We start from the raw sequence: 57,671 nt of genomic DNA, 5'->3' as shown, positions 1-57,671 counted from the left end.
GGCTGCGGGAGTTCTATGCGCGCAACAACCAGTTCGACCGCATCCACGCCACGTTCAGCGGGCTGCCGGTGCTGGAGATCTACGACGTGGCGTCCAACCGCATGGAAGGGCAGATCGCCGCGCTCGACCAGGTGCCCCGGCTGCGCGCGTTCTACGTCAACGACAATGCGTTGAACGGTTCGTTGCCCGAGCTGGGCGGCACGCCGGAGATGACCTACTTCGACGCGTCGAACAACCGCTTGAGCGGTCGCCTGCCGGAGATCGCCGGGTTCGCCGGGATGACCGTCTTCCATGCCGCCGGCAACCAGCTGTCGGGCGGCATTCCGTCACTGGCCGAGCTCCCGGCGATGCACAGCTTCGATGTCTCGCACAATCGCCTGAGCGGCCCGATCCCGGTGTTGAACGGCATGCCGCGCCTGGGCTGGTTCAAGGTCAACGACAACCACCTGTCGGGTATCGCGCCGCGCGTGGCGACCCTGCACATGCTGCTCGGCTACGACATATCGGCCAACCGGCTGACCGGGCCGGCCCCGGCGATCGTGCCGGGCGGCATGCGACCGGACGCCACCGCCCTGTGCCCGAACCATCTGGATCCGGCACCGTCCACGCAGTGGGATCAGGCCACCGGCGAGACGCCGTGGTATCAGGCCTGCACGGCGTTCCCCGAATCGATCTGGTCCGACGGCTTCGAGCCGGCACCCTGAGCGGTGAGCGGCCGGTCCGGCGTTGCGGCGCCGGACCGGCCGCGGCATCGCATAGGGCCGGCCTAGCCTCGTTTCACCGAGGAGCGCCGCGCCGCCGCCGTTTCCCACGGCACGGCCACGGCCGAGCGCGTCGTCCACACCGTGAATCGCCGGCCGCCGAGCGATCCGCTCGTGCGGCCGTGCCGGGACGGCGTGTCAGGACGTCGCCTGCGCCCTGCGGATCTGCGCCTCGACGCTGGCGATCGCGGTCATGTTGACCACGCGGCGGACCGTGGCCGAGGGCGTGATGATGTGCGCCGGCCGCGACAGGCCCATCAGCATCGGGCCGATGACGACGCCGTCGGTCAGCACGCGCGTCATGTTGTAGCTGATGTTGGCCGCGTCCATGTTCGGGAACACGAACAGGTTGGCGCGACCCGTCAAGCGCGAGTTGGGGAAGATCCGCTCGCGGATCTCCTCGTTGAGCGCGGTGTCGGCGTGCATCTCGCCTTCCACTTCCAGGTGCGGCGCGCGCGCGCGGATCAGGGCGAGCGCCTGGCGCATCTTGGCGGCGACCGGGTCCTCGTGGCTGCCGAAGTTCGAATGCGAGAGCAGGGCGATCTTCGGCGTCACGCCGAACATGCCCAGCCGCGTGGCGGCCTGGATCGTCGCCTCGGCGATCTGCTCGGCGGTCGGGTCGAGCTTGACGTGGGTGTCCACGTAGAAGAACGCGCCCTTGCTGTTGACCACGCCGGCCATCGCCGCCGGCGCGCAGACGCCGTGGTCGAGCGGGATGATGTCCTGGATGTAGCGCAGCTTCTTGTGATAGCGGCCGACCAGGCCGGTGATCATCGCATCGGCCTCGCCGCGCGCGACCATCAGCGCCGCGATCACCGTCGGCCGCGAGCGCACCACGGCCTTGGCGCTGTCGGGCGTGACGCCGCGGCGCTGCAGCAGGTCGTGGTAGTGCATCCAGTAGTCCTTGAAGCGCGGATCGTTCTCGATGTTGCAGATCTCGAAATCGACGCCGGGCCGGATCCGCAGGTGCAGGCGCTGGATGCGCGCCTCGATCACCGCCGGCCGGCCGATCAGGATCGGCCGCGCCATGCGCTCGTCGGCGATGTGCTGCAGGGCGCGCAGCACGACCTCCTCTTCGCCCTCGGCATAGACGATGCGCTGGGGATCGGCGCGGGCGCGGTCGAACAGCGGCCGCATGATCAGGCCGGTGCGGAACACGAAGGCATTGAGCTGCGTGCGGTACGCCTCCAGCGATTCGAGCGGCCGCGTCGCCACGCCGGAATCCATCGCCGCCTGTGCCACCGCCGGTGCCAGCTGGGTCAGCAGGCGCGGGTCGAACGGCTGCGGGATCAGGTAGTCCGGGCCGAACTCGGGCATCTCGCCGCCGTAGGCGCGCGCGGCGACGTCGGACATCTCGCGCTCGGCCAGGTCGGCGATCGCGTGGACGCAGGCCACCTTCATCGCCTCGTTGATGGTCGTCGCGCCGACGTCGAGTGCGCCGCGGAAGATGTACGGGAAGCACAGCGCGTTGTTGACCTGGTTCGGGTAGTCCGAACGGCCGGTGGCGATGATCGCGTCCGGGCTCGCCTCGCGGACCAGCTCCGGCAGGATCTCCGGCGTCGGGTTGGCCAGGGCCAGGATGATCGGCCGCGGTGCCATGCGCCGGACCATGTCCTGGCTCAGCACGCCGGGTGCGGACAGGCCGAGGAACACGTCGGCGCCGTCGATGATGTCGTCCAGCGTGCGGGCGCTGGTCTCGCGCGCGTAGCGCGCCTTGTTGGCGTCCACTTCCTCGGTGCGCCCGGCATAGACGACACCGAGCCGGTCGGCCACCCGGATGTTCTCGGGACGGACGCCGAGGCTGACCAGCATGTCCAGGCAGGCGATGCCGGCGGCACCGGCGCCGGTGTGCACCAGCGTGATCTCGCCGATCGGCTTGCCGACGACCTTGAGCGCGTTGACGATGGCGGCGCCGACGATGATCGCGGTGCCGTGCTGGTCGTCGTGGAACACCGGGATCTTCATCCGCGCGCGCAGCTTGCGCTCGACCTCGAAGCACTCCGGTGCCTTGATGTCCTCCAGGTTGATGCCGCCGAAGCTCGGTTCCAGGCTGGCGATGATGTCCACCAGCTTGTCCGGATCGGTCTCGGCGACCTCGATGTCGAACACGTCGATGCCGGCGAACTTCTGGAACAGCATGCCCTTGCCTTCCATCACCGGCTTGGCGGCCAGCGGCCCGATGTTGCCCAGGCCCAGCACGGCGGTGCCGTTGGTGATGACCGCGACCAGGTTGCCGCGCGCGGTCAGCGTGGCGACTTCCGCCGGGTCGCGCACGATCTCCTCGCAGGCGGCGGCGACGCCGGGCGAATAGGCCAGCGACAGTTCGCGCTGGGTGACGACGGGTTTGGTGGGGGAGACCTTGATCTTGCCGGCCGGCGCCTTGCGGTGGTACTCGAGCGCGGCCTTCTTCAGCTCTTCGGCATTGGACATGAGGCGGGCGATGGGATGACGCGCCGGAACGGCCGGCGCTCGCGGTTCCTTGACGGGCTGGACTATACACCGTCCCCATCGCGGGCCTGCGTGCATGATGCCGCGGGCCGGCGGCCGCCACGGCCGCGCTACCGGATCGCATCCGGCCGCTGCTTGGCAAGTGCCGAAAGAGAAGGAACTTTCCGTCGGGCCGCCGGACTAAAATCCGCCCGGCGGCCCGTGCCTGCGCCTTGCGCTCCCGGCCGTTCCGAGCAGCCAGTGACGGGCGCGCCCGCGCGCCGCCGGCACAGCCATCCCGTTCCGCGATCCTTTCGAAACCGATGTCCCGCGTGCGCCCGCGGGCCAATGGAGTTGCCATGACCACCCGCCCGCCGTCCCGCTCCCGCCTCCGACCGTTCGCCGGCCTGCTCCTGCTGGCGCTGCTGTTCGCGGGCGGCTTCGGGGCCTGGCGGCATTTCTCCGGCAGCGCCGCGCCGCCGCGGGACGGCGGCTGGCGCAGCGGCAACGAGGTCGTGCCGGTGCGGGTGGCCACCGCGCAGCGCGAGGCGCTGGCCCTGCGGCTGAAGACGCTCGGCACGGTGACGCCGCTCAATACGGTGACCGTGCGCAGCCGTGTCGAAGGCGAACTGGTGCGCGTGGCGTTCGAGGAAGGCCAGCAGGTCAAGGCCGGCGACCTGCTCGCGGAGATCGACCCGCGTCCGTTCCAGGTGCGGCTGGCGCAGGTGCAGGGCCAGCAGCAGCAAAACCTGGCCGAACTGGCCAATGCGCAGGCCGACCTCGCCCGCTATCGCGATCTCCAGGGCAAGGGCTACGTCTCCGGCCAGCAGCTCGGCACGCAGGAGGCCCTGGTGCGCCAGTACGAGGCACGCCGCCAGGTCGACCAGGCCGCGGTCGACGACGCACGCCTGCAGCTGGCCTATACCCGCATCACCGCGCCGATCGGCGGCCGCATCGGCCTGCGTGGCGTGGATGTCGGCAACCTGGTGCGCACCGGCGATGCCGACGGCATCGCCACGATCACCCAGATGGCACCGATCAGCGTGCTGTTCACCATTCCTGAAACCGACCTGCCGGCGGTACTGGCGGCGGTGCGCGAGGACCGCACGCTGCCGGCCGAGGCCTGGGACCGCGAAGAGCGCCAGGCGCTGGCGACCGGCACGCTCGCCAGCCTCGACAACCGCATCGACACCACCACCGGCACGCTGCGCCTGCGCGCCCTGTTCGAGAACGCCGACGAGAGCCTCTACCCGAACCAGTTCGTCAACCTGCGGCTGCAGGTCAGCAGTGCCGATGCGATCGTGATTCCCAATGCCGCGGTGCAGTTCGGCGCGAAGGGCAACTACGTGTACGTGGTCGGCGACGACAACAAGGTCGGCATCCGCGCGATCACGCTCGGCACCGCCGACGGCGAGCGGATCGCCGTGACCCACGGCATCGCCGCCGGCGAGCGGGTGGTGCTGGAGGGCCTGGATCGCCTGCGCGAGGGTGCGGTGGTCGAGATCATTCCGGATGCGCCGGCGAGCGGGGAGCCGGCAGGGCGGTCATGAACCTCTCGCGCCCGTTCATCCTGCGCCCGGTGGCGACCACGCTGCTGATGGTGGCGCTGCTGCTCTCGGGCGTGCTGGCCTACCGGTTGCTGCCTGTGGCCGCGCTGCCGCAGGTCGACTACCCGATCATCCAGGTGCTGACGCTGTATCCGGGCGCCAGCCCGACGGTGGCCACGCGCGCGATCACCGCGCCGCTGGAGCGCCGCCTCGGCCAGATCCCCGGCCTCAAGCAGATGTCCTCGACCAGTTCGGGCGGTGCCTCGGTCATCACGCTGCAGTTCTCGCTGGAGGTCTCGCTGGCGGTCGCCGAGCAGGAGGTGCAGGCGGCGATCAACGCGGCCGGCACGTTCCTGCCCGACGACCTGCCGGTGCCGCCGGTCTACCGCAAGGTCAACCCGGCCGACACGCCGATCCTGACCTTGGCGGTGACGTCCCAGACGATGGCGTTGCCGGCGGTGTACGACCTGGTCGACACGCGCATGGCCCAGCGCCTGGCGCAGCTGCCCGGCGTGGGCCTGGTCAGCCTGGCCGGCGGCCAGCGCCCGGCGGTGCGCGTGCAGGTCAATCCGGTGGCGCTGGCGGCCGCGGGCCTCTCCATCGCCGAGATCCGCAGCGCGATCGGCGCGGCCAACGTCAACACGCCCAAGGGCAGCTTCGACGGCCCCACCCGCGCGATCATGCTCGACGCCAACGACCAGATGCGCTCGGTCGAGGAATACCGCCAGCTGATCCTGGCGTACCGGGACGGCGCGCCGCTGCGGCTGGGCGACGTGGCGACGGTGGAGGACGGCGTCGAGAACCGGCACCTGGCCGCCTGGTCCGGTCCGGTGCCGGCGATCCTGGTCAACATCCAGCGCCAGCCCGGCGCCAACGTCATCGAGGTGGTCGACCGCGTGCGCGCGCTGCTGCCGCAGCTCTCCGCCGCGCTGCCGGCCGGTGTCGACGTGGCCGTGCTGAGCGACCGCACCGAGTCGATCCGCGCCTCGATCCGCGGCGTGCAGCACGAGCTGATTCTGGCGATCGGCCTGGTCGTGATGGTCACGTTCGTGTTCCTGCGCAACGTGCCGGCGACGATCATCCCGAGCATCGCCGTGCCGCTGTCGCTGGTCGGCACCTTCGGCGTGATGCTGCTGGCGGGCTTCTCGCTGAACAACCTGACGCTGATGGCGCTGACGATCGCGACGGGCTTCGTCGTCGACGACGCGATCGTGATGCTCGAGAACATCGCCCGCCACCTGGAGCGCGGCGAGCGGCCGCTCGATGCGGCGCTGAAGGGCGCGCGCGAGATCGGCTTCACGCTGATCTCGCTGACGCTGTCGCTGATCGCGGTGCTGATCCCGCTGCTGTTCATGGCCGACGTGGTCGGCCGGCTGTTCCACGAGTTCGCGATCACGCTCGCGGTCGCGATCGGCATCTCGCTGGTGGTGTCGCTGACGCTGACGCCGATGATGTGCGCGCTGTTCCTGAAGGGCGGCCATGCCACGCGCCGCGGCGCCGCCGACGGCGACAGTCCCGCACCGGCCGCGGCCGCGCACCAGCAGGGCGACTTCTTCGATCGCGTCATCACCGCCTACGACCGCTGGCTCGGCTGGGTGCTCGCCCACCAGCCGCTGATGCTGGTGGTCACCGTCGCCACGCTGGCGCTGACTGCGGCGCTCTACCTGGCGGTGCCCAAGGGCTTCTTCCCGATCCAGGATGCCGGGCTGATCCAGGGCATCAGCGAGGCACCGCAATCGGTGTCGTTCACGGCGATGGCCGAGCGCCAGCAGGCGCTGGCCGACGAGATACTGAAGGATCCGGACGTGGCGAGCCTGTCCTCGTTCATCGGCGTGGACGGCAGCAACGCGACGCTCAACACCGGCCGTTTCCTGATCGAGCTCAAGCCGCACGGCGATCGCAAGGCCGGCGCGCCGGAGGTCATCGAACGGCTGCGGGAGCGCGTCGCGCGCGTGCCGGGCATCGCGCTGTACCTGCAGCCGGTGCAGGAGCTGGGCATCGAGGACCGCATCAGCCGCACGCAGTACCAGTTCAGCCTGACCGGCCCGGATTTCGCCGAGCTCTCGGCCTGGACGCCGCGCCTGCTCGAACGGCTGCAGCGCGCCGCGCCGCTGGCCGAGGTCGCCAGCGACCTGCAGGACCAGGGCCTGCAGGCCTACATCGCGATCGACCGCACCGCCGCCGCGCGCCTGGGCGTCTCGGTGTCGGCGATCGCCGACGCGCTCTACGACGCCTTCGGCCAGCGCCAGATCTCGACGATCTTCACGCAGGCCAACCAGTACCGCGTCGTGCTGGAGGCGCGCCAGGACTTCCAGTTCGGGCCCGAGGCGATCGCGCGCATCCGCGTGGCCGCCGCCGACGGCCAGCAGGTGCCGCTGTCGGGCATCGCGCGGCTGGAGGAGCGCCCGGCCTCGCTGCTGGTCAACCACATCGGCCAGTTCCCGGCGGTGACGGTCTCGTTCAATCTCGCGCCCGGCGCCTCGCTCGGCGAGGCGGTCGCCGCGATCGAGCAGGCGCAGCGGGACCTGGCGATGCCGGCCAGCATCGAGCTGCGCCTGCAGGGCGCCGCCGACGCGTTCCGCAGTTCGCTGGCCAGCACCCTGTGGCTGGTGCTGGCCGCGGTGCTGGTCATGTACATCGTGCTGGGCGTGCTCTACGAGAGCTACATCCATCCGGTGACGATCCTCTCGACCCTGCCGTCGGCCACGGTCGGCGCGCTGCTGGCGCTGCTGATCAGCGGGCAGAGCCTGGACCTGATCGCGGTCATCGGCATCATCCTGCTGATCGGCCTGGTCAAGAAGAACGCGATCATGATGATCGACTTCGCGCTGGAGGCCGAGCGCGAACAGGGCCTGGCGCCGCGCGAGGCGATCCGGCAGGCGGCCCTGCTGCGCTTCCGGCCGATCCTGATGACGACGCTGGCGGCACTGTTCGGCGCGATCCCGCTGATGCTCGCGAGCGGCTCGGGCGCCGAGCTGCGCGCGCCGCTGGGCCTGGTCATGGTCGGCGGCCTGGTCGTCAGCCAGGTGCTGACGCTGTTCACGACGCCGGTGATCTACCTGTTCTTCGACCGCCTGCGGCGCCGGCCACGCGTCGCCGGCGCAGCCGGGGCCGAGACGGCATGAACGCGGTGATGCACCGCCGGCGCGCGACGGCCGGCGCCGCCGGAGCCGCGCGATGAACCTCTCGCAGGTCTTCATCGAGCGGCCGGTGGCCACCGTGCTGCTGGCGATTGCCGTCGTACTGGCCGGCCTGCTCGCGCTGCGCCAACTGCCGGTCGCGCCGCTGCCGCAGGTGGACTACCCGACGATCAACGTCTCGGCCAACCTGCCCGGCGCCAGTCCCGAATCGATGGCGGCGACCGTGGCGACGCCACTGGAGCGCGCGCTCGGCACGATCCCCGGCATCATCCGGATCGAGTCGAGCAGCTCGCAGGGCGCCACCAACATCGAGCTGCGCTTCGATCTCGGCCGCAACATCGACGATGCGGCCCGCGACGTGCAGGCGGCGATCAACGCCGCTCGCGCGCAGCTGCCGAGCGGCATGCCGGGCATGCCGCAGTACCGCAAGGTCAACCCGTCGCAGGCGCCGATCATGGCGCTGGCGATGACCTCCGCGCAGCGTCCGCCCGGCCAGGTCTACGACGTGGCCTCGACCATCATCGCGCAGAAGCTCGCGCAGATTCCCGGCGTCGGCGAGGTGCAGGTCGGCGGCAGCTCGCTGCCGGCCGTGCGTGTCTCGCTCGATCCGAACGCACTGAACCAATACGGCATCGCGCTCGACGAGGTCGCCGGCGCGATCCGCCAGGCCAATGCGCTGCGGCCGCTCGGCGCGGTGCAGACCGACCGGCGCAGCTGGCAGATCGAGGCCAGCCTGCAGCTGCGCACCGCCGAGGAGTACCGCCCGCTGATCGTCGCCTGGCGCAACGGCCGCCCGGTGCGCCTGGCCGACGTGGCGACCGTCGCCGAGGGCGTGGAGGACCGCTACGCCTCGGGCTTCCACAACGACCGCGACGCGGTGCTGCTGATCATCAGCCGCCAGCCCGACGCCAACATCATCGAGACGGTCGATGCGATCCAGGCCCAGATGGACGGCCTGCGCGCCCTGCTGCCGACCGACATCGACATGACCGTGGCGATGGACCGCTCGCCGGTGATCCGCGCCACGCTGGGCGAGGCGCAGACCACGCTGCTGCTGGCGATCGGCCTGGTCGTGCTGGTCGTGCTGGCCTTCCTCGGCAACCTGCGCTCGGGGCTGCTGCCGTCGCTGGCGATCCCGGTGTCGCTGTTCGGCGCGCTGGCGATCATCTGGCTGTGCGGCTTCTCGCTCAACAACCTGTCGCTGATGGCGCTGATCGTCGCCGCCGTCCTGGTCGTCGACGATGCCATCGTGGTGCTGGAGAACATCTCGCGGCACATCGAGAACGGCGAGCGGCCGCTGGCGGCGGCGCTGCGCGGCGCGGGCGAGGTCGGCACGACGCTGCTGTCGATGAACATCGCGCTGGCGGTGGTGTTCCTGTCGATCCTGTTCCTCGACGACTTCGTCGAGCGGCTGTTCCGCGAGTTCTCGATCACCCTGGTCGCGGCGATGGGCGTGTCGCTGCTGGTCTCGCTGAGCCTGACGCCGGCGCTGTGCGCGCGGCTGCTGCGCGCGCGTGATGCCGGTCGCGCCAGCGCCGTGCAGCGGCTGGGCAGCGGCCTGCTCGACCGCGTGCGCGAAGGCTACGTGCACACGCTGGAAGCCGCGCTCGCCCGTCTGCCGGTCGTGCTCGGCGTGCTGGCGGTGGTCGTCGCGCTCAACGTCTGGCTGTTCGACCGGGTGCCCAAGGGCATGGTGCCGCGCCAGGACACCGGCCAGATGCGCGGCTTCGCACGCGGTGACGACGGCCTGTCGTTCCAGGCGATGCAGCCGAAGATCGCCGCCTATCGCGAGCTGCTGGTGCGCGATCCGGCGATCGAGGACATCATCGGCTACGTCGGAGGCCGGTCCGGCGTCAACAACGCCTTCATCATGATCAAGGTCAAGCCGCTGGCCGAGCGCAAGGCGTCCAGCGAGGCGATCATCGCGCGCCTGCGCGCGCAGATGCCCAAGCTGCCGGGTGGCCGGCTCTGGCTGTGGGTGGACCAGGACATCCGCATCGAGGGCGGGTCCAGCGACGGCGAGTACGAGTTCGAGCTGCTGTCCGACGACCTGGCCGCGCTGAAGGAATGGACGCCCCGCGTCAGCGAGCGGTTGCGCCAGCTGCCCGAGCTGGTCGACGTGGAATCCAGCGGCGACGAGGGCATGCGCCAGGTCGTCCTCGACATCGACCGCGAGGCCGCCGCGCGCCTCGGCGTGGACATGCGCACCATCGCCTCGGTGCTCAACAATTCCTTCAGCCAGCGCCAGGTCGCGACGCTCTACGACAGCCTCAACCAGTACCGCGTCGTGATGGAGCTGGACCCGCGCTACACGCAGAGCCCCGACACGCTCGACCAGATCCACGCCATCGCCGGCGACGGCCGGCGCGTGCCGCTGTCGGCGTTCGCCAGCTACCGCTACGGCATGGCGCAGGACCGCGTGCAGCACCGCAACCAGTTCGCCTCCACGCGCATCAGCTTCGCGCTGGCGCCGGACGTCCCGCTCGGCCAGGCCGTCGCGGCGATCGACCGGGCGATGGCCGGCATCCTGCTGCCGACCGAGGTGCGCGGTGCGCTGGCGGGCGAGGCCGGCAGCTTCGGCCAGATGCGCGAGCGCCAGCTGTGGCTGATCCTCGGCGCGGTGATCGCCGTCTACTTGGTGCTCGGCATCCTCTACGAGAGCACGATCCAGCCGCTGGCGATCCTCTCGACCCTGCCCGCCGCCGGCGTCGGCGCGCTGCTGGCGCTGTACGCCTCCGGCGGCGAGCTGAACCTGATCGCGCTGCTCGGCCTGTTCCTGCTGGTCGGCATCGTCATGAAGAACACGATCCTGATGGTCGATTTCGCACTGGAGGCCGAGCGCCGCGCCGGCCTGTCACCGGCCGCGGCGATCGTGGCCGCCGCGCGGCTGCGCTTCCGTCCGATCCTGATGACCAGCGTCGCCGCGCTGCTCGGCACGCTGCCGCTGATGCTGGCGGCGGGCGAGGGGTGGGAGATGCGCCGGCCGCTGGGCGTGGCGATCGTGGGCGGGTTGCTGGTCAGCCAGGTGCTGACCTTGTACACGACGCCGGCGATCTATCTGGCGCTGGCGCGCTTGCGCAGGCGGGCGGTGGGGGATTCGGGTGTGGGGGCTGCGGTTGCTGCTGCGCGCGAGTAGTCTCTCGCGTCGCATTGCGTCTGCTTCGGTACTTGAGAAAGGTCGTGCCTTTTCCGCTTTTCGTTCGACGCCGGGGGCTCGGATAGCCGACACCTTCGGGTCCGCGCGTTTCTGATTCGCCACGCTGGGGCGAGTAGTGTCCCTGCCCCTTCACTCACCTCAGGACGTGTGGATACCTTCGTCGGGCCGCTGACATGCGCCCGCTTGCCGTTCGGAGAATCGGAAAAGTTGCACTTCGTAGGTGGACGGCATCCCTGCCTTTTTCCGCTCGCCTCCGGGCGAGCAGGTCACTTCTCTTTGCGTGCCCACTGCGCCGCAGGAGCGGCGCGAACGGCGAAGCCGGCCCGAAGGGCGGAGCGCAGGATGCGCGGAGTCAAGAGAAGTAACCCAGAGAAAGGGCACCCCGGTGCCGCGGTCTCCGGGCATCCTGCCCTCCGACTGCGCGAAGGCGCTCCGGGGTCCGCTGACAGCGCATCCCTGCGCCGACAGCGGACCGGGCCGCATCCCGCGGCCCGCCCTGCGGGCGGTTCCTCCGCACCTTCGCCGCGGCACAGGGGCCCCGTGGGCGCGCGTCCTGCGCGCTCAAGAAAAGAGCGAAGTACGCGCGAGCTTTCGGGCGTAGGCGATTGCGCCCTGGCTTTGCTGTTGGCCGTTGCTCCTGCGTGCGGGACGCACGTGCTTCTCAAGTCCCGTCGGCAGCGGCGGGCCGGCGAAGGATCAGCCCGCAGGGATGGCCTGTCGGCCAACCCCGTAGCCGGCCCGCGAACCCGCCGCACAGGCACTGTGCGGCGGGCGCGTACGCCGGGTGCCCTTCTCTTTGGTTACTTTCTCTTGGGCACGCAAGAGAAAGTGACCCGCTCGCCCGGGAGGCGAGCGGAAGAAGGCAGGGATGCCGTCCACCAACCAAGTGAGACCTTCCCGGACGGCGAGCGCGTAGCGGCACAACGTAGGCGTCCGGCGTGTCTCAAACGACGCGCTGAAAGGACGAACGAGAACGGTCAGGCCGGCGTAGACACCTTCATCAGCACCAAGCCAGACACGATCAGCACCGCCGCCAGCACACGCAGCGGCGTCAGCGCCTCGCCGAGCACGACGATGCCGACCACGAAGGCGCCCACCGCGCCGATGCCGGTCCAGATCGTATAGGCGGTGCCGAGCGGGAGCGTACGCATCGCCAGCGCCAGCAGGCCGAAGCTGCCGATCATCGCGACCACGGTGATCGCGGACGGTGTCAGGCGGCTGAAGCCGGCCGACTGTTTGAGGAAGTACGCCCAGACGATTTCGAGGGCGCCGGCGACGAGCAGGAGCAACCAGGCCATGATGACCTCCATGCAGGAAGCCGGGCCGTCCCGGCGGTGAGGCCCTAAGCGGGGGAGGTCGTCCTCGCCAGCGCGAGATGGGGCGCACGAGGCGCGTTTCAAGGCCGCGGCGTACCGTGCTTTCGGGTATCGGCCGCGGACGCTGGCCCCGGCGGTGCTCGGCGGTCCGGCGCGGATGCCGCGCGGGGCCGTCGACGGTTAGCATGGGGCATGGCGGTGCCGCGCAAGATCATCCACGTGGACATGGACGCGTTCTACGCGTCGGTCGAGCAGCGCGACGATCCGGCACTGCGCGGTCGTCCGGTCGTCGTGGCGTGGCGTGGTGCGCGCTCGGTGGTCTGCGCGGCGTCGTACGAGGCGCGGCGGTTCGGCGTCCGCTCGGCGATGCCGGCGCTGCGTGCCGAGCGGCTGTGCCCGCAGGCGGTGTTCGTGCCGCCGGACTTCACGCGCTACCGCGCCGTATCGCGCCAGGTGCGCGAGATCCTGCTGCGCCATGCCGAGTGGGTGGAGCCGTTGTCGCTGGACGAGGCGTATCTCGACGTCACCCGGCCGCGCAGCGCACTGCCGACCGCGACTGCCGTCGCGCAGCGGATCCGCGAGGAGATTCGCGAGGAAACCGGCCTCACCGCATCGGCCGGCGTCGCGCCGAACAAGTTCCTCGCCAAGATCGCCTCGGACGTGCGCAAGCCGGACGGCCTGTTCGTGATCCGGCCGCACGAGGTGCTGGATTTCCTGACCACCCTGCCGGTCGAACGGATTCCCGGTGTCGGCAAGGTCATGCAGGGCCGGCTGGCGGAGCTGGGTATCGCGACGGCCGGCGATCTGCGCCGGTTCGAGCTGGCCGAGCTGGAGCAGCGCTTCGGCCGCTTCGGGCGGCGCCTGCACGAGCGCGCGCTGGGCGTGGACGAGCGGCCGGTCGATCCGGACCAGCCGGTGCAGTCGATCTCCTCGGAGGACACGTTCTCCGAGGACCTGCCGCTCGACGCGCTGGCGCCGGCGATCGGGACGCTGGCGGCCCGGACCTGGGTCGCCGCGGGCCGGGTCGAGCGGGTGGCCCATACCGTCGTGCTGAAACTCAAGACGGCGCAGTTCCGCATCCTCACGCGCAGCCGGACGCTGGATGCGCCGCCGCGTTCGTCCGCTCACCTCGAATCACTGGCACTGGCCTTGCGCGAGCGGGTGGATCTTCCCGCCGCGACGCGCTACCGGCTGGTCGGCGTGGGCCTGTCGGGTTTCCGCGACCCGGAAGAAGACAGCCAGGGCTCGCTGTTCGAGCCCGGCGAGGCCTGAAGCGTGCCTTTCGTGCACCGCCACGCAGCGTTGCCGCAGGGACTGCCGGCTGTGCGCGCTCCGGCACTGGCGGCGACGTTCCTCACTTGACCGCCGGGCGCCGGGACGCTATCACCGGAAACCACCTGTCCGCCTGGGGATGATGATGAAGCGTGCGTTGACCGCCGTATTCCTGCTGTTGCTCTCGTTCGGTGCCCTGGCGGCGGACAAGCGCACGATCACGCACGAGGACCTGTGGCTGATGCCGCGCGTCGGTGCGCCGACGGTCAGCCCCGATGGCCGCCAGGCGGTCTTCGCGGTGACCGCGCCGTCGTACAAGAAGGACGAGTCCGCCACGCACCTGTGGATCGTGCCGACCGACGGCAGTGCGCCGGCGCGCCGCATCACCGCGTCCAAGTCCGGCGAGAGCGGCGTGGCCTGGAGCCCGGACAGCCGGCGCCTGGCGTTCTCGGCCAAGCGCGGCGACGACAAGCAGGCGCAGATCTGGATCCTGGATCTCGCCCAGGGCGGCGAGGCGCAGCGGTTGACGTCGCTGTCCACCGGTGCCGCCGCGCCGGTGTTCTCGCCGGATGGCCAGCGCGTGGCGTTCACCAGCCGCGTCTATCCGTCCAGCGCCAACGATGCCGACAACGAGCGGCTCGCCAAGGAAGAGGAAGAACGCAAGTACAAGGCACGCGTCTACACCGGCTTCCCGATCCGCAGCTGGGACAAGTGGCTCGACGAGAAGCAGACGCGCGTGTTCGTCCAGCCGGTCGCCGGCGGCGAGGCGCGGGACCTGCTGGCCGGCTCGGCACTGGTCAAGCTGCCGGGCTTCGCGCTGTCGGACGAGGGCGGCGTCTGGACGCCGGACGGCAAGGCACTGGTCTTCGCGGCCAGCCGCAACCGCGACCGCGCAGCCTGGTCGTTCACGAACTCGGACCTGTGGCAGGTCGGCGCCGACGGCGGCGAGCCGCGCCGGCTCACCGGCCGGGAGGCGGCCGATGCCGCCGACTCCTACGGCAGCCCGCGCTTCGGCGGCGACGGACGCACGCTGTTCGCGTCGCTGACGCCACGCAGCGATCGGGTCTACAACGCCACGCGCCTGGTCGCGCTGGAATGGCCCTCGCTGCGGGAGCGCGGGCGCATCGAGCTGCCGGACGGGCGTTCGGTCGCCGGCTTCGATCCCGCGCCGAACGGTCGCGAGATCTACCTCACGGCCGAGGATGCCGGCCAGGAAGCGCTCTATCGCGGCAGCGCCGGTGGCGGCGTCGCCAAGCGGATCGCCGTTCCCGAGCGCGGCCTGTACACCGGCGTGAGCGTCGGCGGCGCGCGCGCGCCGGTGATCCTGGCCACCTACGAAAGCGCCACCGAGCCGCCGGAGATCGTCCGTCTCGACCCGGGCGGCGCACCGGCGCGGCGCCTGACCGCGTTCGCGGCGGCCAAGGCGGCCGCGCTGGACCTGGCGCCGGCCGAGCATTTCTGGTTCGACAACGCGCGCGGCCAGCGCATCCATTCCATGCTGGTGCGGCCGCCGGGGTTCGATCCGGCGAAGAAGTATCCGCTGCTGGTGCTGATGCACGGCGGCCCGCACACGATGTGGCGCGACCAGTGGGTGCTGCGCTGGAACTACCACCTGCTCGGCGCGCAGGGCTACGTGGTGCTGCTGACCAACTACGTCGGCTCGACCGGCTTCGGCGAACGCTTCGCGCAGGCGATCCAGGGCGATCCGCTCAAGGGGCCGGCCGACGACATCAACGCCGCCGCCGACGAGGCGATCCGGCGCTATGCGTTCATCGACGGCGATCGCCAGTGCGCCGGCGGCGCCAGCTACGGCGGGCACCTGGCCAACTGGCTGCAGGGCACCACCACGCGCTACCGCTGCCTGGTCAGCCACGCCGGCCTGGTCAACCTCGAGTCGCAATGGGGCACCAGCGACATCGCCTACAGCCGCGAAGTCGGCAACGGCGGGCCGGTGTGGGAACAGGGACCGGTGTGGCGCGAGCAGAACCCGATCCGCCTGGCCGCGCAGTTCAAGACGCCGGTCCTGGTCACCTTCGGCGAGCGCGATTTCCGCGTGCCGCTCAACAACGGCCTGGAATACTGGGCGGCCTTGCAGCGCCAGCAGGTCGAGAGCCGGCTGATCGTCTTCCCGGACGAGAACCACTGGGTCCTCGGCGGCGAGAACAGCCGGTTCTTCTACAAGGAGGTCGCCGACTGGCTCAAGCGCTGGCTCGGGCCGGCCGAGGCGAAGGCGGCCGGGTCCGCCGCCGCGCCGGCCGCCTGACGCACGTCGCGCGCCGCCGTCACGGTGGCGCGCGACGGTGGACTCAGAGGAAGCGCGGGTTGGCGAGCTGGCCGAGGAAGTTGCCGACCACGCGCGGCTCCAGCGCGATCGTGAACAGGATGCCGTAGATCGCGCCGGACAAATGCGCACTGTGGTTGATGTTGTCGCCGCCGCGCTTGTTCATGTAGAACGTGTAGGCCAGGTACAGCACCGCATAGATGATCGCCGGCACCGGGATCACGTAGATGTAGATCGTCTGCCACGGCGCCAGCAGGATGAACGCGAACAGCACCGCCGAGACCGCGCCAGATGCGCCGAGGCTGCGGTACTGGCTGTCGTTCTTGTGGCGCATGAAGGTCGGGATGATCGAGACGACCAGGGCGCTGACGTAGAACAGCACGTAACCGATCGGGCCGATGTACTGCGAATAGAACCGCTCCATCAGGCCGCCGAAGAAATACAGCGTGATCATGTTGAACAGCAGGTGCATGCCGTCGGCGTGGATCAGGCCGCAGGTGGCGAAGCGCCAGTACTCACGCCCGCGCGTGATCGCCGGTGGCCAGAAGATCAGCCGGTCGATCAACTGGCTGTTGTTGAACGCCATGAACGAGACGATGCAGGTAATGGCGATGATGACGAGATTGGCGGACATGCGGCGTTTCCGTCGAGCTGAAGAAGGGGAGTGGCGTCGCGGCGGGCCGCCGGCGGGCTACGTTGGGGGTAGGGCAGATGGAGCGTGCCGCGGCGATGGGCACGTGGCGCTAGGAGCCGTCCAGCAGCTCGATCGCCATGACGATGGCGTCTTCGCGGCCGCGGCGTGACGGATAGTAGTTTGGGCGCTTGCCGATCTCGTTGAAGCCCAGTGACAGGTACAGCGCGATGGCGCGCGCATTGGACGGCCGCACCTCCAGGAAGATGCGCTCGGCGCGGTGCCAGCGCGCCAGGTCGATCACCCGCCGCACCAACCGCCGGCCGTAGCCGCGGCCTTGCCGTGCCGGTGCCACGCACACGTTGAGCACGTGCGCCTCGCCGGCGGCGACCGCGAGGATCGCATAGCCGATGATCGTCCCGTCCTCGACCAGCGAGCGGCAGTCGTAGCCGGCGCGCAGGCAGTCGCGGAAGATCCCCGGCGACCACGGGAACTCATAGGCCTGCTGCTCGATCGCGGCGACCGCCTCGACGTCCTGCTCGCGCATCGGCTGCAGGTCCGGCAGCGTCGGTTTCGGATGGGCGGACATCGGTTCAGTGCTTCGCCGCTGCGTCGCGCGCGGACAGCGTGCGTGCCAGCCGCTTCAGCTCGCCCCACAGCGCCCGCTTGGCGGCGGCGCCGCGCGCCAGGTCGTCGGGCTGCCCGGCGATGATCCATTCGCAGGCACCGAGCCTATCCGTCGGCAGGCCGGCGGCGACCCGGCGCGCAAGGTCCTCGCCGAGGACGACGAAGCCGGCTGCACTGCTGACGGCCGCGTCGTCCTCGACACCCGGTGCCCAGTCCAGGCGCAGCAGGCTCAGGCTGCGGCCGATATCGGCGAGCAGGGCGCCCGCGCCGCCGGTTCCGGCGTACAGCAGGACACGCGCCGCCGTGCCCGGGGCGCTGGCAGCGACGGCTGTCGCCGGTGCCGGGGCGGGCCCGGGGCCGGCCGGTGAAACGCGCGCAGGTGCCTCGGTCGCCGGCGCGGCCGCGTGCGCGGACCGCAGCACGTAGCGGTCGATGCCGAGCTCCGCCAGCCGCCGGCCGGCGTCAGCGCGCATCGGCCCAGCCATCGTGGCGTGCCGGACGGCGCCGGATCATGGTTCGGTACCACCACGCGCGGCGCGGCGGTCGCGCCGGTGCCGGATCAGGCCCCAGGCGGTCAGCACCAGGCCCGACAGCACGTACAGCGCGGCGATCGTCAGCAGCACGCGCGGCGTGTCGATCGCCAGCGCGACCAGGATCAGCATCGCCAGCGGGATCCAGATGAACGGCACCTTGTCCGACAGCGGCCAGGCCTTGAAGCTGTAGTAGCGCACGTTGCTGATCATCAGCAGGCCGGCGCCGATCGCCAGGAACGGCGTGATGAAGCAGACGTCGTCGCCGGTCAGGTCGGTGCGCTCGATCGTCCAGACGAAGGCCATGCACAGCCCCGCCGCGGCCGGGCTGGCCAGCCCCTGGAAGTAGCGCTTGTCGATGACGTTGACCTGCGTGTTGAAGCGCGCCAGGCGCAGCGCCGCGCAGGCGGCATAGATGAAGGCCGCCGCCCAGCCGACCTTGCCCCAGAACGGCCCGAAGCCCTTCAGCGCCGACAGCGACCAGGTGTACATCACCAGGGCCGGCGCCAGGCCGAAGCTGACCAGGTCCGAGAGCGAGTCGTACTGGACGCCGAACTCGCTCTGCGTGCCGGTCAGGCGCGCGACGCGGCCGTCGAGGCCGTCGAGCAGGGTGGCGACGAAGACCGCGATGGCGGCCTCGGTGTAGCGGGCGCCGATCGCGGCGACGATCGCGTAGAAGCCCGAGAACATCGCCGCGGTCGTGAACAGGTTGGGCAGCAGGTAGATGCCGCGTGACGGCTTCGGAGGGCTGGGGGTCTCGTCCATGCGTATCGTCGTGTCGTCGGCAGTGGCCAGTTTAGAGCGTGTCGTAGGACTTTGGGATACGTCGGCCCGCGCCGTGGACCGGCCGGGCACCCGTGGCGGGGCGGGCCGGCGCGCCGGACGGCCGGTCGCCGGAGCACCCGCTTTCCCGCGCTCCGGGCCGCCGGTTCCGCTGGCCCGGGGCGGTCGCTGCGATGCCGCAGCGCCGGTGTGGCCTGCCGCACGGCAGATCACGGGCAGCTGTGACACACTCGGGCGATCGCTGGAATGCCGGCCCCCTGCCGGCTGGAGTCGAACCATGAGGCGCCTCTTGCCCGTCGTGCTGTCCCTGCTCGCGCTCCCCCTGGTCGCCGGCGCCGCCGGCAACGGCGGCCGTGTCTACACCTGGAAGGACGCGCAGGGCGTCACCCATTTCTCCGATTCGCCGCCGCCGGCAGGCGTCAAGGCCGCCAAGCAGATCACCGTGCGTGGCGACACGCCGGTCACGGCCGATGCCGCCGCGCCGGCCGCGGCTGCGCCGACCGACGCCGCCACCGCTGCGGCCGATGGCGGGGCGAGCGCGCCGCTGACCGACAGTCCCGAAGCGCGCCAGCAGGTCTGCGCGCAGGCCCGCCGCAACGCCGAGCTGCTGGAAGGGCCGCAGCAGGTCAGCATGGACCTCAAGGGCGACGGCGCCAGCCAGACCCTGAGCGCCGAGCAGCGCCAGGAGCAGCTCGCCCAGGCACGCGAGCGCATCGCGTTCTACTGCCGCTGACGCCACGCCTGCGCGCAGGCCCGGCCGGCGCGTGCCGCTCCGGCGGCTGTGTGCGCGGTCCGGGTGGCGACCCGTGCGGCGCTGCGCCGCCGGGCCCGTTCGCACAGCGCGGAGAACCTGCGGGCGCCTGCTAGAATCACCGGTTCCGTCGATCCTGCGAAACCGGCCATGCGTCTTTCCCGATTCCACCTCGCCACCGTCAAGGAAGTCCCGGCCGATGCCGAGATCGCCAGCCACCGGCTGATGCTGCGCGCCGGCATGCTGCGCAAGCTGGCGGCCGGCATCTACACCTGGTCGCCGCTGGGCCTGCGCGTGCTGCGCAAGGTCGAGCAGGCCGTGCGCGAGGAGATGAACCGCGCCGGCGCGATCGAGCTGCTGATGCCCTCGATCCAGCCGCGCGAGCTGTGGGAGGAGACCGGCCGCTGGGAGAAGTTCGGCGGGCAGCTCCTGAAGCTGCGCGACCGCAAGGATGCCGAGTACTGCTACGGGCCGACCCACGAAGAGGTCGTCACCGATTTCGCGCGCAACGAACTGCGCAGCTACAAGCAGCTGCCGGTCAACTTCTACCAGATCCAGACCAAGTTCCGCGACGAGATCCGCCCGCGCTTCGGCGTCATGCGCGCGCGCGAGTTCCTGATGAAGGATGCCTACTCGTTCCATCTCGACCCGGCGAGTCTGGAGGCCGAGTACCGCAACATGTACGAGACCTACGGGCGCATCTTCACGCGCCTGGGGCTCCGGTTCCGCGCGGTCCAGGCCGATACCGGCGCGATCGGCGGCAACGCCAGCCACGAGTTCCAGGTGCTGGCCGATTCGGGCGAGGACGCGATCGCGTTCTCGACCGGCTCGGACTACGCGGCCAACATCGAGCTGGCCGAGGCGCTCGCGCCGGCCGGCACGCGTCCGGCGCCGGCGCACGCGCTGGAGCGCGTCGATACGCCGACGCAGAAGACGATCGATGAGATCTGCGCCTTCCTCGGCGTGGCGCCGGCCCAGTGCGTCAAGACGATCCTGGTGCGCGGTGTCGACGGCCTGGTCGCGCTGTGCGTGCGCGGCGACCACGAGATCAACGAGGTCAAGGCCGCCAAGCTCGCCGAGCTGCCGGGCGAATCGGTGCTGGCCGACGAGGCCGAGATCCTCAAGGCGACCGGCGTGCGGCCGGGCTTCATCGGACCGGCCGGGCTGCCGGCCTCGATCCCGGTGATCGTCGACCGCTCCGCCGCGATCCTGGCCGACTTCGTCTGCGGCGGCAATGCCGACGGCAGCCACTACCGCGGGGCCAACTGGGAGCGCGATGCGCGCATCACGCGCATCGCCGACCTGCGCAAGGTCGTCGAGGGCGATCCTTCGCCGGACGGGCAGGGCGAACTCGGCATTGCCCGCGGCATCGAGGTCGGGCACGTCTTCCAGCTCGGCCAGAAGTACGCCGAGGTGCTCGGTGCGACCGTGCTCGACGACCAGGGCAAGTCGCGCGTGCTGTGGATGGGCTGCTACGGCATCGGCGTCAGCCGCATCGTCGCCGCGGCGATCGAGCAGAACCACGACGAGGCCGGCATCGCCTGGCCCGAGGCGATGGCGCCGTGGCGCGTGGCGATCTGCCCGATCGGCGCGCACCAGAGCGAAGCCGTGCGCGAGGAGGCCGAGCGGCTCTATGCCGAGCTGGCGCAGGCCGGCATCGACGTGGTGCTCGACGATCGCGGCCTGCGGCCGGGTGCGATGTTCGCCGACATGGAACTGATCGGGATTCCGCACCGCATCGTCGTCAGCGATCGCGGCCTGGCGGCCGGCACCTACGAGTACCGGCGCCGCAGCGAAAGCGAGAACCGGTCGCTGACGCGCGAGGACATCGGACGCCTGTTCGACTGAGCCGTTTCCGGCTGCGCGCCCCGGACATCCGTCCGGGGCGGCGGTCGGTTCAGCCGGCGGGGCGCCGCCAGCGGCGCAGCCGGCCGAAGGCCTCGGCGATGCGGCCGGCCAGGGTGTAGCGGCGGCGCAGCATCGCCACTTCCTCGTGCTGCAGCGTTTCGATGCGGGCCTCCCAGCGACGGCGGATCTCCTGCTGCTGCACCTTCGCCTTGAGGTGCAGCCGGATGTTGTCCGGCAGGTCCTCGCGCAACAGGCTGTTGGGCTCGCGCAGCAGGTAGCGGCCGATTTCCTCGAACAGGGCTTCGTCCACCTGGGCGGCCGGGACCACCCGTCCGACCGTCGTGAAATCGTCGTAGTTGGCGAAGCCGAGCTTGAGCTGCGCGCTCGCCGCGTCGATGCTCGCGGTCAGCCCGAGCGGGATGCGGCCCTTGGCCTTGAAGGTCGCGGCCACCACCTCGCCGCCCGGATCCTTCTCCGGCGCCAGCATGCCGCCGAGGCGATGGCGCTGGAACAGCGCAGCCACCGTCTTGATCTTGCCCGAGCCGCGCACGACCGCCGAAGGACACTCGGCGCTGGCGACCGTGGCGTGCGAGACCAGCTTGATCTCGCGGGCCTGGGTCTGCTTGCTGGTGCGCAGGTCGTAGTCGTGATCGAGGTAGGCGACCACGTCGCCGTAGCCGGGAATCGGATGGCGCAAGGCCACCCGCGGCGCGACGATCTTGAGGTTGGCCATGAAGCGCTGCAGATACGCCTGGAGTGCGTCCATCGCCGGCTCCAGCTGCATCCGGTAGATTTCATCGCGTTCGGCGCGACGCTGCGCCTCGTCCGCTTCGCCGCTCCGGCGTTTCTCGGCTTCCTGTTCAAGCGAATCGAGCAAGCCCACATCCGATCCCCAGCAAAGGACGGCGCCTCGCGCAACCGCCGCGATGCGTGTCCGGATTCCCCCGCGATGGCCGCTGGCGCGGCCGGCCCTGTGGCGACAGTAATACCAATGCGCACGCGAAAATGCCAGTGGGCGGACCGCCGGGCGCGCGGGCGGGCGCATTTGCGCTGGCGCCGCCGCCGGTATCGCTATTGCGATCGGGACGGGCAGTGGATATTGACATTTTTGAAACAGCCGGCCGGTACTTTCGGCACGGGTCTGCAGTTTTTAGCGGATTTGTTTTATTATGCCGCCGCTGTACCTGTAATTTCCCCGGAGTCACCTTTAAATGGCAATCGATATCAAGAATCTCAATCACAATCAGTTGAACGACCTGATCGGTCGCGCCCAGCAGCGCCAGGAAGAATTGGCCAAGGACAAGTTGAGCAAGCTGCGCGACAAAGTCGTCGCCCTGATCACCGCCGAAGGTTTCACGGTGGATGATGTTTTCGGGACCGGCCGCAAGGCTGCCCGCCGTGTCAGCAAGGTGAAGCCGAAGTACCGCAACCCGGCCGATCCGAGCCAGACCTGGACCGGCCGCGGCAAGCGCCCGCGCTGGTTCAATGCCGCGTTGAGCGCAGGCAAGAAGGAAAAGGACCTGTTGATCGCTTGATGCGGTCCACGGCAAGGATTTGCACCACGAGAACGCCGGCCGCAGGGCCGGCGTTTTTCTTTTCCGCGAGCGTATTTTTCCCGGAACGACGGCCCGGCCGGCGCGGCGTCAGTCGCGCATCAGCGTGGACTTGCCGAACAGGCTCTCGACCAGGTCCACGGTCAGCACCGCGGTGCGGTTGCGCACGTCGAATGCGGGATTGAGTTCGACGATGTCGAGCGAGCCCAGGCAGCGACGGTCGGCGATCATCTCCATCGCCAGTTGCGCCTCGCGGTAGTTGGGGCCGCCGGGAATCGTCGTGCCGACACCGGGCGCGATTTCCGGATCGAGGAAGTCCACGTCGAAGCTGACGTGCAGGTGGGTGTCCTCGTCGATGCCCTCGAGCGCTTCCTCCATCGTCCGGCGCATGCCGATCTCGTCGATGTAGCGCATGTCGTAGATGTCGAGCCCGGCATCGCGCACCAGGCGTTTCTCGCCGGCGTCCACCGAGCGGATGCCGATCTGGCGGATGCGATCAGGCGTGATCGCCGGGGAGGAGCCCCCCAGTTCGGTCAGCTCGCGCGGGCCGTAGCCGCAGAGGCAGGCGACCGGCATGCCGTGCACGTTGCCGGAGGGCGTGATCGTGCTGGTGTTGAAGTCGGCATGCGCGTCGAACCACAGGACCACCAGCTTGCGGCCGCGCTCGCGGCAGTGTCCGGCGACGGCGGTGATCGAGCCCAGCGCCAGCGAATGATCGCCGCCGAGCAGGACCGGCAGGTGGCCGGCGCCCAGCTCCGCGCGCACGGCCGTCATCACGGCGCGGTTCCAGGCGGTGACTTCGGTCAGGTGCCGGTAGCCGTCCACGGGCGGCAGCCATGGATTGAGCGGGCCGGACAGGTTGCCGCGGTCGACGACGTCGATGCCGCGTTCGCGCAGCGCCTGGGCCAGGCCGGCCACGCGCAGGGCCTCGGGCCCCATCGAGGCACCGCGATGGCCGGCGCCGATGTCGGTGGGGGCGCCGATCAGGGCGACCGGGGGAAATCGCTGGGGCATGGCGGCAGGGCCTGCAGACGGCAAGGGGGCGCAGGATAGCCGGCGCTCCACCGGCGTTCCAGGCCGTGCGCAGCATCGGCAGGCGCTGCCAAGCTGCCATCACCGGACTGCGTGCTGCGAGAACCCCGGCGTGGCGCGCTGTGCCGGACGGTGCCGCGTGCCCGGCCTCAGCTGGCCTGGCGTTGCGCCACGTACCGGTGGATCGTCGCGACCAGCGCCTCCACCGGCCCGCTCTTGAGCACGAACGCATCGCAGCCGGCGGCCAGCGCGGCCTGTTCCAGCGGCGCGGCGGGGTCGTTCGCGAGGCAGATGCGCGCAATGCGGGCGAAGCTCGATTCGCGCCCGAGCATGCCGGCGATCTCGGCGGCGGTCTCGCCGTGCAGCCAGTAGTCGAGCACGATCGCCTGGCAGGGCCAGGTCACCAGCATCTGCCACAGCGCTGCCGAATCGGCCACGTGCTGCACGACCAGTCCCTGCCGTTCCAGGTGCTCGCGCAATTCGCGCGCCTGCTCGACGCTGTCCAGGACCAGGATGACCCGCACCGGTGCCGGCGGGGCCGAGGTCTCCGCGGCGTTCGCCGGTGCCGGATGCTCCTGGGCGGCCAGCGCGTCGATCAGCGCCTGGATCGATGCGTGCAGGTCCCCGGCCGGTGCCGCCGTTAGGTCAGGCGGGCGGGCGGGCCGCGGCGCCTGCAGCAGGTGTTCCTCGACGCCGCGCGCCAGCGTGCCGATCGCCTCGAAGCCGTAGGCCGGTGCCGACCCGGCCAGGCGATGCACCAGGCGCTGCAGGTCGGCGCGTGCGCCTTCCTCGCCGCCGGTGTGCAGCACCTGTTGCCAGGCGCGCTCGATCTCGCTGCGCTTGCGCGGGAACGAGTCCGTGTAACGCTGGTGCAGCAGGTCGAACGCGGGCGGTTGGTCGGTCATAGGGATCGTGCGGTGGCGGGGTACCGGTTTCGCGCCATGGGCTCCTGTATAGCACCGGCCCGGAAGGCCCGATGGGCCGTTCACGATCTTTAACCGTTACAGGGTGGCAGTGTCGCAGGGACGGCGCACAATGCGCCCTCGTCCCGTTCGCGCCCTTCCGGCGCCCGTCCTTGGAGCCCAAGCAATGAACACGCGCGATGTCGACCTGATCGGCCAGGTCATGAGTCAGTTGGGGCCGTCCGACCTGGGCGCGATCGCGCAGCAGCTCGGCGTATCGGAAGACCGCGCCGGCACGGCGGTCGAGCAGGCGCTGCCGCTGCTGCTGGGCGGCCTGGCCCGCAACGCGGCCACCGACGACGGCGCCAGTGCGCTGTTCGGCGCGGTCAATCGCGATCACCAGGGACTCGACCTGGGCAGCGTGCTCGGCAGCGTCCTGGGCGGCGGCGGCCAGGGTGGCGGCATCCTCGGCCACATCTTCGGGGGCCGCCAGCCGCAGGCGGCGCAGGGATTGGGCCAGGTCAGCGGATTGGGCACGCAGAATGCCGCCCAGCTGCTCGCGATGCTGGCGCCGCTGGTGATGGCGGCACTCGGCCGGGCCACGCGCGACCAGCAGCTCGATGCCGGCGGTCTCGGCGGCCTGCTCGGCCAGCAGGCGCCGCAGGCGGCCCGCCAGGGCGGCGCCGGCGACCTGGTCAGCGCCGTGCTCGATCGCAACGGCGACGGCGAGGTCGACCTGGGCGAGCTGCTGCAGGCCGGAAGCGGCCTGCTCGGCGCCTTCGGCCGGCGCTGAAACGCCGGCACGGTGCAGCGCGGTCCGCACGCTGATCCGCGGACCGCGCCTCAGCTGCCGCGCGGCGACGTGCGGAAGTACGCCTCGGCCAGCGCGCCGTGCAGCTGCACCAGGCCGATCTGGATGCGGTCCATCGCCGCCTTGGGGCCCTGTTCGGCGAGCGCGGCGGTGTCGGCCGTGCGGACGATGCCCTGCACGCCGGCCAGGGCGCGCGACACCGCCGCCTTGCCCGGGATCCGCTTGAGCGTGCTCTCCACCCGGTCCAGGCAATAGGTGACGCTGCGCGGGAACTCGGCATCCTGCAGCAGGAAGCGCAGTGCCAGCGCCGGTGTCACGCGCTGGCGCACCTGCCGCCGGTACATCTGGTAGGCCTCCAGCGAACGCAGCACGCTGATCCACTGCACCGCGCGGAACGAGGCCAGGTCGTCCGCCACGCGCGGCCGGATCAATCCGGAGCCGCCGGCGTCGATGATGCGCGTGGTCATGTCGGCCTGCTCCAGCGCCGTGCCCAGCCGCAGGAACTGGAACCCGGTGTCGCGGCTGACATTGGCGGTCAGCATGCCCGACACGGCCAGGCAGCCGTCGACGATGCGGCTCAGCAGCTCCTGCCGGTAGCGGCGGCCGAGCGTGCGTTCGCCGCTGTCGCCCAGCCACAGGTACAGCGCATTGACGCGTTCCCAGCTTTCGGCCGGCAGCGTGTCGCGGATCGAGCGCAGCGCCTCGCGCGCGGCCCGCAGCGAACTCAGCAGCGAGCACGGACTGCGCGGATCGATCAGCAGGAAGCGCACGACGTCGGCCTCGGCCGCGTCCTCGCCGCCCTGCGGGTGCGACGCACGGAACGCCGCCTGCACGCCGAGCGTGTCCAGCAGCGGCTGCCAGGCGAAGCGCACGTTGCGCGGCAGGTCCAGCTGCAGCTGGCTGTTGACGTTGACCAGGCGCGCCGTGTTCTCGGCGCGGCGCAGGTAGCGCGTGAACCAGTAGAGGTTGTCCGCCACGCGCGACAGCATCAGGCGCTCTCCTCCAGATCCACGATCCAGGTGTCCTTGGCACCGCCGCCCTGCGAGCTGTTGACGACCAGCGAGCCCTTCTTCATCGCCACGCGCGTGAGGCCGCCGGTGGTCACGTAGATGTCGCTGCGCGACAGCACGAACGGGCGCAGGTCCAGGTGCCGCGGCTGCGGGCCGGTATCGGTCACCACCGGCGCCGTCGAGAGCGCCAGCGTCGGCTGGGCGATGTAGTTGCGCGGGCGGGCGGCGATCAGCTTCGCGAACTGCTCGCGCTGGCGCTTGGTCGAGCGTGGCCCGACCAGCATGCCGTAGCCGCCCGACTCGTTGGCCGGCTTGACCACCAGCTCGGCCAGGTGATCGAGCACGTACTTGCGCTGGCGCGCGTCGTCGCACAGGTAGGTGGGCACGTTCGGCAGGATCGGCTCCTGGTCCAGGTAGTACCGGATCATCTTCGGCACGTAGGCGTACACGACCTTGTCGTCGGCCACGCCGGCGCCGGGCGCGTTGGCCAGCGCCACCTTGCCGGCGCGCCAGGCGCGCATCAGGCCCGGCACGCCGAGCACCGAGTCCTTGATGAAGCATTCCGGATCGATGTAGAGGTCGTCCACGCGCCGGTAGATCACGTCCACGCGGCGCGGGCCGTAGACCGTGCGCATGTAGCAGACGTCGTCGTCGCCGACGTGGAGGTCGCCGCCCTCCACCAGCTCCACGCCCATGCTCTGCGCGAGGTAGCAGTGCTCGAAGTACGCGCTGTTGTAGATGCCCGGCGTCAGCAGGGCGATCACCGGCTGCTCGCCCGGCCGCGGCGACAACGCCGCCAGCGTGTCGTAGAGCTGGGCCGGGTAGTCGTCCACCGGCAGGATCGCGGTGGTCTCGAACAGTTCCGGGAACACGCGCTTGGCGACCAGCCGGTTCTCCAGCAGGTAGGACACGCCGCTCGGGATGCGCAGGTTGTCCTCCAGCACGTACAGCGTGCCGTCGCCGTCGCGGACCAGGTCCGAGCCGCAGATGTGTGCCCAGATGCCGAGCGGCGGGCGGATGCCGACGCACTGCGCGCGGAAGTTGACCGATTCCTTGAGGATCGCGCGCGGCACGACCTTGTCGCGCAGGATCTTCTGCTCGCCGTAGAGGTCGTCGATGAACAGGTTCAGCGCCTGCACGCGCTGGCGCAGGCCGGCCTCGGTGCGCGCCCATTCGGTGCGCGGGATCACGCGTGGGATCACGTCGAACGGCAGCGTGCGGTCCACATTGCGGCCTTCGGAGTAGACCGTGAAGGTCACGCCCATCTCGCGCGCGGCCAGGTCCGCCGCCAGCTGGCGCTCGGCCAGGTCCTTGCGCGACAGTCCGGTGATGTACTCGATCAGGCGCCGTGCGGCGGGGCGCGGCCGGCCGTCCGCGTGGATCAGTTCGTCGTAGGTGGGCGGCTTGTACCGGCTCCAATCCATGCACGCGTCCTCGATCGAGTGTCCGCCCGCGATGGGCGGCCTACCTGCCATCCCGGGGGATGAGGATATTGCGACGCATCATGCACGGCCGCCGCGATGCCGTCGAGACGGCGCCGGCGCCTGCCCGCGGCTACACGGCCGCCAGCGGCAGGGTTTCCAGGTCCCAGCGTGGATGCACCGCGATCGCCGGCGGTTCGAGCTGGCCGGCCGCCAGGCGCAGGGCGCCGGCCAGGGCGATCATCGCGCCGTTGTCGGTGCAGAACGCCGGCCGCGGGAAGTAGACGGCGAAGCCCTCCTGCGCGGCCGCCTCGGCCAACTGGGCGCGCAGTCGCCGGTTGGCGCCGACACCGCCGGCGATCACCAGCCGGCGCACGCCGGTGGCCGCCAGCGCGCGCCGGCACTTGATCGCCAGCGTGTCGACCACGGCCTCCTCGAAGCCGCGTGCGAGATCGGCCCGGGCCTGGTCGTCGCCGGCGCTGGCCTGCCAGGCCAGCAGCGCCTGGGTCTTGAGGCCGGAGAAGCTGAAGTCCAGGCCGGGCCGGTCGGTCATCGGCCGGGCGAAGCGGAACCGGCCGGCGGTGCCTGTCTCCGCCAGCCGCGCCAGCGCCGGGCCGCCGGGGTAGGGCAGTCCCATCAGCTTGGCAGTCTTGTCGAAGGCTTCGCCGGCGGCGTCGTCCAGCGTGTCGCCGAGCAGGCGGTAGCGGCCGATCGCGGTCACCTCGATCAGCATCGAGTGCCCGCCCGAGACCAGCAGGGCCACGTACGGCGGCTCGGGCGGATCGGCTTCCAGCATCGGGGCCAGCAGGTGGCCCTCCATGTGGTGGACGCCGATCGCCGGCCGCTCCAGCGCCCAGGCCAGCGATCGCGCCGCGGCGGCGCCGACCAGCAGCGCGCCCGCCAGGCCCGGGCCGGCGGTGTAGGCGACCCCGGCCAGGTCGGCCAGGCCCAGGCCGGCATCGGCCAGCGTCTGCCGCACCAGCGGCAGCAGCTTGCGGACGTGGTCGCGCGAGGCCAGCTCCGGCACCACGCCGCCGTAGTCGGCATGCAGGCGGATCTGGCTGTAGAGCCGGTGCGCCAGCAGGCCGCGGTCGCGGTCGTACAGCGCCACCCCGGTCTCGTCGCAGGAGGTCTCGATGCCCAGCACCGGGCCCGCCATCAGGGCCGTGGGGGAGGGCTTTGCAATGGTCTTGTCGGTCACGGTAGAATGCACGGCTCGCCCGCCAGCCCGGGCAGATCAGTTTACAGCGGAGTTCATCGATGCCCAGCGTCAAAGTTCGTGAGAACGAGCCATTTGAGTTCGCCCTGCGCCGATTCAAGCGCACCTGTGAGAAGGCCGGTATCCTGGCCGAAGTGCGCAAGCGCGAGTTCTACGAAAAGCCGACCCAGGAGCGCAAGCGCAAGCGCGCCGCCGCGGTCAAGCGTCACCTGCGTCGCGTCTCGCGCGACGTGACCAAGCGCCAGCGCCTGTACTGATTGCCCTCGGCGGACGCCCGCGTCCGCCGAAAGCGAAGCCGGGCTGTCGATCGGCCGATGTTGCTCAGCAACGTCGGCCGTTTGCGTTTCCACTGATCCAGCCCGTGTCCCGCCCGTGATCCAACCGCCGTGCGGGCGGTTTTCCCGCCCGGAGCCGAGGAGCCCAGCATGTCACTCAAAGACCAGATCACCGCCGACATGAAGGCCGCCATGAAGGGCGGCGACAAGGAGCGCCTGGGCGTCATCCGTCTGATCCAGGCCGCGATCAAGCAGCGCGAGGTCGACGAGCGCATCGTGCTCGACGATACCCAGGTGCTGGCCGTGCTGGAGAAGATGCTCAAGCAGCGGCGCGACTCGATCACGCAGTTCGAGGCGGCCGCCCGCACCGACCTGGCCGACAAGGAAAAGGCCGAGGTCACGGTGATCCAGGGCTACCTGCCCGCCGCGCTCGACGCGGCCGAGCTGGCGGCCATCATCGACGCCGCCGTCGCCGAGTCGGGCGCCGCCAGTGCCCGCGACATGGGCAAGGTGGTGGCCCTGGTCAAGCCGCGCGTCGCCGGACGCGCCGACATGGGCCAGGTCTCCGGCCTGATCAAGGCGCGGCTCGGCGGCTGACGCGCGCACCGCGGCGGGCGCCCGCCGTGCCACTTGCGGGTCCGCGCCGCATCCCCATGTCGGTCGGCTCGTCAGCGAGGAACTCCCATGTCCGGACCCAGCACCGTCAAGGACGAACCGATCCGCGGCCGCGACCAGCTGGTCGAGTTCATCGCTTCCGGCGGCAAGCCCGAGGCGGATTGGCGGATCGGCACCGAGCATGAGAAGTTCGGCTTTCGCCTCGACGACCTGCGCCCGCCGACCTGGGACGGGCCGCGCGGCATCGGCGCCCTGCTGGAAGGGTTGACCCGTTTCGGCTGGGCGCGCGTCGAGGAGGACGGCAAGCTGATCGCGCTGACGCGCGACGCCGCCTCGGTGACGCTGGAACCGGCCGGCCAGCTGGAGCTGTCCGGCGCGCCGCTCGCCTCGATCCACGAAACCTGCAGCGAGGTCACCGGCCACCTCGGCGAGGTCAAGGCCGTCGCCGACACGCTCGGGCTCGGCTTCCTCGGCATGGGCTTCCAGCCCAAGTGGGCGCGCGCGGACATGCCGTGGATGCCCAAGGGCCGCTACGCGATCATGCGCCGCTACATGCCGCAGGTCGGCAACCTCGGCCTGGACATGATGACGCGCACCTGCACGGTGCAGGTCAATCTCGACTTCGCCGACGAAGCGGACATGGTCAAGAAGTTCCGTGCCTCGCTGGCGCTGCAGCCGGTGGCGACCGCGCTGTTCGCCGACTCGCCGTTCACCGAAGGCAAGCCCAACGGCTACCTCAGCTACCGCTCGCACATCTGGACCGACACCGATCCGGACCGGACCGGCATGCTCGACTTCGTCTTCGAGGACGGCTTCGGCTACGAGCGCTACGTGGACTACCTGCTCGACGTGCCGATGTACTTCAGCTACCGCGACGGCCGCTACGTGGACCTCGCCGGCCGCTCGTTCCGGCGCTTCATGGACGGGGCGCTCGACGAGCTGCCCGGCGCCACGCCCACGCTGAAGGACTTCGCCGACCACCTGACCACCGCCTTCCCCGAGGTGCGGCTCAAGAAGTACCTGGAGATGCGCGGCGCCGACGGCGGACCGTGGAGCCGGCTGTGCGCGCTGCCGGCGTTCTGGGTGGGCCTGCTCTACGACGGCGAGGCGCTCGATGCGGCCTGGGACCTGGTCAAGGACTTCACGCCGGCCGAGCGCCACGCCCTGCGCGACGGCGTGCCGGCGCAGGCGCTGAAGCTGCCGTTCCGCGGCGGCACCCTGCGCGACCTCGCCGCCGAGGCGCTGAAGATCTCCGCCCACGGCCTGCGCAAGCGCGCACGCCGCAACGCCAACGGCGCGGACGAATCGATCTTCCTCGATCCGCTCGTCGAGATCGTCGAGGCCAACCAGACGCCGGCCGAACGCAAGCTCGAGCTGTTCCACGGGCCGTGGAACGGCAGCGTCGATCCGCTGTTCGGGCAATTCGCCTACTGAATCCCGGCCGCCTGCCGCGGCGGGCGGTCGCGGCGAAACCCGGTTCCGCGGGTGCTCAGTGCGCGCGCGGCGGCGTCAGCCGGAAATCGCCGATCGACCCGTCCGGGTCGCAGACCACGTCGGCGGTCACCGTCGTCTTCTCGAACATCAGCGGTACGAACACCTCGCTGCGGCCGTTGACCACGCCGCCGTGCAGGCGGCCGATCACGCGCAGCGCGCCGTGGGCGGCGCCGGTTTCGGTCCAGAGCGTCTCGAGCGCCGCCGGCGGCAGCCGCCCGGCCAGTGCCGCCGAGAACGCCGTACCGGCGCCGGCATAGTCGGCGCGGGACAGCGCGTCGAGCAGGGTACTCGCGCGTTGCTCGCAGCGGGCCGTGGCGGTGAGCGGCGCGGCCTGGGCCAGGCCGCAGCACAGCGCGAGCACGGCCGCGCCGGCGATGCGTCTTGCCATCGGAGTCTCCTCGGCCGCGGCCGGATGCGGGAATCGGCCGGGCGGCGCCTCGCCGCCCGGCCGTTGCAGCTTACTTCAGGCCGCGGTGCTCGAGCAGCGGCTCGACGCTGGGATCCTTGCCGCGGAACGCGCGGTAGAGCGTGGCCAGCTCCACCGTGTTGCCGCGCGAGAGGATCTTGTCGCGGAAGACCTGGCCGTTCTCGCGCGTCATGCCGCCGTTCTCGCGGAACCACTGGAACGCGTCGTGATCGAGCACCTCGGACCAGAAGTAGGCGTAGTAGCCGGCCGAGTAGCCGCCGCCCCAGATGTGCGCGAAGTAGGAGCTGCGGTAGCGCGGCGGCACTTCCGGCAGGTCCACGCCGTAGCGCTTGAGCGCGTCGGCCTCGAAGGCCTGCACGTCCTGCTTGCCGGCGTCGGCCGGCAGGCTGTGCCAGGCCTGGTCGAGCAGGGCGGCCGCCAGGTACTCGGTGGTCGCGTAGCCCTGGTTGAACGTGCGCGTCTTGCGGATCTTCTCGACCAGTTCGGCCGGCATCGCCTCGCCGGTCTGGTGGTGGCGCGCGTAGTTGGCGAACACCACCGGGTCGTTGGCCCAGTGCTCGTTGAACTGCGACGGGAACTCGACGAAGTCGCGCGCGACGTTGGTGCCGGCCAGCGACGGGTACTTGGTCGCCGAGAACATGCCGTGCAGCGCGTGGCCGAACTCGTGGAAGGTCGTGGTCACCTCGTCGAACGACAGCAGGGCCGGCTGGCCCGGCGCCGGCTTGGTGTAGTTGCAGACGTTGTAGACCACCGGGATCGTCCCGGTCAGGCCGTTCTGCTCGACGAAGTTGCCCATCCAGGCGCCGCCGCGCTTGCTGTCGCGCTTGAAGTAGTCGGCGTAGAACAGCGCCAGCTGCTTGCCGTCGGCGTCGAACACGTCGAACACGCGCACGTCCGGGTGGTAGACCGGGATGTCCTTGCGCTCCTTGAACGTGAGGCCGTAGAGCTTGTTGGCGGCGAAGAACACGCCGTCGTTGAGCACGCGGTCCAGCTCGAAGTACGGCCGGACCTGGCTCTCGTCCAGGTCGAACTCGGCCTTGCGCACCTGTTCGGCGTACAGGTCCCAGTCCCAGGCGGCCAGCTTGAAGCCACCCTTCTGCGCATCGATCAGCTGCTGCATCTTGGCCGCCTCGCCGCGCGCCTTGGCGGTGGCGGCCGGGACGGTGTCGGTCAGCAGCTTGATCGCCGCCTCCGGCGTCTTGGTCATCTGGTCGGACAGGCTGTAGGCGGCGTAGTTGGGGAAGCCCAGCAGCTTGGCGCGCTGCGCGCGAAGCTCGGCCTGGCGCTGGATCGTGGCCTGCGTGTCGTTGGCGTCACCGTGCTCGGCGCGCGTCATCGAGGCGCGCAGCAGTTCCTCGCGCAGACCCCGGTCCTTCAGCGAGGCCAGCGCCGGCTGCTGCGTGGTGTTCTGCAGCGGGATCACCCACTTGCTGTCCAGCTTGCGGCCCTTGGCCGCTTCCGCCGCCGCGACGACGCCGGCCTCGTCGTAGCCGTCCAGCCGCGCGCGATCGTCGACGGTGACCGCCGCCGCGTTGGTCGCCGCCAGCAGCTTGCTGGCGAAGCTCGTCGACAGCGAGGACTCTTCCTTGTTGATCTCGCGCAGCGTCGCCTTGTCGGCATCGCCGAGCAGCGCACCGGCGCGGACGAAGCGGCGGTGGTACTCCTCCGCCAGCGTCTTCTGCTCGGCATCCAGGCCGGCCGTGTCACGCGCGTCGTAGACCGCCTTGACGCGGGCGAACAGCTTTGGATCGAGGTAGATCTCGTCGGCGTGCGCGGCCATCTTCGGCGCCAGCACCTCCTCGGTCTTCTGCAGCGTCTCGTTGGTGTTGGCCGAGGTCAGCGCCGAGAACACCGTGCTCGCGCGCGTCAGCAGCGTGCCGCTGCGCTCCAGCGCCTCGATCGTGTTGGCGAAGGTCGCCGGCTCGCCGTTGTCGGCGATCGCGCGCACCTCGGCCAGGTGCTGCTTCATGCCTTCCTCGATCGCCGGCTGGTAGTCGGTGTCCTTGAGCGTGTCGAACGGTGGCGCCTGGAACGGCAGCGTGCTGGCGACCAGCAGCGGATTGGCGGTAGCGGCGGGCGTCACGGGCGCTTGGGCCTCCTTGGACGGGGCGGGCGGGGCCTGTGTGCCCGAACCGGAGCATCCGGCGAGCACGAGGGTGATGGCGGCGGCAAGCACGGTCGATCGGTACATCGGTAGCAGGTCCTCGACAGGAAACGGGAAGGGCGCTGCGGCAGCGGCGCGCAACCGGACGAGGATACCAGCCGCGCGCCGGCGGCCATGTGCCATTGGCTGGCGGCCGCGGTGCGGCGGCTTTGATGCCGCAGTGCAACAAGGTAGGCTTGGGCCGATGAACGCCATCGCCCGCAACGCCGCCGACAGCCTCCGCTCGATCGACCTGCCCGAAACCGACCAGCCCCTGCGCGACGACGTCAACCGCGTCGGCTCCCTGGTCGGCGAGATCATCGCCGAGCAGGAAGGCCCCGCCTTCCTCGACGAGGTCGAGCGCATCCGCATCGCGGCCATCGCCCGCCGCGAGACCGGTGCCGCCGCCGCCGATCTGCAGCACGAGCTGGCCGATGCCGACGTGGCCCATGCCGCCGCGCTGGTGCGCGCGTTCTCGACCTACTTCCAGGCCGTCAACGTCGCCGAGCGCGTCCACCGCATCCGCCGCCGCCGCGCCTACGAGATGACCGACGCGCAGCCGCAGCCCGGCGGCCTGCGCCACGTGCTGCGCGGCCTGAAGGCGGCCGGTGTCGGTGCCGGCGAGCTGGCCGGCTGCCTCGCGCGGCTGCGCGTGGAACCGGTGCTGACCGCCCATCCGACCGAGGCCGTGCGCCGCGCCCTGCTGGAGAAGGAGCACGAGCTGGTCCGTGCCCTGATCGCCGACATCGACGGCAATCGCACGCCGGTCGAGCGGCGCGCCGACCTCGAGCGCATGCGCCTGTCGCTGACCGCCGCCTGGCAGACCGCCGAGCTGGCCCTGGAAAAACCCACCGTCGCCGACGAGCTCGAACACGTCGGCTTCTACCTGACCGACGTGCTGTACCGCGTCGTGCCGGTGTTCTACGAGGTGCTGGCCGACGCGCTCGGCGAGTTCGGTCCGGAGGCCGCCGCCACCGTGTTGCCGGCCGTGCTCGGCTTCGGCACCTGGGTCGGCGGCGACATGGACGGCAATCCCAACGTCGGCGCCGAGACCATCGCCGCCACGCTGGCCAGCCAGCGCAGCCAGGTGCTGGTCCTGTACCGGCGCGAAGTGCTCGCCCTGTCCAGCCTGTTGAGCCAGTCGCTGTCGCGCGTGCCGTGCTCGGCCGACGTGCTGGCGCGCATCGACGTCTACCGCGCCCTGCTGCCCAAGGCCGCCGCGCGGCTGAAGTCGCGCCAGCAGGACATGCCGTACCGGCAGCTGCTGCAGCTGGTGGCCGAGCGCCTGGTCGAGTCCGAGCGCGGTCGCGAAGGCGGCTACCCGGACGCGGCCACCTTCGTCGCCGACATCGCCCTGGTCGCCGACAGCCTGCACGCGTACCGCGGCGAGCACGCCGGCGGATTCGCGGTGCGGCGGCTGCTGCGCCGCGCGCAGACCTTCGGTTTCCACCTGGCCACGCTCGACCTGCGCCAGGACTCGGCCGTGCACGATGCGGCGCTCGCCGCCCTGCTCGGCGACGCCGACTGGACCACGCGCGAGGCCGGCGAGCGCGTCGAGCGCCTGGGCGCCGTCCTCGACGATCCGGCCGGTGTCGCCGCCAGCGCCGACGAGACCGCCCGGCGCACGCTGGCCGTGTTCCGCACGGTGGCCGAGCTGCGTCCGCGCTACGGCGCGCGCGCGTTCGGCCCCTACATCGTCAGCATGAGCCGCAGCGCCGCCGATGCGCTGGCCGTGCTGGCATTGGCACGCATCGCCGGCTGCCTGGACGAGGCCGGCGAGGTGCCGCTGGACGTCGCGCCGCTGTTCGAGACCGTCGCCGACCTCGACGCCGCCGAGGACGTCGTGCGCGCGCTGTTCGCCGATCCGCGCTATCGCCGTCACCTCGCCGCGCGCGGCGACCGCCAGGTCGTCATGCTCGGCTATTCGGACAGCGCCAAGGACGCCGGCCTCGCCGCCTCGCGCTGGGCGCTGCAGCAGACGCAGATCGCGCTGACCCGGCTCGCCCGCGAGGCCGGCATCCACATCGTGTTCTTCCACGGCCGCGGCGGCTCGGCCAGCCGCGGCGGCGGCAAGACCGAGCGCGCCGTGATCGCCTCCCCGCGCGGCTCGGTCGACGGCCACCTGCGGCTGACCGAGCAGGGCGAGGTGATCCACCGCAAGTACGGCATCCGCGCGCTGGCACTGCGCAACCTGGAGCAGATGACCGGCGCCGTGCTGCGCGCCACGCTGCGCCCGCGCCCGCCCGAGCCGCGCGAGCCGGCCTGGCGGGCCATGGCCGCCCAGGTCGCCGCCGAGGCGCGCCGCGTCTACCGCGGCCTGGTCCACGAGGATCCGCGCTTCCCCGACTATTTCCGCGCGGCCACGCCGATCGACGTGATCGAGCGCCTGCGCATCGGCTCGCGGCCGTCCCGGCGCGGCGGCAGCGGCGGCATCGAGCGCCTGCGCGCGATCCCGTGGGTGTTCGCCTGGGCGCAGAACCGCGCCGGTCTCACCGGTTGGTACGGCGTCGGCAGCGGCCTCGCACAGGTCATCGCCGCGTCCGGCCGCGACGCCGTCGTCGAGATGACGCGCGACTGGCCGTTCTTCGCGCAGCTCGTCGACGACGTGGAGATGGTGCTGGCCAAGTCGGACCTGGCGATCTTCGAGTGCTACTCGCGCCTGGCCGGTGACCTGCACGCCCCGTACTACGCGCGCATCGCCGAGGAGTTCGACCGCACGCGCAACGCGATCCTCGACCTCAAGGGCGAGACCGAGCTGCTCTCCGGCGACCTGCGCCTGCGCCAGTCGATCCGCCTGCGCAATCCCTACGTCGACCCGATCAGTCTGCTGCAGGTGGACCTGCTCGCGCGCTGGCGCGCCGCCGGTTGCGAGGACGACGACCTGCTGCATGCGCTGATCGCGACCGTCAACGGGATCTCGGCAGGTATCCAGAACACCGGTTGACGCGGGACGCCCTGGCGTTTCACCGTTCGCCGGTGATGCGCGCGCTGCGCGGCGGGGCGCCGCATGGGATCCCGGCGGCGGCCCGGCGCGCGAGTGCGGGCTATTGCGCGGGCCGGCGGCCTGCTGTCCTAATGTGCCTCGCTCATCCCGATGCCACAGGTGGATTCATGTCGGTTTCTTTGCGCATAGCCGCGGCTCTGGCAGCCTGTCTCTTCAGTACTGTCTCTCTCGCCGATACGACGATCGAGGCGGTCGGTACCTGCCTGACCGACAGCACGACGGGCAAGGATCGCAAGGACCTCATCAAGTGGATTTTCGTGGCCGTGTCCAAGCATCCGGAGCTCAGCGAGCTCTCGTCGGTCACGCCGGAGGTCGAGGAGACCGTCAATCGCCGGCTCGGCGAGCTCTTCACGCGCCTGGTCGCCCAGGATTGCCCCACCGAGATCGCGGCCATGGTGAAGACACACGGCCCCAGCTCGCTGTCACAGCCGTTCGAGGTGCTCGGCAAGGTGGCGATGCAGGAACTCATGACGCATCCGAACGTCGCCGCCAGCCTGGCGGCGCTCGATCGCTATGTCGATCAATCGCGACTGGAGCCCGTGCTTCAGGGCAAGTGATGGACGTGCTCGTGTCCTACGCGGATCCGGCGACCGGTGAATGGGCGCTCGTCGGCACGCTGAGCTTCCCCGCGCTGACGCATGCCTGGCTGCACGAAGGACGTGCGCCGACGCCCGAAGAATCCCTGCCCAAGCGTGCGATCACGCTGCCGACCGGCGAGGCGATCGAGATCGGGCTGGTCCATGATGCGGCCACAGGTCAGACCAACCTGTTCGTCTTCGAGGCGGCCCAGCAGACGCTGCTGCTCATGGCCAGCGGCTTCCAGTGCGCGATCTTCCAGACCCGTCAGGGGCACGTGCTCCAGGTGGCGTCCGGGTAGGGCGCGGGCATGGGCCCGCCACGAGGACCGGTGCGGCCCGTCAGGGAAGACCTGGAAGTGCGCCGGCGAACGCTGAATGAACTCGAGTACGGGAGCGCGGAACCCACCCCGTCACGCAACGTCCTTTTCATCTGCACGCAGAACCGTCTGCGCAGCCCGACTGCAGAGCAGGTGTTCGCGGACTGGCCCGGCATCGAGACGCAGTCGGCGGGCCTTGGCAACGATGCGGGCAATCCGGTCTCACCGGAGCTTCTGGCGTGGTCGGATCTGATCTTTGTCATGGAAAAGGTCCACCGGGACAAGCTGTCGAAGAAATTCCGCTCGCATCTAAAAGGGCGGCGTGTCATTTGCCTGGATATCCCGGATGAGTACGACTACATGGATCCCGTGCTCGTCCAGTTGCTTCACGAGAAGGTCGTCCGGTTCCTGCCGGCGCGCTAGGGCGTGTCATCAATCCCCCGGCAGGTCGCGTTGGCCCTGGAAAGTCGTCAGGGGGTGTTGTGTGGCCCTGCGCCTGACTGGCCGTCAGGTCAAGCCGCGCAACGCACGCTGGCGGCTTTCCAGGGCCAACCCGTAGGGCCGCTCTTGCGTGCGCCCGGGACTGCGTCATCGTTCGGGCGTGGACCGACGTCCACTTCCTCCCTCTTCCTTGTCCCGGACGCACGCAAGAACGGCGCGGCCTACCGAGGGATTGATGACACGCCCTAGTCTCGTTCAACATGCTGGCCGCCGCGTGGCCTTGCCGGATGTTGGATGGGCCGACGTCCCATCTCGGGCAGTCGGGCCGAGGCCGTGCTGCGGAGTGGCGCGGCCATCCGGATCGACCGCTGCGCCGCATGGGGACTTTCGTTATCGTTTCGGCGTGCGGCACACGCCGCGCCGGCCGCCCAAGAGGACACCCATGGTCATTTCCGGCATCGTCGCCCAGCTGCGCACGACCGATCTGCCCGCATCGATCCGGTTCTACACCGAGGTACTCGGCTTCACCGTCGCCTTCCGGTACGAGGACTTCTATGCCGGCATCCGTGCGGGAAACCAGGTGTTCCACCTCAAGCAGGTCGACGCGCAGGATCCGTCCATCGCCTACGTGGTCGAGGAAGGGCACTTCCACCTGTACCTTGAGACGCGCGGCGTGATCGCCGCCGCGTCGGACTTGAAGGCCCGGGGCGTGGCCCTCGTGAAGGACGTCCACGAGACGCCGTGGGGAACGCGCGAGATCGTGCTGCACGACGACCAGGGCCATACGCTTTATCTCGGCGAACCGCTCTAGCCGTGCCGGCGGCGGTCCGGGCGAGTGGGGCGCCGGAGGCAGGCGGCACGCCGGTCGGCCGGGCATGGCCGGTCCAGGCCCCGTCTCGCGGCTACACTGACCGCTCGCGTCGGCAAAGGTGCGGCATGTACAGGCGTTTCACCTGTTTCATCGTGCTCGCGGCGCTGCTCACGGGCGCGCTTCCTGCAACGTCGGCGTCTGACGACGAGGCGTTGTTCGTGGTGATGGCACCCGAAGGGTTCGATGGACCGATCCGACGTTCGCTGGAGAGCGGGGGGCAGGTACTGGCCTACGTCAAGGACCGGCCGGCCGGTCAGGTCAGGACGCTCCTGCAGGTATCCACGTACGACGTCGGGGAGCGGTTGCGCGGGCTTTCCGAGTCCAGGCGGGAGGCTGTGACGGCACGGTATCTACTCCAGTTCCTGGAAGGCATCGCACGCAGCCGGGAGGCCTACGTCCAGACCTCCCCGGAAGCGACGGTGCTCGACGGGTTTCCTGCAGCGAAGGCGACGTGGTCGGGACGGGCCCGTGGCATCGATGTCCACGGTGTCATGTACGTCGTCATCATCGGAACGACGATTCTTCAGTTTCATACGCAAGATGCCGTATCGGCGCCCGCCTCCGACATGCGCGAGGCCGTGCAGGCCATCGAGCACGTCCGGCTCGATCGTGGCGACGGACGGTAGCGGGCCGGATCTCGTATCCGGATGCATGCCGCCACGCTGCAATTGCGCCCGACGGTATGCGATGCCATGCTCCGATGGCGCAGGCTCGCGACGGCGTAGGCACGCCCCGATCTGCGCGGCGGTACGGACCATTGGAGCGACGCGTGACGGACAACGTGCGGTACATCCACTTTCCCTGCCCGTGTTGCGGCGAGCGCCGCCTCACTGCCGTGGGCGCCTACGAGGTCTGCCCGGTCTGCGACTGGGAGGACGATCCGGCCCAATCGCAGGATCCGGACCTGGCCGGCGGCGCCAATGCGCCGAGCCTCAACCAGGCACGGGCACAGTGGGCCGAGAAAAATGCCTGACCGCTCGATGGCCCCCGGCCGCGTCATGCGAGTGGGTGCCATGGCGGTGGCCGTTCTCGTGTCCGGCTGTGCGTCCGATTCCCCCGCTCGGCGAGACCTCGATCCGGAGGTTTTCGGCGTAATCAGACAGGATGGCAAGGGTACGCCGAACGGCCGCAGCGACAGCGGCCAGCCTTTTGTTTCGCTCGGTTCGGCTACGACCGATGCCAGCTATGGCTATACGGCGAAAAATCCGATCAAGCTGGGCGGCGTGGGCGAAGGGGAGGGACCGCAGCGCGAACGGCTGTTCCTGAGCTCCCTGAGGGGACCTGGCGGCGAGCCGATCGCGTACGAGCGCCTGGGTTCGTGCTGTCCCATCGAAAGCGAAAACGGGTTCGACGGTTGGGCGATGCTCGACAAGTTCGAGCTGCGGATCGACGGCCATGCCGAGCCACGGTATCTGTACATCAGCATCTACGACGAGGATGCCGTAGGCGTGCCGTTCGGTCTTTCGTCGCGCCGAGAAGACGATCGATGAAGCGCCGGTGTGCCCGCCACCTCTTCACATCGGGGAGTGGCGCTGCCACATCGTTAGGCGTGCTTGCCGAGCCCGGCCGGTCGCCCGACGACGAGCGCTCATGAGAGCGGCACCTGGCTGGCGGCCTTGCTGGCTTCCCTGACGCGCGCTCGCGGGTTGCGACCTGTGCGGGAATGCTGTTCCCCAGCGTGTCGCTTCGTCGTCCGGCAGGTTCGAAGTCCCGTGAACGTGTTGGCACCGCTGCCGCCGGGCAGCCCGCCGAGTCGGGCTGCCCGGAAGGCCGGATCGGCACGTCAGTTCGGGCCGGCCGACTCGAAATCGTGCGCAAAGATCCGGTCGGCCGGTACGCCCGGTACCCATTCGATCGCGCCGATGTCGGTGGCCGCGCCGGCCGTGCGCGGGAACGCCGGCCCGCGCTGGTCGAAATCGAAGCTGCCCGCGTCGCCCGCATCGATCGCCGGGCTGCTGTCGGCGAGTGCGTGGGTCGGTGTGGGCCCGCCGTTGTCGGCGAGCGGCTGCAGCAGCGGATCGGCGTCGAGCGTATCGGCCGGCACCAGGACGGCGGCGCTCGCCGCACCGATCAGGTTGTGCCCGCCGGTGACGGCGATGGTGTCGACGTGGCCGGTGCCCCAGTCGCTGAGGACGCCGAGGTCGGCGCGGGCACCGGTGTCGTTGCGCGCATTGCCGTAGAGGATGCTGCTCGCCACGTCGATCGTCCTCGTGACGGCTTCGTCGGACTGGTGCCAGACGCCGCCGCTGCCTTCGAGCAGGAAGCCGGTCGAGCCGAAGTTCTCGAATGCCTCCGCGACCTTGTTCCCGAACACCGTGCTGTTGCGCAGCGTGAACCCATGGGTCTGCCACGAGCCGAGGCCGCCGGCGCCCCAGGTCGCGAAGTTCATCGAGAGCGTGCTGTTGCCGACATACACGCTCGGGATCCGCGTGGTGTCGTAGAGCTGCTGGATGTGGATGCCGCCGTTGAACGCGCTGTTGGCGACGTTGTTGCGGATGGTCGAGCCGATGACGGTGAGGTCGCCGTCGTGGACCGCGATGCCGGCACCGACCCGGATCTGCGGGACCAGGCTGTCGGGAAGAGGCGAGAGGGTGTTGTTCCGGATCAGGCTGTCGACGATCAGGACATTGCCCGAATGGGTCCAGATGCCGGCGCCGGCCACGACGGCCCGGCCCTCGACGGTGTTGTCCGAGAACTCGCTGCGGATCACGGTCAGGTCGCCGCCCTGGACGCGCAGGCCCGCCGCCATCGCGCCGCCGATGGTCGAGCTGGTCGCCAGGTGGTTGCCCGAGATCGTGCTGTCGATGATCGTGGCGCCACCGTAGACCAGCGCACCGCCGCCGAAGGTCAGGTAGTTGGTGGTGGCCGACGTCGTGCGGGTGATGCGGCTGCCGGTCATCGTCAGGTCGCCGCGCACCAGGGCGCCGGCGACGCGCTGCGCGTGGCAGCTGTCGATGGTGGCGTCGGTGAGGACCAGATCGCCGTACGCGAAGACGCAACCGCCCATGGTGCCGTGCTGGTTGCGGCCGTTGACGATCGACACGCCGTTCAAGGACAGCATGCCGGGGACCTCCTCGCCGCCGGCGTGGACCAGCACGGTCGCCGCGTCGTTGCCGGAAATCGCCAGCCGGTCGGCGCCCGGCCCGTTGATCGTCAGTTCCTCGACCTCGGCGACCAGGGTGCCGGTCGTCAGCGTGATGACGCTGCAGGCCAGCTGGGTCAGGTCGATGGCGTCGCCGCTGACCGCCGTATCGATCGCCGCGCGCAGCGATCCGGGACCGGCATCGGCACAGGTGGTGACCGGTACGACGGCCGCACCGCGCGCCGGCGGCAGCGGGTGGCGCCGTGGCGGCTGGCCGGCCGGCCGGAAGCCGGCCGGGGCGGTCCGCGCCATGACGCGATCGACGACCGTCGCCAGGTCCGCAGGCAGGTGGTCGCAAGCGGCGGTCTGTACCGCGAGGCCGTGCAGCGGTCCGCAGCCGGCGCCGTCCGGCAGCACGCCATGAGCCGACGCCGCCAGGTTGCCTGTCGCCAGCAGGACGCCGGCGATGCACGCCGGCAGGGCTTTGAATCGGAGACGCGGCGCTTCCGGCGGAGGCGGACAGATGCCGCGGGCGGCAGGTGGACGGTGGTTAGACATGGTGGACCCCTCTCCTCGATGCATTCGTTCTGGTTATGTGTGGTGTGCCGAGCGACAAAAATTGTCGAACGGCCCGCACAGCGATGACAGGGCGGCGAGGCGCCGGGGGGCTTCCATTTCGATGCCGAATCGATGCCGGACCGCTTACGGACGGGGTCGGCGCCTTCCGGTGGGGCTTGATTCGGCAGGATTTTGATCGGTCGTCGGGCACGCGGGCGACGGCGCGGATCGGGCCGGCGAGGCGAAGGTGTGCCTATGGGCGGCGCAGTACATCCGTTGCATGCGCGGTCGCTTCGGCCGAGGCCGGTTCGCGCAAGGCTGCCGGTAGCAGCCGCTCGCCGGCGAGATCCACCGCCCAGGCGCGGGCTTCTCGCAAGGCATCGCCGTGATCGCCCAGCGCCAGGTAGAGTTGGGCCTGCAGCACGGCGCAGCCGTAGTCGCCGGATGCCCAGCGTGCGGTCTTTCCGACGATCGTGATCGCCCGCTGCAGGTCGCCGCGGGCGATCAAGACGTTGCCATAGGACTGTGCGACTTCGGCGATCAAGGACGGTATGCCGAGTGCATCGGCCTTGGCCATCGCGTCTTCGTAATGCCGGTAGGCGGCGGACGGGTCGCGCGGATCGGCAGCGGCCTGTTCCGCCCGCACCAGCGAGATCAGCGACTGACCCTCGTGGGGGCCAGTCGCCGCCCAGCGCAGGAACGCATCGGCCTCCAGGGCGGCGCGGGCGGGATCCGCCGCCCGCTGGGCGCGTATCAGCAGGAGCCAGGCATCGGCGCGCAAGCTCCAGTATCGGTCCATCCCTTCCAAGCCGGCGACGGCACGGCGCGCCTGGTCTTCCGCGCGCGCGTACTGTTCCTGGGCGTAGTCGATCTGTCCCAGCAGGCCGTGGCCCACCGACTGGAACAGTGCCGCTTCGGGATCCTCCCGCATCTCGATCAGCCGGTCGGCCAGCAGGCGTGCCTCGGTCAATCGGCCGGTCGCCGTCAGCGCGTGCAGGCGCCAGAGGTTGAAGTGCGCCAGGACGCCGCTGTCATTGAGACTGCGACCCGGGCGCAGTGCCGTATCGCTGGCCGCCAGCGCATCGACCGGCTTCATGCGCATCAGCTGGGCCTGGGTCAGGTTGGCGCTCGTGCTGATTTCCTCGTTGAGGAAGCCGGCGCGGCGGAAGGCCGATGCCGCCTGCTCCAGTTGCGGTATCGCGCTGTCGAGGCGTCCGCGATCCATGTTCAGCGTGCCTTCGTTGGCTTCGATCCAGGCGATCGACAGGAGATCGCCCGCCAGGCGGAAGTGGACGCGCGCGCGAGCGAAGTCCTCCGCGGCTTCGGCCTGGCGCCGCAGCAGTGCCAGGCTTCCGCCGCGCCCGGTCAGTACGCGCGCCAGCAGGATCGGCTTGGGATGGGACTGCAGCATCGTGACCGCCTGGCTGAACCACATGACCGAGGCGTCCAGCTGGCCGACGCGCTGCGTGGCGATGCCGAGCAGGTTCAGCGCCTGCACCCGCAGGTTCAGGCGGGTTTCCGCGGGCAGTTCGGCCAGCACGGCAGTCAGCGTCGTGACCGCGTCGTCGAACCGGCCGGCGCGGATGTCGATCTGCGCCTGGCGCATGCGGATCTCCGGCGAGCCGCGCAGCGCCGGCGTCGCCTGTGCCAGCAGCTCTCGCGCCTGCTCCAGGTCGTCGGTTAGCCGGGCCGCCTCCAGGCGCTGGAGCAGTTCGTCCAGCGGTACCTCGCGATCGGCCAGGGCGTCCCGCGGCACCGCGGTGCCCTGCAGGTCCAGCAACAGGTCGGCGATCCGGCGGCCTGCCGTGATCGCATCCGCGGCGCGTGCCTCGACCGCGCGCTCAGTGCCATCCTGGACCTGCCAGGACGCGCGCAGCAGCCAGCCGTCGGCATCACGGCGTGCCACCGACCTGACCGTGATGCCGCCACCCGTCGCTGCCAGAAGTTTCTCGCTGTCGAGGGCGGCACTGCCGTTGGCGCCCAGCAGCCGCACGACACTGTCGCTGGGAGCGACGGTCAGACCACCGTCGCGCAGGCGGTTGGACAGCAGATCCATCAGGCCCAGCCGCAGCCAGGCGTCGTCGCCCTGGCCGTCCACGTCCACAGGCAGGACGACGACCGCCGACATGTCGCCGGAAGCCGGTGCCGTCTCCGCCCCGGGCGGTACCCGATGGCGGATCCAGGACACGCCGGCCACGGCCATGATCGTCAGCAGCACGGCCATTGCGACGGCCCGGCCCACCCGTTGTCGACGTTGCCGCGACGGGTCGGTGCGCGGCGGATCCTCGCCGTCGCGCAGTACCTCCACCGGCCCCACCCAGTGATAGCCGAATCTCGGAATCGTCCTGACGAACATCTGGGCTTCGGCGGTATCACCGATCGCGCGCCTGACCGCGAGGATCGTCTTGACCAGCACGGCCTCGCCGATGTCGGCCTTGCCCCATACGGCGGCCAGCAGTTCGTCGCGGCCGATGGCGCGGTCGCGGTGCTGGATCAGGTAGGTCAGGCAGTCGAAGATCCGGGGCGACAGGTCGATCCGCACGCCGTCCCGGCGAAACTCGCGCGCGGCCACACGCAGGCTGCAGGTGCCGAAGCGGTAGGATGCGGTGGTCATCTTCTCCTTCATCGGCCTTGGCACCCGGGTCGGCGCGCGCTGTGCGGCAACTATCTTGGCATGAAGGCGAGGTGCGCGCTGTCGCGCGTCGGCCGTGCGTGCGGCGTCGCAGCGCGGCGATGGGCGAAACACAGGCGTCGCGTCGACGCGGTGCCGTTCGCGATCGGGTTCTTCCGGATGCCCGCTGCGCCGGGCGTCGCGCAGGTTCTGCGCTACGGCAGCGGCATCACGATATCGGGCAAGGCGTCGAGCGTGACCTTCGGGTTGGCCTTGACCAGTTTGTCGTCGAGCTCGATCTCGAGCACGCGCGCGCCGGGCGGGATGTCGGTCAGCGTCACGTTCTCGCGCCGGTACGCGCTAGCCGGTATCGAGGCCAGGCGCCGCTCGCCGGCGGCGGCCTGGATGTGCACGGCCGGCTCCGCCGGATCGGGTGCCTTCCACAGCAGCAGCACGCCCTTGATCTTCGGCGCCATGAAACGCATGACGCCGGCCTCGCGGCGGATCGCGGCGTTCAGTTGCATCGCACCGGCCTGCAGGCCGGCATAGTCCAGTTCGCGCGTGGTCGGCGGCTTGACGGTGAAGGTGACCCCGAGCGTGGCCTTGCCCTTGGGCACGTTGATCGTCAGCGGCGTCGCCGCGTCGGCGCCGGCCAGGGCCGGTGGCAGCGTCACGCAGCCCTGGTCGTCGAGAGGCAGCGTCACCGGCGCGCCGCCGGCGGGCGTCGCGACCAGGCGGATCGCCTCGCGACCGATCGCCGGATCGCTCGACCGGATCAGCACGCAGCCCTGGATCGCGTCGAAGTCGCGGGTCACCGCAGCGACTTTCTCGCTCATCTCGAGCAGCTGCGAGTAGCCGTCCTCGATCGTGCGGTCGGCAGCAGCCGTGGCCGCGGGTGCGAGGCAGGTCACGGCCAACAGCGCGATCGCTGCGCGTGCCGCGGACGAAGCAGGCTGGGAGGTGCGTGGGGTCATCGGAGATCCTGGCCGGTCGGTCGCCGTATCAAACCACAGCCGGCCGATCCGCGCAGGCCGTGGTGCAGCGTCGCTTCCGGCCTGCACCGCGCAGGTCATTTTGCGCGGTGCGCGCGAAGGTGCATGATCGCCCTGCGCCGAGCGCGCGGGGGGAGGTCGGGGGAACCGAGGTGGAGCGGGCCCGGCCGTTCGCGCGCGCAGGTGCCGGTGTGGCCGCAGACCCGCGGCCTGCCGGTGGTGTCGATCCCGTTCCTTTCACCCGTCCGGAGCGTCTCATGAACCAAGCCGATTCGTTGGGCAAGCTCGTCTTGCGTGTGGTCCTGGGTCTTCTCGTGCTGCTGCACGGCATCAGCAAGCTGACCGGCGGTGTCGGCTTCGTCGCGCAGATGGTGCAGGCGGCCGGCCTGCCGGCCTTCTTCGCCTACGGTGTCTACATCGGCGAGGTTCTCGCGCCACTGATGCTGATCACCGGTTTCTACGCGCGGATCGGTGCTGCGATCATCGCGATCAACATGCTCGTCGCGATCGCGCTGGTGCATACCGGCGAACTGCTCGCGCTCAACGCGACCGGCGGCTGGGCGCTGGAGCTGCAGGGCATGTTCCTGTTCAGCGCGATCGCCGTGATGCTGATGGGACCCGGACGCTTCGCGATCAACGCCAAGTAGGCGCGGTGCGGCAAGGGCGGGGCGGCATTGCCGCCTCGCCCCGGACCCGATCGGAACCTCGCAGGCATCGAGGCCCCGCCGCTGGCCGGCGGGGCCGTCGTGTCAGTGCGTGTGCGGCACGCCGGACTTCGGGCAATGGCACGGCGCGGTCGGGCCGTACTCGATGCCGAACGTGCGGCCTTCGCGATGGCGCTGCCAGTAGAACGTCGGCGCCGGGCGGTTCTTGCCGCCGACCTCGGCCATGTCGGCATCGACGTCGAACACGCGGCCGTTGACGGCGACGTAGCGGGTGTCGATCGTCGCGCGGATGTCCTCCAAGGGATTGGTGTTGAGCACCACGAAGTCCGCGCGCTTGCCCGCCTCCAGCGAGCCGATCTGCTTGGACAGGCCGATCAGGTCGGCACCGTCGATCGTCGCCGCGCGCAGCGCCTCGAACGGCGTGAAGCCGCCCTGCGTCAGCGACCAGGTCTCCCAGTTGGCCGACAGGCCCTGCAGCTGGCCGTGGCCGCCGACGGTGATCTTGACACCGGCATCACGCAGCGCCTTGGCGGCCTTGGCCACTTCCACGTGGTAGTAGTCCCAGTCCGGCGCGGTCTCGCGGCGGATCGAGCGGGCGTCGAGCGTCTCGCGCGGGAAGAAGCGGTTGAGCTTCTTGTCCTCCCAGACGTTGTCGCGCGCGTACCACCAGTACTCGCCGCTCAGGCCGCCGTAGCTGACGACCAGGGTCGGCGTGTTGCGCACGTCGGTCTCCTTCCACAGGTTGATGACGTCGGCGTAGAGCGGCGCGACCGGCAGGTTGTGCTCGACGCTGGTGACGCCGTCCAGGACCATCGTCATGTTGTGGTTGAAGGTGGAGCCGCCTTCCTCCACCACCAGCATGCCCAACTCGCGCGCGGCCTGGTTGATCTGCTGGCGCTGGTCGCGGCGCGGCTGGTTGTAGCTTTTGACGCTGAAGGCGCCGTTGGCCTTCATGCGGCGCAGGTGCGCGCGCGCATCGTCGATCGAATTGACCACCGCCTTGAAGTCGCCGTCGGCGCCGTAGAGGATCGTGCCGGTGGAGTAGATGCGCGGGCCCACCATCAGGCCGGCCTTGACCAGCTCGGACTGCGAGAACACCGTCTCGGTGGTCGCCGACGGGTCGTGCGTGGTCGTGATGCCGAACGCCAGGTTGGTGTAGTAGGCCCAGTTCTGCTGCGGCACCACGCCGCTGGTGAAGTGGTTCACGTGCGCGTGGACGTCCACGTAGCCGGGGACGATCGTCTTGCCGGCCACGTCGATCACGCGCGCGCCGGCGGGAACGGCCACGCGGCCGGCCGCGCCGATCGCGGTGATCGTGTCGCCCTCGACCACCAGCACGCCGTCCTCGATGACCTCCTGCGCGTGCTCGGCGTCGCGCATCGTGACGATGCGCGCACCAGTGAACGCGAACACGTCGGTGGGCCGGTCGACCGGCGCGGCCAGGCCGATGTCGACGCCGGCATCGCTGCCGGGCTTGGGCAGTTCCTTCGGCGCGCCCGGCACGAAGGCGAAGCTGTCCTTGAGCGCGCGCGAGTGGTAGGTGCGCCCGACCATCCAGTGCAGCGAGGCCGAGTCGGCCGACCAGTGCAGGTACGAGCCGACGTCCTTGCTGACCGCGGTCACCGGGATCGCCTTGGTGTCCTTGTTGAGCTCGATGCTGCCGCCGGTCTGCGGCAGCGGTGCCACGTAGGCGTTGAACAGCTCGGTGAACGCCACCCAGCGTCCGTCCGGGCTGACGCTGACGAAGTCCACGTACTTGAGGTCGAACACGTCGCGCGGCTCGCTGCCGTCGATGCCGATGCTCTGCAGCTTCTTCTTGAGGCCGCCGCCGGTCAGGTAGAGCACGCGCGTGCCGTCGGCCGTGAACTGCGGGTCGCCGCCGTTCCTGGCGATGCGGCGCGCCTCGCCGCCGGCCGCCGGCATCACGTAGATGCCGCCTTCGCCGGAGTTGAGGTTGCCGGTCAGCGAAGAGCCCGAGGTCTTGGCGTAGACGACGCGCGCGCCGTCGCGCGAGTACCTCGGGCCGTAGAAGAAGCCCGGCGCGGTGGTCAGCCGGCGCGTCTGGCCGCTGGCCAGGTCACGCTCGACGATCGCGCCCTGGTCGGCGTCGCTCCAGGTGGTGTAGAGCAGCTTGCGGCCGTCGGCGCTGAAGCTCGGCTGGTACTCGAACGCCGCCGCGTCCTGGGTCAGGCGCTGGGGCGCGCCGCTCGGCAGCGCGCGCGTCCACAGGTGGCCGAGCGCGTGGAAGACCACGGTCCTGCCGTCCGGGCTGGTGGCCACGTCGCGGATCATCTTCGGCTGGAAGCTGCCCGCCTCGATCGTCTGCTCGAAACGCAGCGGCGCGGCCAGGCGCTGCTCGACCTCGGCCTTGAAGGCGATCGGCGCCGGCGTGCCGCTGGCGGCGTCCACGCGCCAGAGCTTGCCCTTGGCCCAGATCACCAGCTGCTTGGAGTCGGGCGTCCAGGCGTAGTTGGCGTACGGGCCGAAGATCGCCCAGGCCTCCTGCAGGTCGTGCGAGAGGCCGTCCCACAGCGGGCGCGCCTCGCCGCTGGTCAGGTCCTGCACGTACAGCACGCTTTTCTCACGCACGCGCTTGACGAAGGCCAGCGTCTTGCCGTCCGGCGAGGGCTGCGGGCGCACCGCGCCGCCGGCGCTGTCGACGATCGTCTCGGTCTCGCCGGTCTGGCGGTCCAGCCGCTTGATCGCGTAGATCGTGTCGTGCGGGTTCTTGTTGTACTGGAAGAACGGACCCTGGGTGACGTCCTCGGAGTAGTACACGTAGCGCCCGTCGCGGCTGACGGCCGGCTCGCCGAGGTCCTGCTGGTCGTTCTTCTGCTTGGTCAGCTGCAGGCCGGCGCCGCCGGTCTTGTGGTACAGCCACAGCTCGCCGGCGCCGAGCGAGCGCTGGCCGGTGAAGTGCTTGCGGCCGACCAGGTACTCGCCGTCCGGCGTCCAGGCCGGGTTGTTGAGCAGGCGGAAGTCCTCCTTGGTGACCTGGGTCGGCGTGCCGCCGCCCACCGGCATGCGCCAGAGGTTGTTGCCGCCGCCGCGATCGGAGGTGTAGGCCAGTTCGCGGCCGTCCGGCGAGAAGCGCGGCTGCACGTCCCAGGCCGGGCCGGTGGTCAGGCGCCGCGCGGTGCCGCCGTCGATCGGCAGCAGGTAGAGGTCGCCGAGCAGGCTGAAGGCGATCGTCCGGCCGTCGGGGCTGACGTCCAGGTCCAGCCAGGTGCCTTCCTCGACGGTGAAGCGCACGGTCTTGACCGGCCCGTGGGCCGCGTCGACATCCCACTTCGGTTCGTCCTTCTTCTTTTCCGCAGCGAAGGCGAGGGTGGCGATGGTGCAGGAGAGGGCGAGAATCAGCGGTCGACGCAACGGCATGGGCAGGTCCCGGCATCCGATGGAAACCGCCGATGCTACGGCATCGGTGGGGGCACCGGCCCGGGACGAAAGTCCCGGCCGCCGCGCGGCGATCTCGCGTGCGGCGGGGTCACGCGCTAAGTTAGCGTGATGCGACCCATCGAATACCGATTCGGCGACTTCCGGCTGGCGCCGGCCTCGCGCGAGCTGTGGCGCGGCGACGCGGCCGTGGTCGCGCCACGGCGCGTCTTCGACTGCCTGGCCTACCTGATCGAGCACCGCGACCGCGCGGTCGGGCGCGACGAGCTGGTCGCGGCCGTCTGGGGGCGCGTGGACGTCTCCGACGTGCAGCTCGGCCAGATCGTCGTGCGCGCGCGCCGCGCGGTCGACGACGACGGCGTCGCCCAGCAGGCGATCCGCACGATCCAGGGCTTCGGCTACCGCTGGGTCGCCGACACCGAGATCGGCGACGCCGGCCGGCCCGAACCCGTACCGGCCGCCGCGCCGCCGGAGGCGGTGCCCGCCGCCGCCGCACCGACCGCGGCGGACCGGCCGGCCGGCGCCGTCGCCCCGCTGCGCCAGCGGCACCGCGGCCGCTGGCTGGTGCTGGCCCTCCTCGCCGTGGTGCTGGCCGGCGCGGCCCTGCTCTGGCGTGCCCGCATGGCGCCGGAGCCGCTGCCGGCCGTCGCCGGTGCCGCCACCGCGCTGGTGCTGCCGCTGGACGCCGGCGGCCGCTCCAGCGAGGGCTGGGTGCGGCTGGGCGGCATGGACCTGGTGGCCGACCGCCTGCGCACCGGCGGCCTGGCGGTGCCGACCAGCGAGAGCGTGCTGGCCGTGCTGCAGGCGGCCGGTGACGACCGCAAGGCGCAGGCACAGGCGCTGCAGCGTGCGTTCGGCATCCGCTGGATCGTGCGCGGCACCGCCAGCCGCACCGAGACCGGCTGGCGCTTCGTGCTGAGCGCCGAGGCAGCCGACGGTGCGGTCGTCTCGGCCGAGGGCCAGCGCGAGGATGCCGTCGCCGCCGCGCGCGCCGCCGCCGATACGCTGCTGGCCGCGCTCGGCCACGCGCCGCCGGCCGACGCCACCGGCGACGACAGCGCGCAGGAGGCCTGGCGGCGCGCCCGCGCCGCCCTGCTGGCCAACCAGAACGCGATGGCCCGCGAGATCCTCAGCCAGTCGGCCGCGCTGGCGCGCACGCCGCTGGAGCTGCGCTACCGGCTGGCCCAGGTGGACTACCGCGAAGGCAAGCTCGACGAAGTCGACAGCGGCCTCACCGCCGTGCTCGCGGAACTCGCGCCGGGCAGCGATGCGCTGCTGCGCACGCGCGTGCTGATCACCCGTGCCGGCTCGCGGGCCCGCCGCGGCGATTTCGCCGCCGCGCTGACCGACTACGACGCCGCGCTCGCGGCGCTGCCGGCCGAAGGCGCCGTGCTCGAGCGCGGCCAGGCGCTGTCGGGCCGCGGCAGCTCGCTGATCCCGGGGCACCGCTATGCCGATGCGCTGGCGGCGATGGGCGAGGCGCGCGTGCACCTGGCCGCCGCCGGCGACAGCTTCGGCATGGCCCGCATCGACGCCAACCTCGGCATGCTCGAGCTGTATCGCGGCCGGCCGGCCGCCGCGCTGGAGTACCTGGCCACCGCCACCGAACACCTGCAGGCGCTGGGCGCGCTGCACGAGTGGCAGATCGCCGTGACCGGCCTGGTGCAGGCGCGCCTGGCGCTGCTGCAGTACGCCGAGGCACGTGCCGCCGCCGACCAGGGCTGGGCGGTGCGCGAGCGCATGACCGATCCGGGCCAGCTCATCGACATCACGCTCAACCGCGCCCAGGTACTGCTCGCCGCCGGCGACCTGCGCGGGGCCGAGCGGCTGCTGGCCGATCCGCTGATCGACCGTGCGGTCAACCCGGTGCTGGCCACGCGCGCGCTGGCGTTGCAGGCCGACCTCGCCCTGCAGGCCGGGCGCTGGGACAGTGCCGCGCGCCTGGCCGAGCGCGCGCTGGCCACCTGGCCGGCCAGCGGTGCCGACGGCGAGCGCGACTTCGTCGCGCTGATCGCGCAGCGCGCCCTGCTGGCGGCCGGGCACGGCGACCGCGCCGCGGCCGTGTTCGACCGCACCGGCGCGCCGCCCGCGCCGGTCGAACCGATGCCGGGCCAGGTGCCCGGCCGGCTCGCGCGCGCCGAATGGCGGCAGGCGCAAGGCGACGCGGCCGCCGCCGCGGAGTTCCGTGCCGCCCTGCAACTGGCCGAGCGCGGCGGCGTACCGGCGGACCTGGCCCTGGTCGCCGCCAGCTACGTGCCGTACCTGCTCGACCAGGGCGACCTGGACGGCGCACGCGCCGTCGCCGGCCGCGTCGCGCCATGGGCGGCCCGTGATTTCGACTGCGCGCTGGTGCAGCTGCGCCTGTTCCATGCGCTCGGCCAGGGCGAGGCCTGGGCCGCGGCGCTGCGCCAGGCGCTGGACCTGGCCGGCCAGCGGCCGGTCCCCGACGGGCTGCGCGTCCCGCCGCCGCCGGTCGCCGGCAGCGGCGCCTCGCCGATCGGTTGAGGGCGCGGGTAAGCTGCCGTGTCGGCAGGCGTCCGTGGCGTGCCCGCAGCGGCCGAAATCCGCGTCGTTCGAAAAGGTGTCGCCGGTTTCAGCCGGGCGGTGTGTCCAGACGGCGGAGGATGTCGGTCGCCTGGAATACGCGCCCCCATTGGCGCTCGTTGACGAGACTGACGATGCCCGCTGCGAGCAGGTTGTTGAGCGCCGCGTTGGCGGCCGGTTGCGAAACGCCCAGTCCTTCGACCGCCTGCTGCACCGAGAGCACCGGATGACCGAGCAGCAACCGCGGCAGGCGACGCGTGGCCGAATGCGAGCGGTAGCCGGAAAGCTGTTGCTCCCAGCGCTCGGCGATCGCGACCAGATCCTGCGCGATGGAAATCGACTCGTTGCACGATTCCACGATCGCCTCGGTCAGCAGCTGGAGCCAGGGAGCCCAGTCGCCACGCAGCTGGATGCGGGCAAGCGACGCGTAGTAGGCGGTCTTGGCGCGCAGCAGGGCGCCGGACAGATACAGCGGCGGGTAGCCTTCCGAGGCCAACAGCAGCGGCAACAACAATCGACCGGTGCGACCGTTGCCATCGTGATACGGGTGGATGGTTTCGAACTGGGCATGGGCGATCGCGATCTGCGCCACGAGCGTCAGCTCACCTTGTTCGTCCTCTCGCGATGCGTATTGCAGGATGCTGGTGGCCATTTCCTCCATGCATCCGGGCACCTGCTCCGGCGGCGCGGGCACGAAGGTCGCGTCCTCGATCCTGAGGGTGGGGCCGATCCAGACTTGCTCGGTTCGATAGGCGCCGACCGGAAAGTGAGAGGCATCGTCCTGCATCAGTCGCTCATGCAGTTCGTGGATCAGGCGAAGATCCAGCGCCGCGCGGCCTTCTGCACGGATGCGTGCCAGTCCGTGCTGCAGCGCGATCACATAGCGCTCCGTCACCTTGACGTCCGGAGTCATGCCGCCGATGCCTTGCGTTGCCTCGTACGTGAGCAGTTCCGGCAGGCTCGCCTTGGTGCCCTCGATCTGCGAACTAGAGACCGCTTCCCGCCGGGCGAGCGTGCGGGTCACCATGTCCGCATTCGGGATGTGCGCCATCGCGCCTTGCATGCGGCCCAAGGCCGCGTGGGCTCGCGCGAACGCAGCCTGCTGCAGAGCGCCATGGGGAAGGCCGCGCGGAGTAGGCGGTGCGACCAGTGCGTGCGCGTGCGGATAACCGGTAGCGGGCACGAGGTACTTTTGACGGTCAGGGGCGATCTGATCTCGGCGCATGCGAAGCCGCTCTGGTCTGGTTGGCTCTCATGAAGACGACGCCTCTCAAGAAGCCTACAGCTGAAACCTTATAAAAACCACAAGCTTCTATAGGTTTGGCAGAAACTTTATAGAGTCGAGGGCGCATTAAAAGGATTCGCGGACCATTCACGCCGTCGTGTCATCGCGGGGGCCGCGATGTATCCCATTGCCTGCGAGCACGCCTGTTTCGCGGATGGAGCACCGATGGAATGCCTCGCGGCGACGGCAGCGCAAGACTGTCGGGACGCCGCGCCGGCACGTCCGGCCGGCGTCCCGTCCTGGCCTAGGAGCCTGCGCTGATGAAGCCGTGCCGTTTCGTTCTCGCCCGCCGTGTCCTGATCGGCCTCGGCCTGGCCTGCCTGCCGCTCCTGGCCGCGGCGGCCCGCATCGAGGAACTGCCGCTACCGCCGGAGGGCGGCACCGCCGGCGTCTCCAACATCGCCGCCGACGGCACCGTGGTCGGCACGCTGTGGCCGGTGGGACAGGTGCTGCGCTGGCGGCCGGGGCAGGCGCCGGAGAACCTCGGCGGCGACACCTTCACGCTGGAGAACGTGATCCCGCTGATCTCGGCCGACGGCGCGACGATCGTCGCTTCGCATTATTTCTGGACCCAGGGCTCGGACGTGCCGGAGGCCGCCCCGGCGATCTGGAGCGGCACCGCATGGCAGCGCATCGGCGGCCTGGTGCTGGGCGACGCCACGCCGTTCGGCCTCGCCGACGACGGCAGCGCGCTGGCCGGCGCCGCCTACCCGGCCGAGCCGCCGCCGCCCGGCGGCTTCGTGGCACTGCAGCCGTGGACCTGGACCGAGGCCGGCGGCCAGGTGCCGCTGGACCTGCCGGCCGGGCATGCCGGCGGCCAGGCCTGGGCGGTTTCCCCCGGCGCGCTGCACGCCGCCGGCTTCGTCTTCGAGGCGACCGGCGGCGCCCGCTACGGCACGCGCTGGGACGGCACCACCGCGCAGTTGATCCTCGACGCCGGCGGCAGCCGCGTCGGCCAGGCGATCGCCTGCAACAGCGACTGTTCGGTGATCGTCGGCGCCGGCATCGACGGCGCCAGCGGCTCGCCGCAGGCCTGGCGCTGGACCGCGGCGACCGGCGTCACCTACCTCGGCACCGTCGCCGGTGCGCTGCCCGATGCCAAGTACTACGCCTTCGACACCAACCAGGACGGCACACTCATCGTCGGCTCGTACTACACGATCGACCCGTTGTTCGGGCCGTCCAACCGCGGCTTCGTCTGGCAGGCCGACGGCGGTATCGAGGACGTCGTGGATTTCCTCGCCGACCGCGGCATCGACTACGGCAGCGGCTTCGGTGACCTCGTCGTCAACGCGATGACGCGCGACGGCGCCAAGCTGCTGCTGAACGGCATGGACGGCGACTTCCAGCGCCGTCGTGCGGTCGTGCACCTGGACGGCGAGGCGATCTTCGCCGACGGCTTCGAGCCCTGATCGAGGCGGGGCGGCGGCAGTGCATGCCGCCGTCGCGGCCGCTCAGCCGGCGTAGCGCCGGCGCAGGAACGCGAAGTACGCGCGCAGGCCCTGTGCCTCGCCGCCACGCGGGCGGCCGGGCTTGTCGCCGTCGTTCCACGAATACACGTCCAGGTGGCACCACGGCAGTGTTTCGGGCACGAAGCGCTCCAGGTACAGCGCCGCGGTGATCGCGCCGGCATGGCGCGAGGGACCGGCATTGGCCAGGTCCGCGATGTGCGAGTCGAGCATCGTCAGGTACGGCCGCCACAGCGGCAGGCGCCACAGCGGATCCTGCGTCGCCTGCGCCGCCTCGAGCAGGCCGGCGGCGATGTCCTCGCGGTTGGCGAACAGCACCGGCAGGTCCGGGCCCAGCGCGATGCGTGCCGCGCCGGTCAGCGTGGCGAAGTCCAGTACCAGGTCGGGTTTTTGCTCGGCCGCCAGGGCCAGCGCGTCGCATAGCACCAGGCGCCCCTCGGCGTCGGTGTTGTCGATCTCGACGCTGAGGCCCGCGCGCGTCGTGATGACCTCGCCCGGCCGGAACGCATTGCCGGACACCGCGTTCTCCACCGCCGGCACCAGCAGCGTCAGGCGCACCGGCAGGCGCTGGTCGAGCACCAGGCCGGCCAGCGCGATCGCGTGCGCGGCGCCGCCCATGTCCTTCTTCATCCAGCGCATGCCGTCGGCGGGCTTGAGGTCCAGGCCGCCGGTGTCGAAGCACACGCCCTTGCCGACCAGCACCAGGTGCGGCGCATCGGCCGGCCCGTGCGTGAGCATCGCCAGGCGCGGCTCGCGGCCCGGCGCGGCGGCACGGCCGACGGCGTGGATGGTCGGGAAGTTGTTGGCCAGCAGGTCCTCGCCGACCCATTCCTGGTAGCGGCCGCCGTGGCGGCCGGCGAGGTCGCGCACCGCCGCGGCCAGGTCGGCGGGGCCCATGTGCTCGGTCGGCGTGTTGATCAGGTCGCGCACCTGGGTCGCCGCGGCGACGAACGGCGCGACGCGCGCCTGCGTGGCCGCATCGACCACCAGCCGCGCCGGCGCGCGCGGCGCGCTGCGGTAGCGTGTGAAGCGGTAGGCACCCAGTGCCCAGCCGAGCGCCACCGCGTCGCCGTCCAGGTCGATGCCGCGCGGGTCCAGCGCGTAGTCGCCGGCCGGCAGCCGCGGCGGCAGCGAGGCCAGCGCGTACAGGCCGTCGGTCGGCCGGCAGCCGGCCAGCACGGCCGTGACGGCGCCGTCGGTCCCCGGCAGGCCGAGGAACTGGCCCGGCTGCGCGGCGAAGGCGTTGCCCTCGCACCAGCGCCGCACCTCGGCACCGAGGCGGTCGAGCAGGGCGGGCAGCGCCGCGCCATCCACGGCGATCAGCGGGATCGGCTGGGGCGCCGCAGCGGGAGCAATCCAGGCAGTCATCGGAAGTGTCTCGTCAGGAAACGGGTCGGGTCAGGACGCGGGCCGCTGCGCTTCGATCCAGCCGGCGAGCGCGTCCAGGTCGGGGAAATCGAGGTCCGGTGCATCGGCATCGTGCCAGGCGAGGCGGTCGCGGTTGATCCAGGCCGCGTGCATGCCGACGGCACGCGCGCCGGCCACGTCCAGCGCCGGATCGTCGCCCACGTGCAGCACCTGGTTCGGCGACAGGCCCAGCCGCTCACAGGCGTGCAGGAAGATCGCCGGGTCGGGCTTGGCGACACCGACCTCGCGCGCGGTCACGCTGAAGCGGAAATGCCGGTGCAGGCCGATGCGCGCCAGGTCGGCGTTGCCGTTGGACAGCGACGCCAGCGGCAGCTGCCGCGCCAGCCGCGCCAGCGCGGACTCGGTATCGGCGTAGCAGTCCACGCGGTTGCGCTCGTCCTGATAGATCGCATAGGCCGCCTCCACCCAGTCCTCGCCGAGGCCGAACGGCGCAAACGCGCGCCGCAGGGTCAGCTTG

45 protein-coding genes (2 of these 45 only partly in view) are annotated in these 57,671 nt (G+C 70.8%); 24 read left to right on the top strand and 21 right to left on the bottom strand.

The window, feature by feature from the left end:
• Positions 1–704 carry the final stretch of a leucine-rich repeat domain-containing protein gene (locus I596_RS13820; protein ID WP_067649120.1) on the top strand. It extends 763 nt beyond the left edge of the window, so the window shows 704 of its 1,467 coding nt (coding positions 764–1,467); the start codon falls outside the window, past its left edge; it ends in the stop codon at positions 702–704.
• Between the two features lie 195 nt (positions 705–899).
• Here the strand turns inward: I596_RS13820 and I596_RS13815 are convergent, their stop codons facing one another.
• The gene (locus I596_RS13815; RefSeq protein ID WP_067649117.1) at positions 900–3,191 is read right to left on the bottom strand and encodes an NADP-dependent malic enzyme; all 2,292 of its coding nucleotides are present in this window, start codon (positions 3,189–3,191) and stop codon (positions 900–902) included.
• Positions 3,192–3,547: 356 nt separating this feature from the next.
• On the opposite strand from I596_RS13815, the gene I596_RS13810 reads away from it, so the two are divergent.
• From I596_RS13810 to I596_RS13800, 3 genes are read left to right on the top strand one after another with little or no spacing between them, the layout of a single operon-like run.
• On the top strand, positions 3,548–4,738 hold the full coding sequence (locus tag I596_RS13810) for an MdtA/MuxA family multidrug efflux RND transporter periplasmic adaptor subunit (RefSeq protein ID WP_067649113.1): 1,191 nt from the start codon (positions 3,548–3,550) through the stop codon (positions 4,736–4,738).
• Positions 4,735–7,860, top strand: a complete 3,126-nt coding sequence (locus I596_RS13805) for an MdtB/MuxB family multidrug efflux RND transporter permease subunit (RefSeq protein WP_067649110.1) — start codon at positions 4,735–4,737, stop codon at positions 7,858–7,860. The genes I596_RS13810 and I596_RS13805 overlap by 4 nt, the downstream gene beginning before the upstream one ends.
• A 52-nt stretch (positions 7,861–7,912) precedes the next feature.
• A complete protein-coding gene (locus I596_RS13800; RefSeq protein ID WP_067649107.1) occupies positions 7,913–11,011 on the top strand; it encodes an efflux RND transporter permease subunit in 3,099 nt (1,032 codons plus the stop codon).
• Between the two features lie 998 nt (positions 11,012–12,009).
• Here I596_RS13800 and I596_RS13795 read toward each other — a convergent pair.
• Positions 12,010–12,330: a DMT family transporter gene (locus tag I596_RS13795; protein WP_067651990.1), complete on the bottom strand. Its 321-nt coding sequence runs from the start codon at positions 12,328–12,330 to the stop codon at positions 12,010–12,012.
• Between the two features lie 210 nt (positions 12,331–12,540).
• On the opposite strand from I596_RS13795, the gene dinB reads away from it, so the two are divergent.
• Positions 12,541–13,620, top strand: coding sequence for a DNA polymerase IV (gene dinB, locus I596_RS13790; RefSeq protein ID WP_067649104.1), 1,080 nt, complete (start codon positions 12,541–12,543; stop codon positions 13,618–13,620).
• Between the two features lie 145 nt (positions 13,621–13,765).
• A complete protein-coding gene (locus tag I596_RS13785) occupies positions 13,766–15,883 on the top strand; it encodes a S9 family peptidase (RefSeq protein ID WP_067651988.1) in 2,118 nt (705 codons plus the stop codon).
• A 43-nt stretch (positions 15,884–15,926) separates the two neighbouring features.
• On the opposite strand, the gene I596_RS13780 is transcribed toward I596_RS13785, so the two are convergent.
• The 4 genes from I596_RS13780 to pssA all read right to left on the bottom strand — a co-directional run bounded on the left by I596_RS13780 (position 15,927) and on the right by pssA (position 18,454).
• Positions 15,927–16,535 (bottom strand): rhomboid family intramembrane serine protease, encoded by a 609-nt coding sequence (locus I596_RS13780; RefSeq protein WP_067649101.1) that lies wholly within the window; start codon positions 16,533–16,535, stop codon positions 15,927–15,929.
• A 109-nt stretch (positions 16,536–16,644) separates the two neighbouring features.
• Positions 16,645–17,121 (bottom strand): ribosomal protein S18-alanine N-acetyltransferase, encoded by a 477-nt coding sequence (rimI, locus tag I596_RS13775; protein ID WP_067649098.1) that lies wholly within the window; start codon positions 17,119–17,121, stop codon positions 16,645–16,647.
• Positions 17,122–17,125: 4 nt separating this feature from the next.
• Positions 17,126–17,632 (bottom strand): hypothetical protein, encoded by a 507-nt coding sequence (locus I596_RS13770; RefSeq protein WP_067649095.1) that lies wholly within the window; start codon positions 17,630–17,632, stop codon positions 17,126–17,128.
• A 36-nt stretch (positions 17,633–17,668) separates the two neighbouring features.
• Entirely contained in the window at positions 17,669–18,454 is a 786-nt protein-coding gene (pssA, locus tag I596_RS13765; protein WP_067649092.1) for a CDP-diacylglycerol--serine O-phosphatidyltransferase, read from the bottom strand.
• 295 nt (positions 18,455–18,749) lie between these two features.
• On the opposite strand from pssA, the gene I596_RS18800 reads away from it, so the two are divergent.
• Positions 18,750–19,205, top strand: a complete 456-nt coding sequence (locus I596_RS18800) for a DUF4124 domain-containing protein (protein WP_190278916.1) — start codon at positions 18,750–18,752, stop codon at positions 19,203–19,205.
• A 168-nt stretch (positions 19,206–19,373) separates the two neighbouring features.
• A complete protein-coding gene (locus I596_RS13755) occupies positions 19,374–21,071 on the top strand; it encodes a proline--tRNA ligase (protein ID WP_067649086.1) in 1,698 nt (565 codons plus the stop codon).
• A gap of 49 nt (positions 21,072–21,120) precedes the next feature.
• On the opposite strand, the gene I596_RS13750 is transcribed toward I596_RS13755, so the two are convergent.
• Positions 21,121–21,948, bottom strand: coding sequence for a hypothetical protein (locus tag I596_RS13750; RefSeq protein WP_150132169.1), 828 nt, complete (start codon positions 21,946–21,948; stop codon positions 21,121–21,123).
• Positions 21,949–22,282: 334 nt separating this feature from the next.
• On the opposite strand from I596_RS13750, the gene I596_RS13745 reads away from it, so the two are divergent.
• Positions 22,283–22,606, top strand: coding sequence for an H-NS histone family protein (locus tag I596_RS13745; RefSeq protein WP_067649080.1), 324 nt, complete (start codon positions 22,283–22,285; stop codon positions 22,604–22,606).
• A gap of 108 nt (positions 22,607–22,714) precedes the next feature.
• On the opposite strand, the gene rocF is transcribed toward I596_RS13745, so the two are convergent.
• Positions 22,715–23,638, bottom strand: coding sequence for an arginase (gene rocF / locus I596_RS13740; protein WP_067649077.1), 924 nt, complete (start codon positions 23,636–23,638; stop codon positions 22,715–22,717).
• A gap of 167 nt (positions 23,639–23,805) precedes the next feature.
• Positions 23,806–24,561, bottom strand: coding sequence for an Hpt domain-containing protein (locus I596_RS13735; protein ID WP_067649074.1), 756 nt, complete (start codon positions 24,559–24,561; stop codon positions 23,806–23,808).
• A 184-nt stretch (positions 24,562–24,745) separates the two neighbouring features.
• Here I596_RS13735 and I596_RS13730 point away from each other — a divergent pair, with 184 nt between their 5' ends.
• Positions 24,746–25,351 carry a DUF937 domain-containing protein gene (locus I596_RS13730; protein ID WP_067649070.1) on the top strand — a complete coding sequence of 202 codons (606 nt, stop codon included), beginning with the start codon at positions 24,746–24,748 and terminating at the stop codon, positions 25,349–25,351.
• Between the two features lie 50 nt (positions 25,352–25,401).
• Here I596_RS13730 and I596_RS13725 read toward each other — a convergent pair whose 3' ends face one another.
• The 3 genes from I596_RS13725 to tsaD form a co-directional block, all read right to left on the bottom strand.
• Positions 25,402–26,358 carry an alpha-E domain-containing protein gene (locus I596_RS13725; protein WP_067649067.1) on the bottom strand — a complete coding sequence of 319 codons (957 nt, stop codon included), beginning with the start codon at positions 26,356–26,358 and terminating at the stop codon, positions 25,402–25,404.
• On the bottom strand, positions 26,358–27,803 hold the full coding sequence (locus I596_RS13720; RefSeq protein ID WP_067649064.1) for a circularly permuted type 2 ATP-grasp protein: 1,446 nt from the start codon (positions 27,801–27,803) through the stop codon (positions 26,358–26,360). Before I596_RS13720 ends, I596_RS13725 begins: the two co-directional genes overlap by 1 nt.
• A gap of 130 nt (positions 27,804–27,933) precedes the next feature.
• Positions 27,934–28,959: a tRNA (adenosine(37)-N6)-threonylcarbamoyltransferase complex transferase subunit TsaD gene (tsaD, locus tag I596_RS13715; protein WP_067649061.1), complete on the bottom strand. Its 1,026-nt coding sequence runs from the start codon at positions 28,957–28,959 to the stop codon at positions 27,934–27,936.
• A gap of 101 nt (positions 28,960–29,060) precedes the next feature.
• Between tsaD and rpsU the strand changes: the two genes are divergently transcribed.
• From rpsU to I596_RS13700, 3 genes are all read left to right on the top strand, one after another.
• Positions 29,061–29,276, top strand: coding sequence for a 30S ribosomal protein S21 (rpsU, locus tag I596_RS13710; protein WP_067649058.1), 216 nt, complete (start codon positions 29,061–29,063; stop codon positions 29,274–29,276).
• Positions 29,277–29,444: 168 nt separating this feature from the next.
• A complete protein-coding gene (locus I596_RS13705) occupies positions 29,445–29,891 on the top strand; it encodes a GatB/YqeY domain-containing protein (RefSeq protein ID WP_067649055.1) in 447 nt (148 codons plus the stop codon).
• Positions 29,892–29,978: 87 nt separating this feature from the next.
• Positions 29,979–31,343 (top strand): glutamate--cysteine ligase, encoded by a 1,365-nt coding sequence (locus I596_RS13700; RefSeq protein ID WP_067649052.1) that lies wholly within the window; start codon positions 29,979–29,981, stop codon positions 31,341–31,343.
• A 55-nt stretch (positions 31,344–31,398) separates the two neighbouring features.
• Here the strand turns inward: I596_RS13700 and I596_RS13695 are convergent, their stop codons facing one another.
• Both I596_RS13695 and dcp read right to left on the bottom strand, forming a co-directional pair.
• The gene (locus I596_RS13695) at positions 31,399–31,791 is read right to left on the bottom strand and encodes a hypothetical protein (protein WP_067649049.1); all 393 of its coding nucleotides are present in this window, start codon (positions 31,789–31,791) and stop codon (positions 31,399–31,401) included.
• A 70-nt stretch (positions 31,792–31,861) separates the two neighbouring features.
• Complete coding sequence (gene dcp, locus I596_RS13690) at positions 31,862–34,021, bottom strand: peptidyl-dipeptidase Dcp (RefSeq protein WP_067649046.1); 2,160 nt, start codon at positions 34,019–34,021, stop codon at positions 31,862–31,864.
• Between the two features lie 157 nt (positions 34,022–34,178).
• On the opposite strand from dcp, the gene ppc reads away from it, so the two are divergent.
• The 8 genes from ppc (at position 34,179) to I596_RS13650 (ending at position 40,674) form a co-directional block, all read left to right on the top strand.
• On the top strand, positions 34,179–36,917 hold the full coding sequence (ppc, locus tag I596_RS13685; protein WP_067649043.1) for a phosphoenolpyruvate carboxylase: 2,739 nt from the start codon (positions 34,179–34,181) through the stop codon (positions 36,915–36,917).
• A 167-nt stretch (positions 36,918–37,084) separates the two neighbouring features.
• Positions 37,085–37,534 (top strand): hypothetical protein, encoded by a 450-nt coding sequence (locus I596_RS13680; RefSeq protein ID WP_067649040.1) that lies wholly within the window; start codon positions 37,085–37,087, stop codon positions 37,532–37,534.
• An 11-nt stretch (positions 37,535–37,545) separates the two neighbouring features.
• Positions 37,546–37,854 (top strand): hypothetical protein, encoded by a 309-nt coding sequence (locus I596_RS13675; protein WP_150132168.1) that lies wholly within the window; start codon positions 37,546–37,548, stop codon positions 37,852–37,854.
• Between the two features lie 72 nt (positions 37,855–37,926).
• Positions 37,927–38,295, top strand: a complete 369-nt coding sequence (locus tag I596_RS13670; RefSeq protein WP_067651985.1) for a low molecular weight protein tyrosine phosphatase family protein — start codon at positions 37,927–37,929, stop codon at positions 38,293–38,295.
• Positions 38,296–38,755: 460 nt separating this feature from the next.
• Entirely contained in the window at positions 38,756–39,124 is a 369-nt protein-coding gene (locus tag I596_RS18795; protein ID WP_067649034.1) for a VOC family protein, read from the top strand.
• A gap of 125 nt (positions 39,125–39,249) precedes the next feature.
• A complete protein-coding gene (locus tag I596_RS13660; RefSeq protein WP_067649031.1) occupies positions 39,250–39,810 on the top strand; it encodes a hypothetical protein in 561 nt (186 codons plus the stop codon).
• Positions 39,811–39,953: 143 nt separating this feature from the next.
• On the top strand, positions 39,954–40,157 hold the full coding sequence (locus tag I596_RS13655; protein WP_083965581.1) for a CPCC family cysteine-rich protein: 204 nt from the start codon (positions 39,954–39,956) through the stop codon (positions 40,155–40,157).
• Entirely contained in the window at positions 40,150–40,674 is a 525-nt protein-coding gene (locus I596_RS13650) for a hypothetical protein (RefSeq protein WP_150132165.1), read from the top strand. The genes I596_RS13655 and I596_RS13650 overlap by 8 nt, the downstream gene beginning before the upstream one ends.
• 293 nt (positions 40,675–40,967) lie before the next feature.
• Here the strand turns inward: I596_RS13650 and I596_RS13645 are convergent, their stop codons facing one another.
• From I596_RS13645 to I596_RS13635, 3 genes are all read right to left on the bottom strand, one after another.
• Positions 40,968–42,824 (bottom strand): right-handed parallel beta-helix repeat-containing protein, encoded by a 1,857-nt coding sequence (locus I596_RS13645; RefSeq protein ID WP_150132164.1) that lies wholly within the window; start codon positions 42,822–42,824, stop codon positions 40,968–40,970.
• Positions 42,825–43,077: 253 nt separating this feature from the next.
• Complete coding sequence (locus I596_RS13640) at positions 43,078–45,570, bottom strand: winged helix-turn-helix domain-containing protein (protein ID WP_150132163.1); 2,493 nt, start codon at positions 45,568–45,570, stop codon at positions 43,078–43,080.
• Between the two features lie 80 nt (positions 45,571–45,650).
• Entirely contained in the window at positions 45,651–46,409 is a 759-nt protein-coding gene (locus I596_RS13635; RefSeq protein ID WP_150132162.1) for a hypothetical protein, read from the bottom strand.
• Positions 46,410–46,684: 275 nt separating this feature from the next.
• Here I596_RS13635 and I596_RS13630 point away from each other — a divergent pair, with 275 nt between their 5' ends.
• Complete coding sequence (locus I596_RS13630; RefSeq protein WP_067649019.1) at positions 46,685–47,074, top strand: DoxX family protein; 390 nt, start codon at positions 46,685–46,687, stop codon at positions 47,072–47,074.
• Between the two features lie 102 nt (positions 47,075–47,176).
• Here the strand turns inward: I596_RS13630 and I596_RS13625 are convergent, their stop codons facing one another.
• Positions 47,177–50,470, bottom strand: a complete 3,294-nt coding sequence (locus tag I596_RS13625) for an amidohydrolase family protein (RefSeq protein ID WP_067649016.1) — start codon at positions 50,468–50,470, stop codon at positions 47,177–47,179.
• 129 nt (positions 50,471–50,599) lie between these two features.
• Here I596_RS13625 and I596_RS13620 point away from each other — a divergent pair, with 129 nt between their 5' ends.
• Complete coding sequence (locus tag I596_RS13620; RefSeq protein WP_067649013.1) at positions 50,600–52,993, top strand: winged helix-turn-helix domain-containing protein; 2,394 nt, start codon at positions 50,600–50,602, stop codon at positions 52,991–52,993.
• A gap of 88 nt (positions 52,994–53,081) precedes the next feature.
• Here the strand turns inward: I596_RS13620 and I596_RS13615 are convergent, their stop codons facing one another.
• Entirely contained in the window at positions 53,082–54,257 is a 1,176-nt protein-coding gene (locus I596_RS13615; RefSeq protein WP_067649009.1) for a Fic family protein, read from the bottom strand.
• 320 nt (positions 54,258–54,577) lie between these two features.
• On the opposite strand from I596_RS13615, the gene I596_RS13610 reads away from it, so the two are divergent.
• Complete coding sequence (locus tag I596_RS13610; protein ID WP_067649006.1) at positions 54,578–55,729, top strand: hypothetical protein; 1,152 nt, start codon at positions 54,578–54,580, stop codon at positions 55,727–55,729.
• A 42-nt stretch (positions 55,730–55,771) separates the two neighbouring features.
• Here the strand turns inward: I596_RS13610 and I596_RS13605 are convergent, their stop codons facing one another.
• Both I596_RS13605 and I596_RS13600 read right to left on the bottom strand, forming a co-directional pair.
• Positions 55,772–57,154: a leucyl aminopeptidase family protein gene (locus I596_RS13605; RefSeq protein WP_067649003.1), complete on the bottom strand. Its 1,383-nt coding sequence runs from the start codon at positions 57,152–57,154 to the stop codon at positions 55,772–55,774.
• A 30-nt stretch (positions 57,155–57,184) separates the two neighbouring features.
• Positions 57,185–57,671, bottom strand: partial view of an HAD family hydrolase gene (locus I596_RS13600; protein WP_425478809.1) — the 3' portion only. 218 nt of this gene lie beyond the right edge of the window; 487 of the gene's 705 nt are visible here — the last part of the coding sequence; its start codon lies off the right edge, out of view; its stop codon occupies positions 57,185–57,187.

The organism is Dokdonella koreensis DS-123 (genome assembly GCF_001632775.1).
Lineage (GTDB): Bacteria > Pseudomonadota > Gammaproteobacteria > Xanthomonadales > Rhodanobacteraceae > Dokdonella > Dokdonella koreensis.
This window is presented reverse-complemented; position numbering and strand designations above follow the sequence as displayed.

Excerpts from the sequence above, each read along its gene's own strand:
- I596_RS13735 (WP_067649074.1), bottom strand. The coding sequence starts at position 24,561 with ATGACCGACCAACCGCCCGCGTTCGACCTGCTGCACCAGCGTTACACG.
- I596_RS13720 (WP_067649064.1), bottom strand. The coding sequence starts at position 27,803 with ATGGATTGGAGCCGGTACAAGCCGCCCACCTACGACGAACTGATCCAC.
- I596_RS13805 (WP_067649110.1), top strand. The coding sequence starts at position 4,735 with ATGAACCTCTCGCGCCCGTTCATCCTGCGCCCGGTGGCGACCACGCTG.
- I596_RS13780 (WP_067649101.1), bottom strand. The coding sequence starts at position 16,535 with ATGTCCGCCAATCTCGTCATCATCGCCATTACCTGCATCGTCTCGTTC.
- I596_RS13635 (WP_150132162.1), bottom strand. The coding sequence starts at position 46,409 with ATGACCCCACGCACCTCCCAGCCTGCTTCGTCCGCGGCACGCGCAGCG.
- I596_RS13800 (WP_067649107.1), top strand. The coding sequence starts at position 7,913 with ATGAACCTCTCGCAGGTCTTCATCGAGCGGCCGGTGGCCACCGTGCTG.
- ppc (WP_067649043.1), top strand. The coding sequence starts at position 34,179 with ATGAACGCCATCGCCCGCAACGCCGCCGACAGCCTCCGCTCGATCGAC.
- dinB (WP_067649104.1), top strand. The coding sequence starts at position 12,541 with ATGGCGGTGCCGCGCAAGATCATCCACGTGGACATGGACGCGTTCTAC.
- I596_RS13620 (WP_067649013.1), top strand. The coding sequence starts at position 50,600 with ATGCGACCCATCGAATACCGATTCGGCGACTTCCGGCTGGCGCCGGCC.
- I596_RS13615 (WP_067649009.1), bottom strand. The coding sequence starts at position 54,257 with ATGCGCCGAGATCAGATCGCCCCTGACCGTCAAAAGTACCTCGTGCCC.
- I596_RS13770 (WP_067649095.1), bottom strand. The coding sequence starts at position 17,632 with ATGCGCGCTGACGCCGGCCGGCGGCTGGCGGAGCTCGGCATCGACCGC.
- I596_RS13730 (WP_067649070.1), top strand. The coding sequence starts at position 24,746 with ATGAACACGCGCGATGTCGACCTGATCGGCCAGGTCATGAGTCAGTTG.
- rpsU (WP_067649058.1), top strand. The coding sequence starts at position 29,061 with ATGCCCAGCGTCAAAGTTCGTGAGAACGAGCCATTTGAGTTCGCCCTG.
- I596_RS13745 (WP_067649080.1), top strand. The coding sequence starts at position 22,283 with ATGGCAATCGATATCAAGAATCTCAATCACAATCAGTTGAACGACCTG.
- I596_RS13705 (WP_067649055.1), top strand. The coding sequence starts at position 29,445 with ATGTCACTCAAAGACCAGATCACCGCCGACATGAAGGCCGCCATGAAG.
- rocF (WP_067649077.1), bottom strand. The coding sequence starts at position 23,638 with ATGCCCCAGCGATTTCCCCCGGTCGCCCTGATCGGCGCCCCCACCGAC.
- I596_RS13695 (WP_067649049.1), bottom strand. The coding sequence starts at position 31,791 with ATGGCAAGACGCATCGCCGGCGCGGCCGTGCTCGCGCTGTGCTGCGGC.
- I596_RS13785 (WP_067651988.1), top strand. The coding sequence starts at position 13,766 with ATGAAGCGTGCGTTGACCGCCGTATTCCTGCTGTTGCTCTCGTTCGGT.
- I596_RS13680 (WP_067649040.1), top strand. The coding sequence starts at position 37,085 with ATGTCGGTTTCTTTGCGCATAGCCGCGGCTCTGGCAGCCTGTCTCTTC.
- I596_RS18795 (WP_067649034.1), top strand. The coding sequence starts at position 38,756 with ATGGTCATTTCCGGCATCGTCGCCCAGCTGCGCACGACCGATCTGCCC.
- I596_RS13610 (WP_067649006.1), top strand. The coding sequence starts at position 54,578 with ATGAAGCCGTGCCGTTTCGTTCTCGCCCGCCGTGTCCTGATCGGCCTC.
- pssA (WP_067649092.1), bottom strand. The coding sequence starts at position 18,454 with ATGGACGAGACCCCCAGCCCTCCGAAGCCGTCACGCGGCATCTACCTG.
- I596_RS13625 (WP_067649016.1), bottom strand. The coding sequence starts at position 50,470 with ATGCCGTTGCGTCGACCGCTGATTCTCGCCCTCTCCTGCACCATCGCC.
- I596_RS13815 (WP_067649117.1), bottom strand. The coding sequence starts at position 3,191 with ATGTCCAATGCCGAAGAGCTGAAGAAGGCCGCGCTCGAGTACCACCGC.
- I596_RS13650 (WP_150132165.1), top strand. The coding sequence starts at position 40,150 with ATGCCTGACCGCTCGATGGCCCCCGGCCGCGTCATGCGAGTGGGTGCC.
- I596_RS13645 (WP_150132164.1), bottom strand. The coding sequence starts at position 42,824 with ATGTCTAACCACCGTCCACCTGCCGCCCGCGGCATCTGTCCGCCTCCG.
- I596_RS13630 (WP_067649019.1), top strand. The coding sequence starts at position 46,685 with ATGAACCAAGCCGATTCGTTGGGCAAGCTCGTCTTGCGTGTGGTCCTG.
- I596_RS13700 (WP_067649052.1), top strand. The coding sequence starts at position 29,979 with ATGTCCGGACCCAGCACCGTCAAGGACGAACCGATCCGCGGCCGCGAC.
- I596_RS13795 (WP_067651990.1), bottom strand. The coding sequence starts at position 12,330 with ATGGCCTGGTTGCTCCTGCTCGTCGCCGGCGCCCTCGAAATCGTCTGG.
- I596_RS13755 (WP_067649086.1), top strand. The coding sequence starts at position 19,374 with ATGCGTCTTTCCCGATTCCACCTCGCCACCGTCAAGGAAGTCCCGGCC.
- I596_RS13725 (WP_067649067.1), bottom strand. The coding sequence starts at position 26,358 with ATGCTGTCGCGCGTGGCGGACAACCTCTACTGGTTCACGCGCTACCTG.
- I596_RS13605 (WP_067649003.1), bottom strand. The coding sequence starts at position 57,154 with ATGACTGCCTGGATTGCTCCCGCTGCGGCGCCCCAGCCGATCCCGCTG.
- tsaD (WP_067649061.1), bottom strand. The coding sequence starts at position 28,959 with ATGGCGGGCCCGGTGCTGGGCATCGAGACCTCCTGCGACGAGACCGGG.
- dcp (WP_067649046.1), bottom strand. The coding sequence starts at position 34,021 with ATGTACCGATCGACCGTGCTTGCCGCCGCCATCACCCTCGTGCTCGCC.
- I596_RS18800 (WP_190278916.1), top strand. The coding sequence starts at position 18,750 with ATGAGGCGCCTCTTGCCCGTCGTGCTGTCCCTGCTCGCGCTCCCCCTG.
- I596_RS13660 (WP_067649031.1), top strand. The coding sequence starts at position 39,250 with ATGTACAGGCGTTTCACCTGTTTCATCGTGCTCGCGGCGCTGCTCACG.
- rimI (WP_067649098.1), bottom strand. The coding sequence starts at position 17,121 with ATGTCCGCCCATCCGAAACCGACGCTGCCGGACCTGCAGCCGATGCGC.
- I596_RS13810 (WP_067649113.1), top strand. The coding sequence starts at position 3,548 with ATGACCACCCGCCCGCCGTCCCGCTCCCGCCTCCGACCGTTCGCCGGC.